Origin of the sequence: Chitinophaga chungangae (assembly GCF_017742215.1) — a bacterium.
Classification (GTDB): domain Bacteria; phylum Bacteroidota; class Bacteroidia; order Chitinophagales; family Chitinophagaceae; genus Chitinophaga; species Chitinophaga chungangae.
Map to the genome: position 1 here is coordinate 288,358 of NZ_JAGHKP010000003.1, position 57,671 is coordinate 346,028.

General features: G+C 53.5%; 43 protein-coding genes and 1 tRNA gene (2 of these 44 only partly in view). 24 read left to right on the forward strand and 20 right to left on the reverse strand.

Features of this window, described 5'->3' with window-relative positions; genetic code table 11:
- The 5 genes in view from J7I43_RS15485 to J7I43_RS15505 are tightly spaced (at most 28 nt apart) and all read left to right on the forward strand, a layout consistent with a single transcriptional unit that may run on beyond the window.
- Positions 1–2,389, forward strand: partial view of a SusC/RagA family TonB-linked outer membrane protein gene (locus J7I43_RS15485; RefSeq protein ID WP_209146633.1) — the 3' portion only. It extends 812 nt beyond the left edge of the window; the window shows 2,389 of its 3,201 coding nt (coding positions 813–3,201); the start codon falls outside the window, past its left edge; the stop codon is at positions 2,387–2,389.
- Positions 2,390–2,408: 19 nt separating this feature from the next.
- Positions 2,409–3,863 carry a RagB/SusD family nutrient uptake outer membrane protein gene (locus tag J7I43_RS15490; RefSeq protein ID WP_209146634.1) on the forward strand — a complete coding sequence of 485 codons (1,455 nt, stop codon included), beginning with the start codon at positions 2,409–2,411 and terminating at the stop codon, positions 3,861–3,863.
- A gap of 10 nt (positions 3,864–3,873) precedes the next feature.
- The gene (locus J7I43_RS15495; protein ID WP_209146635.1) at positions 3,874–4,641 is read left to right on the forward strand and encodes a DUF4843 domain-containing protein; all 768 of its coding nucleotides are present in this window, start codon (positions 3,874–3,876) and stop codon (positions 4,639–4,641) included.
- A gap of 19 nt (positions 4,642–4,660) precedes the next feature.
- Positions 4,661–6,196, forward strand: coding sequence for a PKD-like family lipoprotein (locus J7I43_RS15500; RefSeq protein ID WP_209146636.1), 1,536 nt, complete (start codon positions 4,661–4,663; stop codon positions 6,194–6,196).
- 28 nt (positions 6,197–6,224) lie between these two features.
- Entirely contained in the window at positions 6,225–7,589 is a 1,365-nt protein-coding gene (locus J7I43_RS15505) for a TlpA family protein disulfide reductase (RefSeq protein ID WP_209146637.1), read from the forward strand.
- A gap of 273 nt (positions 7,590–7,862) precedes the next feature.
- Here J7I43_RS15505 and J7I43_RS15510 read toward each other — a convergent pair whose 3' ends face one another.
- The 7 genes from J7I43_RS15510 to J7I43_RS15540 all read right to left on the reverse strand — a co-directional run bounded on the left by J7I43_RS15510 (position 7,863) and on the right by J7I43_RS15540 (position 14,222).
- Positions 7,863–9,746: a serine hydrolase domain-containing protein gene (locus tag J7I43_RS15510; protein ID WP_209146638.1), complete on the reverse strand. Its 1,884-nt coding sequence runs from the start codon at positions 9,744–9,746 to the stop codon at positions 7,863–7,865.
- A 527-nt stretch (positions 9,747–10,273) separates the two neighbouring features.
- Positions 10,274–10,768 carry a DUF2911 domain-containing protein gene (locus J7I43_RS15515; RefSeq protein ID WP_209146639.1) on the reverse strand — a complete coding sequence of 165 codons (495 nt, stop codon included), beginning with the start codon at positions 10,766–10,768 and terminating at the stop codon, positions 10,274–10,276.
- Between the two features lie 176 nt (positions 10,769–10,944).
- A tRNA-Leu gene (locus tag J7I43_RS15520) sits at positions 10,945–11,028 on the reverse strand.
- 128 nt (positions 11,029–11,156) lie between these two features.
- Complete coding sequence (locus J7I43_RS15525; protein ID WP_209146641.1) at positions 11,157–11,969, reverse strand: 2,3,4,5-tetrahydropyridine-2,6-dicarboxylate N-succinyltransferase; 813 nt, start codon at positions 11,967–11,969, stop codon at positions 11,157–11,159.
- Between the two features lie 53 nt (positions 11,970–12,022).
- A complete protein-coding gene (locus J7I43_RS15530; RefSeq protein WP_209146643.1) occupies positions 12,023–13,012 on the reverse strand; it encodes an MvdC/MvdD family ATP grasp protein in 990 nt (329 codons plus the stop codon).
- The gene (locus tag J7I43_RS15535) at positions 13,005–13,967 is read right to left on the reverse strand and encodes an MvdC/MvdD family ATP grasp protein (protein WP_209146651.1); all 963 of its coding nucleotides are present in this window, start codon (positions 13,965–13,967) and stop codon (positions 13,005–13,007) included. Before J7I43_RS15535 ends, J7I43_RS15530 begins: the two co-directional genes overlap by 8 nt.
- 69 nt (positions 13,968–14,036) lie before the next feature.
- Positions 14,037–14,222, reverse strand: coding sequence for a microviridin/marinostatin family tricyclic proteinase inhibitor (locus J7I43_RS15540; RefSeq protein ID WP_209146652.1), 186 nt, complete (start codon positions 14,220–14,222; stop codon positions 14,037–14,039).
- 213 nt (positions 14,223–14,435) lie between these two features.
- On the opposite strand from J7I43_RS15540, the gene J7I43_RS15545 reads away from it, so the two are divergent.
- The 8 genes from J7I43_RS15545 to J7I43_RS15580 all read left to right on the forward strand — a co-directional run bounded on the left by J7I43_RS15545 (position 14,436) and on the right by J7I43_RS15580 (position 23,502).
- Entirely contained in the window at positions 14,436–15,566 is a 1,131-nt protein-coding gene (locus J7I43_RS15545) for a glycosyltransferase family 4 protein (RefSeq protein ID WP_209146654.1), read from the forward strand.
- Positions 15,563–16,135 (forward strand): L-threonylcarbamoyladenylate synthase, encoded by a 573-nt coding sequence (locus J7I43_RS15550; RefSeq protein ID WP_209146656.1) that lies wholly within the window; start codon positions 15,563–15,565, stop codon positions 16,133–16,135. Before J7I43_RS15545 ends, J7I43_RS15550 begins: the two co-directional genes overlap by 4 nt.
- Before the next feature lie 32 nt (positions 16,136–16,167).
- Positions 16,168–17,586, forward strand: coding sequence for a CCA tRNA nucleotidyltransferase (locus tag J7I43_RS15555; protein WP_209146658.1), 1,419 nt, complete (start codon positions 16,168–16,170; stop codon positions 17,584–17,586).
- Between the two features lie 35 nt (positions 17,587–17,621).
- Complete coding sequence (locus J7I43_RS15560) at positions 17,622–18,197, forward strand: plasmid pRiA4b ORF-3 family protein (protein ID WP_262898741.1); 576 nt, start codon at positions 17,622–17,624, stop codon at positions 18,195–18,197.
- Positions 18,198–18,280: 83 nt separating this feature from the next.
- Positions 18,281–19,186 carry a tRNA (adenosine(37)-N6)-dimethylallyltransferase MiaA gene (gene miaA, locus J7I43_RS15565; RefSeq protein WP_209146662.1) on the forward strand — a complete coding sequence of 302 codons (906 nt, stop codon included), beginning with the start codon at positions 18,281–18,283 and terminating at the stop codon, positions 19,184–19,186.
- Positions 19,187–19,331: 145 nt separating this feature from the next.
- Positions 19,332–21,797, forward strand: coding sequence for an ABC transporter permease (locus J7I43_RS15570; RefSeq protein WP_209146664.1), 2,466 nt, complete (start codon positions 19,332–19,334; stop codon positions 21,795–21,797).
- Between the two features lie 36 nt (positions 21,798–21,833).
- On the forward strand, positions 21,834–22,196 hold the full coding sequence (locus tag J7I43_RS15575) for a hypothetical protein (RefSeq protein ID WP_209146665.1): 363 nt from the start codon (positions 21,834–21,836) through the stop codon (positions 22,194–22,196).
- Positions 22,197–22,281: 85 nt separating this feature from the next.
- Complete coding sequence (locus tag J7I43_RS15580; RefSeq protein ID WP_209146667.1) at positions 22,282–23,502, forward strand: right-handed parallel beta-helix repeat-containing protein; 1,221 nt, start codon at positions 22,282–22,284, stop codon at positions 23,500–23,502.
- A gap of 99 nt (positions 23,503–23,601) precedes the next feature.
- On the opposite strand, the gene J7I43_RS15585 is transcribed toward J7I43_RS15580, so the two are convergent.
- Together J7I43_RS15585 and J7I43_RS15590 are read right to left on the reverse strand one after the other, a co-directional pair.
- Positions 23,602–25,197 (reverse strand): OmpP1/FadL family transporter, encoded by a 1,596-nt coding sequence (locus tag J7I43_RS15585; protein ID WP_209146669.1) that lies wholly within the window; start codon positions 25,195–25,197, stop codon positions 23,602–23,604.
- Between the two features lie 98 nt (positions 25,198–25,295).
- The gene (locus tag J7I43_RS15590; RefSeq protein ID WP_209146671.1) at positions 25,296–26,327 is read right to left on the reverse strand and encodes a hypothetical protein; all 1,032 of its coding nucleotides are present in this window, start codon (positions 26,325–26,327) and stop codon (positions 25,296–25,298) included.
- 323 nt (positions 26,328–26,650) lie between these two features.
- Between J7I43_RS15590 and proS the strand changes: the two genes are divergently transcribed.
- The 3 genes from proS (at position 26,651) to J7I43_RS15605 (ending at position 31,843) form a co-directional block, all read left to right on the forward strand.
- On the forward strand, positions 26,651–28,126 hold the full coding sequence (proS, locus tag J7I43_RS15595; RefSeq protein WP_209146673.1) for a proline--tRNA ligase: 1,476 nt from the start codon (positions 26,651–26,653) through the stop codon (positions 28,124–28,126).
- A gap of 73 nt (positions 28,127–28,199) precedes the next feature.
- Complete coding sequence (locus tag J7I43_RS15600; RefSeq protein WP_209146675.1) at positions 28,200–31,085, forward strand: sensor histidine kinase; 2,886 nt, start codon at positions 28,200–28,202, stop codon at positions 31,083–31,085.
- Complete coding sequence (locus tag J7I43_RS15605; protein ID WP_074237512.1) at positions 31,082–31,843, forward strand: LytR/AlgR family response regulator transcription factor; 762 nt, start codon at positions 31,082–31,084, stop codon at positions 31,841–31,843. Before J7I43_RS15600 ends, J7I43_RS15605 begins: the two co-directional genes overlap by 4 nt.
- 334 nt (positions 31,844–32,177) lie before the next feature.
- Here J7I43_RS15605 and J7I43_RS15610 read toward each other — a convergent pair whose 3' ends face one another.
- Positions 32,178–33,716: a S1C family serine protease gene (locus J7I43_RS15610; protein ID WP_209146677.1), complete on the reverse strand. Its 1,539-nt coding sequence runs from the start codon at positions 33,714–33,716 to the stop codon at positions 32,178–32,180.
- A 246-nt stretch (positions 33,717–33,962) separates the two neighbouring features.
- On the reverse strand, positions 33,963–34,979 hold the full coding sequence (locus tag J7I43_RS15615; protein WP_209146679.1) for an acyl-CoA reductase: 1,017 nt from the start codon (positions 34,977–34,979) through the stop codon (positions 33,963–33,965).
- A gap of 92 nt (positions 34,980–35,071) precedes the next feature.
- On the opposite strand from J7I43_RS15615, the gene J7I43_RS15620 reads away from it, so the two are divergent.
- The 4 genes from J7I43_RS15620 (at position 35,072) to J7I43_RS15635 (ending at position 37,691) form a co-directional block, all read left to right on the forward strand.
- Positions 35,072–35,419 (forward strand): 4Fe-4S dicluster domain-containing protein, encoded by a 348-nt coding sequence (locus J7I43_RS15620; RefSeq protein WP_209146681.1) that lies wholly within the window; start codon positions 35,072–35,074, stop codon positions 35,417–35,419.
- Positions 35,420–35,509: 90 nt separating this feature from the next.
- On the forward strand, positions 35,510–36,508 hold the full coding sequence (locus J7I43_RS15625; protein WP_209146683.1) for a D-alanine--D-alanine ligase: 999 nt from the start codon (positions 35,510–35,512) through the stop codon (positions 36,506–36,508).
- 15 nt (positions 36,509–36,523) lie between these two features.
- Positions 36,524–37,348, forward strand: coding sequence for a PASTA domain-containing protein (locus J7I43_RS15630; protein WP_209146685.1), 825 nt, complete (start codon positions 36,524–36,526; stop codon positions 37,346–37,348).
- Positions 37,349–37,382: 34 nt separating this feature from the next.
- Entirely contained in the window at positions 37,383–37,691 is a 309-nt protein-coding gene (locus J7I43_RS15635; RefSeq protein WP_209146687.1) for a rhodanese-like domain-containing protein, read from the forward strand.
- Positions 37,692–37,766: 75 nt separating this feature from the next.
- On the opposite strand, the gene J7I43_RS15640 is transcribed toward J7I43_RS15635, so the two are convergent.
- From J7I43_RS15640 to J7I43_RS15670, 7 genes are all read right to left on the reverse strand, one after another.
- Positions 37,767–38,153: a RidA family protein gene (locus J7I43_RS15640; protein ID WP_209146692.1), complete on the reverse strand. Its 387-nt coding sequence runs from the start codon at positions 38,151–38,153 to the stop codon at positions 37,767–37,769.
- Positions 38,154–38,167: 14 nt separating this feature from the next.
- Positions 38,168–39,361, reverse strand: coding sequence for a hypothetical protein (locus tag J7I43_RS15645; protein ID WP_209146700.1), 1,194 nt, complete (start codon positions 39,359–39,361; stop codon positions 38,168–38,170).
- Entirely contained in the window at positions 39,358–40,182 is an 825-nt protein-coding gene (locus J7I43_RS15650; protein ID WP_209146702.1) for a type 1 glutamine amidotransferase, read from the reverse strand. The genes J7I43_RS15645 and J7I43_RS15650 overlap by 4 nt, the downstream gene beginning before the upstream one ends.
- A gap of 65 nt (positions 40,183–40,247) precedes the next feature.
- Positions 40,248–41,351, reverse strand: a complete 1,104-nt coding sequence (locus J7I43_RS15655) for a carboxylate-amine ligase (protein WP_209146704.1) — start codon at positions 41,349–41,351, stop codon at positions 40,248–40,250.
- Positions 41,352–41,385: 34 nt separating this feature from the next.
- The gene (locus J7I43_RS15660; RefSeq protein WP_209146706.1) at positions 41,386–42,336 is read right to left on the reverse strand and encodes an ATP-grasp domain-containing protein; all 951 of its coding nucleotides are present in this window, start codon (positions 42,334–42,336) and stop codon (positions 41,386–41,388) included.
- Positions 42,337–42,338: 2 nt separating this feature from the next.
- On the reverse strand, positions 42,339–43,049 hold the full coding sequence (locus J7I43_RS15665; RefSeq protein WP_209146708.1) for an esterase family protein: 711 nt from the start codon (positions 43,047–43,049) through the stop codon (positions 42,339–42,341).
- Positions 43,050–43,163: 114 nt separating this feature from the next.
- Positions 43,164–43,610 (reverse strand): DUF695 domain-containing protein, encoded by a 447-nt coding sequence (locus J7I43_RS15670; protein ID WP_209146710.1) that lies wholly within the window; start codon positions 43,608–43,610, stop codon positions 43,164–43,166.
- 74 nt (positions 43,611–43,684) lie between these two features.
- Between J7I43_RS15670 and J7I43_RS15675 the strand changes: the two genes are divergently transcribed.
- Both J7I43_RS15675 and J7I43_RS15680 read left to right on the forward strand, forming a co-directional pair.
- On the forward strand, positions 43,685–44,449 hold the full coding sequence (locus J7I43_RS15675) for an alpha/beta hydrolase (protein ID WP_209146712.1): 765 nt from the start codon (positions 43,685–43,687) through the stop codon (positions 44,447–44,449).
- Positions 44,450–44,573: 124 nt separating this feature from the next.
- Complete coding sequence (locus J7I43_RS15680) at positions 44,574–46,955, forward strand: TonB-dependent receptor (protein ID WP_209146719.1); 2,382 nt, start codon at positions 44,574–44,576, stop codon at positions 46,953–46,955.
- A 71-nt stretch (positions 46,956–47,026) separates the two neighbouring features.
- On the opposite strand, the gene J7I43_RS15685 is transcribed toward J7I43_RS15680, so the two are convergent.
- Positions 47,027–50,218 carry a TonB-dependent receptor gene (locus J7I43_RS15685; protein ID WP_209146721.1) on the reverse strand — a complete coding sequence of 1,064 codons (3,192 nt, stop codon included), beginning with the start codon at positions 50,216–50,218 and terminating at the stop codon, positions 47,027–47,029.
- A 353-nt stretch (positions 50,219–50,571) separates the two neighbouring features.
- Between J7I43_RS15685 and J7I43_RS15690 the strand changes: the two genes are divergently transcribed.
- On the forward strand, positions 50,572–51,774 hold the full coding sequence (locus J7I43_RS15690; protein WP_209146723.1) for a bifunctional 3,4-dihydroxy-2-butanone-4-phosphate synthase/GTP cyclohydrolase II: 1,203 nt from the start codon (positions 50,572–50,574) through the stop codon (positions 51,772–51,774).
- A gap of 55 nt (positions 51,775–51,829) precedes the next feature.
- Here J7I43_RS15690 and J7I43_RS15695 read toward each other — a convergent pair whose 3' ends face one another.
- A complete protein-coding gene (locus tag J7I43_RS15695) occupies positions 51,830–56,635 on the reverse strand; it encodes a translocation/assembly module TamB domain-containing protein (protein ID WP_209146725.1) in 4,806 nt (1,601 codons plus the stop codon).
- A gap of 763 nt (positions 56,636–57,398) precedes the next feature.
- Here J7I43_RS15695 and J7I43_RS15700 point away from each other — a divergent pair.
- Positions 57,399–57,671, forward strand: the 5' portion of a protein-coding gene (locus J7I43_RS15700; RefSeq protein WP_209146727.1) for a SusC/RagA family TonB-linked outer membrane protein. The gene runs 2,970 nt beyond the window's last position; only the first 273 of its 3,243 coding nucleotides appear in the window; its start codon is at positions 57,399–57,401; its stop codon lies off the right edge, out of view.

Here is a 57,671-nt window from a genome sequence, read left to right on the forward strand (position 1 = left end):
GATGCTGAAAGACGCTTCTGCCACGGCCATTTATGGCTCGCGCGGCGCGAACGGCGTGATCGTGATCAAAACGAGGGCGCCCAGGCCGGGCAAGCTGCGCCTGGCTTACCGCGGAGACGTGAACATCGAGATGCCCGACCTTTCCGCTTACGACGTGCTGAACGCGCGCGAGAAACTCGAGCTGGAATATAAAGTTGGCCTGTACGACAACGCCCGCGCGGAAAACGACGTACCGCTGAAACAATATTATAACTACCTGATGAGCGAAGTGAACCGCGGCGTGGAAACCGACTGGCTGTCTAAACCCGTGCGCACCGGCATCGGGCAGCGGCATAACCTCCGGATGGAAGGAGGGGACAACCAGTTCCGTTATTCCATCTCCGCGCAGCTCAACGACATCCAGGGCGTGATGAAAGGCTCCAGCCGCCGGGTGTTCAACGGTACCATCAACCTCAGTTATTTTTATAAAAACATCCGCTTCACCAATAACCTGCAGATAGGGCTGGGGGAGAGCCACGAAAGCCCTTACGGTTCTTTTTCCGATTATGCGAAGATGAACCCTTACTGGTCTGCGTACGATGAAAAAGGACGCGTCAAAAAGATCCTCGGCGACCCCGGCTCCACCATTTACACCAACCGCTGGAGCCCGCTGCCTACCAATCCCTTGTACGACGCTACCTTAAACACTTTCCAGGAATATAAAACTTCGGACATTACGAACAACCTGTCCGTAGAATGGAACATCACCCCGGACCTCACCTTCCGCGGCAGGCTGGGCCTGACCAAACTGAATTCGGATTCCGATTATTTCCGCCCTGCGGACCATACCGCCTTTGCCTCCACGGAAAACATCCTCCGCAGGGGCTCTTACCGTTACGGCGTAAACAAAGGCTTCCGTTACGACGCCAGCGCCAACCTCAGCTACACGCGCCAGATCGGCAACCACGCCGTGTTTGCCGGGCTGGATTACAACATACGCGAAAGCAAGGCTTCCGGTTACAGCTTCCTGGCGGAAGGGTTTGCCAATCCTAATTTCGATTTTATTTCCATGGCGCTGCAATACGCCGAAAACGGCAAACCGGGCGGCAGCGAAAGCCTCGCCCGCTCCGTGGGCGTAACCGGCAGTGTGAACTATACTTATGACGAAAGGTATTTCATGGACCTGTCTCTCCGTTCAGACGGCGCTTCGCAGTTCGGAAGGCTGAACCGTTTCGCGCCGTTCTGGTCCGCGGGCCTCGGCTGGAACCTGCACAAAGAACGGATGTTCAAAGACCTTTCCTGGGTGAACCGCCTGAAACTGCGCGGCTCCGCCGGCGTAACCGGTTCGCAGGACTTCAACGCATACCAGGCATTGTCTACCTACGGGTATTATACCAACGACCGGTATTACAACTGGACCGGTTCCTACCTCATGGGCCTGGGCAACGAATCCCTGAAATGGCAGCAGAAAATGAACTACGACGTGGGCCTGGAGGCGGATCTTTTCAACCGCCGCTTTACCATGGTAGCCGATTATTATATCGAGACCACGAACGGCCTTATATCCTTTGTAAACCTCCCGTCGTCCAGCGGCTTTTCCGGCTATATCGAGAATATCGGGAAGCTGGAGAACCGCGGGATAGAGCTGAAAGCGACCGTGTTCGTTGTGCGGAACATGCAGAAAGGCATTACCTGGAGCGTAAGCGGCGCGATGGTGCACAACGTGAACAAGATCGTGCAGATCTCCGACGCGCTCAAAGCCGCGCAGAAAAGCATTGCCAGCGCGAAGAGCGCCGTTCCGGGTTACCTGTACATGGAAGGGTATTCCACCAACACCATCTGGGTGGTGCCTTCGCTGGGCATAGACCCCAGTACCGGTAAAGAACTGTACCTGGACCGCAATGGCGAGCCCACCTATATCTGGGACCCGCTCGACCTTCGCGCCAGCGGTATCAGCGAACCGAAATACTTCGGCAACTTCAGCACCCTGCTGCGTTATAAAAATCTTTCCATGAACCTGAGCTTCGGTTACCGCCTCGGCGGGCAGCTGTACAATCAAACGCTCATCAACAAAGTGGAGAACGCGGACTATAAATACAACGTGGATTCCCGGGTGTACGACAACCGCTGGCAGCAGCCGGGGGACAACGCCGCTTTCAAAGGCCTGCTGGTAACCACACCCACGAACAGGACTTCCCGTTTCGTGCAGGATGAAAGAACGCTGAACCTGCAGAACGCCAACTTCCAGTACGATGTGAAAAGTTCCTTCGCGAAAAAGCTGAAGATGGAAGCGCTTTCTTTCTCCGCGAACATGGCCGATCTCTTTTACCTGTCTACCGTACGGCGCGAAAGAGGCACTACTTACCCGTTCTCGCGGCAGCTGTCTTTCACCGTAAACGCACTTTTTTAACCGGCAAATTTCGTGTTACATGACATCGATGAAATATATTCTCACAGGCTTGCTGGGCATCGCGATCTGCAGCAGCTCCTGTAAAAAATGGCTCACCGTTCAGCCCAAAACGCAGATGCCGGCAGACGTGCTTTTCAGCACGGAAAGCGGCTTCCAGGATGCGCTGACCGGCGTGTACATCCAGATGAAGTCTTCCGGCGCCTACGGCCAGCAGATGACCTTTGGCACGATCGAAAGGCTTACTTCCTCCTGGGACGTAACTTCCAATAGCACCGAGCAGCGCCTGGGCCTGTTCAATTACGGGGACGAAGGCGTGCAGGGCGCGCTGTCGTCCGTTTACGGGGCGGAATACGGTATTATCGCCGGCATCAACGCCATTCTCGGCGAAGTGGACGCCAAACGGGACGTATTCCAGTCAGAAGGCAGCTACGAAATGATGAAAGGCGAATGCCTGGCGCTGCGCGCCTATTGCCACCTGGACCTGCTGCGCCTTTTCGGGCCGGTGCCGGGCAACATTCCCGGCGGAACCGTGCTGCCGTATGTCACGAAGATCTCGCGCGTTCCGAACGAACATGTTTCTTACGAGGAATATAAAGCAGCCCTGCTGAAAGACCTTGCGGAAGCGGAAACGCTGATGAAAGACGTGGATCCTTTTATAAAATATTCGCAAGCCGACCTGACTAACCCGGGCGGCAGCAGCTCTCCTTTCCGCCCTGAAAACTCCTATTCCGGATGGCGTTACCTGCGTATGAACTATTATGCCGTGAAAGCCCTCCAGGCCCGCGCTTACTTATGGTTCAGCGATAACGCCGCCGCTTATGCCGCCGCCAGAACGGTGATAGATGCGAAGAACCCGGACGGCAACGCGAAGTTCCGCCTCGGCACGCTGAGCGACATGTCCGGCGGCAACCTCAACCTGTCTGTGGAGCACATTTTCGGGTTGTACGACTTCCAATTGGAAACGAAGTACCAGGCCAATTTCGTGTCGGGCAACTTCAAAAAAGGCAGCTCGGTGACCACCGTGAGGAACCAGCTGTACGGAAACACGGGCACGGATATACGGGAAGCTAACCTTTGGGAGCTCGTGACGCTGCTGAACGGTTCCAAATGTTACATCCTGAAAAAATACCGCGCTTCCACGGATGGCTCGCAGGTAGCGCCTTTCCAGATACCGATGCTGCGCATTGCGGAAATGTACCTCATTGCCGCCGAAGCCGCTCCGGCGGGAGAAGGGCAGCAGTATTGGGAAGCCTTCCGTACGGCCAGGAACATCGCCGTGACCACGTTGCCCGGTGATCCCGTGCAGGCACAGCTGGAACTGGTGAAAGAATACCGGAAGGAATTTTTCGGCGAAGGCCAGGGATTTTTCGCCTACAAACGCATCGACGCGCCGAAGGCCAGTTTCCTCTGGGCGCCGTCTGCAGCCGTGATCAATTATACGCCGCCGCTGCCTTTAAGTGAATTCATTCAATAAAACATAACGGATGAAAAAGATATTGACTTTGGCCGTGCTCACCACAGCACTGACCGCCTGCAAAAAAGACCAGTATTATCTCTATAACGATATCGCGCGCCTGCAGTTCGGCCCGCCCGTCGGCCAGCTGTATTACAGCCCCGCAGATATGGCCGATACGCTCAAGCCTTATACTTTTTATTACGAGCCGGCTGCCGTGCTGCAAGACACCGTGTTTTTCGACATCTACGCCATCGGCGGCACCAGCGGCCAGGACAGGGCCTATACGCTGGAGCAGGTAATGCTGGAAGGAGAGGAGAATGCCGTGGCGGGCGTGCATTACAAGGCATTCGACGACGCATCTCTCAAAAACGCTTACGTGATCAAGGCCGGGGAAGTGCATGCCTTCGCACCGGTGATCGTACTGCGGGACGCCTCCCTGAAAAACAAGTCCGTGAAGCTGCAATTGCAGGTGAAAGCCAACGACCAGTTCCAGCCCGGGGAGATCAGGAAGCTGTGGAGAAGGGTGGAGCTGGCGGACCAGCTCAGTCAGCCTGCCGCCTGGAACAGTACCGCCACGACCTATTACTGGGGCAAATACAGCCAGGTAAAACATTCCTTCATGGTGGAGCAAACCGGTGAAAAATGGGACCAGGACTTCCTTACGGAGATCAACGCCGATTACGCGCTGCTGAGCTTCTGGCGCCTGAAGCTGCGCACCCTGCTCACCGATTACAACAACGCCCATCCCGGCGCGCCGCTTACGGATGAATCCGGGGAAACGGTAGTATTCCCTTAAACCCTTCAACACCGCAACCATGAAACGCACATACCAAAGCCTGGCCGCCTGCTGCATGCTGCTGCTCAACGCCTGCTACAAAGACCATGGCAACTACGAATACGATCTGGCCGAGCAGATCACCGTTACCGGCATCAACAGCGATTACGACAAAGTATCGCTGGTAGACCGCATTACGCTGGACCCGCAGGTAAGCTCATCCGATCCGCAGGCGGAATTTTCCTGCTGGTGGGGCATTTATGAAACCAACGTACAGGGCAGCGCACCGAAGGTAGATACGATCGGCCGCACCAAAGCGCTGGATTACCTGGTGACACAGCCCGCCAAAGGCTGGGTGCTCGTATTCGGCGCAAAGAACCTGCATACCGGCGTCAGCAAGATCGTGACCGCCAGGGTAAACGTGATCACCCAATTCACCCGCGGCTGGTACGTGATGAAACACAGCGGCGGGCAAACGGATGTTGATCTCTTTCTCACGCCGTCTGGCATTGCGCCGGGCAGCGATAAAATGGAGAACGTGTTCTCTCTTGTGAATGGCCGCAAACTGGACGGTTCCGCGCGCCTTTTCGGTTATTACACCAATTACAAATCCGACGTTACCGGCATGATGGCCAATACCAAAGGGCTGTTCATCCTGTCAGATAAAGATGTGAGCGTGGTGAACCTGAACACGTTCAAAGAGATCCGCGGGTTCAGCTCGCTGTTCTACGAAACGCCCGCCGTAAAACGCCCCGGCAGCATCAGCGAAGGTTCTTCGGCGAATTACCTGGTGAACGACGGGCATTTGCACAGCATTTACTCCATGTCTGCCAACGTAGGCATGTTCGGTGGTGTACAGCTGCGGGACGACAACAATTCTCCTTACCGCCTTTCCGATTATTTCCTGACCTATTATTCCGGGAATCCTTTCTTTTTCGACGAAACGAGCTGCTCCTTCGTATCTGCCACCGGTACAGGATCGGTATTGTCTTCCGTGACGGATGCTGCCGGCTCCGAAATGCCCGCCAACCACAATAACAAAGCGCTTTTGTTCATGGGTGTAAGAGCTACCAACCCGTACACCGGCATTGCGCTTTTCCGGGACAAGACGGACGCGGGGCTGAAGATCCTGTCCACCATCACCCCCGAAAATTATGTGCTAAAGCTCGTGAACGACACGCTGGACGCAGCTGAAAAGCTATACCAGGCGCAGCGTTACGGCTTGATCGTGGCGGATGAGAGCATCCTGTATTTTTCCGTGGGCAATGAAATATGGTCCAGGAACCTGGCCAACGGTGCCGAGCAGCTGCAATTCACCGTGCCTGCCGGCGAAACGGTAACGTTTATCCGGCATCGTAAGTACGCCGGCTCCGCTACTTTGGAGCTGCCGTATTATTTCAACTACATGCTCATCGGCACCGAGAGCGGCGGTCAATATAAAGTCCGCGCGTTCCGGAAAAGCTCCGGCAACCTGAATGCCAACCCTGATTTTGTGCTGGAAGGGGAGGGAAGCGTGGGCGACGTGATCTACATTGCCCCGTCTATCAACAATTACACTTATCTGAACAGTTATTGACGTATTAACCAAATTGAACGCTTACGAAATGAAAAAACTGCAACTCTGCCTGGTGGCCCTGTTGAGCCTGCCCGCATTCCTGCATGCGCAGGTAACGGTGTCTGGTGAATGGCTGCGCCGTCATGACGGCAATGTAAAGCTCTATCGCATAGAGCATGGAAGGCTCGAAGAAGTGGCCGCGTCCAAACCCGGAACGGATTCAGCATTCGGCTTTTATTTCAAGCCCGAACGTGAAGGTTTTTACGTGATCGGCACCGGCAGCACGTTTACGCCGCAAGACAAATACACCTTTTATTTCAGAAAAAAAGACCAGCTGAACCTGAAAGTGGTGGACACTACTTACGTGCTTACCGGTCAGAACTCGCCCGAGAACCAGGCCGTGGAAAAATGGCACAACACCGTGCTGCCGCTGGAAAGGAAGGGTATTTATTTCAGCATGAGCCGCAGCACGTACGTAGATTTTTTCCCCTTGCTGGAAAAGATCCATGCGCAGGTGCGGCAAACTAAATATCCTTCCACCGGCAATAAAACATTCGACGCGGAATTTGCCGTATACCGGGAAATGGACCTGCTGTTCTGCGCCAGTGAACTGCTGAGCACGCCGCGTTCCGTGCATCCTTCTGCGGCGGATTATACCGCTTATTTGAAAGGCATTAACCCGTCGTACTTCACGGCAGACACACGCCTGCTGCGTTATCCGCAGGGCATGCGCATGATGCGCACCATACAGGCGCTGCCTGCGCGCATGGGGCACGGCGATCCCCGCGATTACAGCCTGGAAGCGCGCCTCAAAGGCGTGGAGAACGATACGCTGAAAGGGGAAGTGGTGCTGCAGCATGCCGCCGGCCTCAAAACGTACCTGGGCTACACGGATATGAGCAAGGATTATGGCAAATACATCCTCACCCGCGACCAGTCTATCCGCGCCAAAGCCTTCGAGACCGAGCTGGCCAAAAAAGCTACCGCCGCCGGCGGCAAAGCCGTGAATTTCACCTATCCCGACGCGAACGGTAAAAACGTTTCCCTCAGCGATTTCAAAGGAAAGGTAGTGCTGGTAGACGTTTGGGCTACCTGGTGCGGCCCCTGCAAAGGAGAGATCCCGCATCTGAAAAAACTGGAGAAAGAGATGCACGGGCAGGACGTACTGTTCCTCAGCGTGTCTGTAGACGAGCTGAAAGACCACCAGAAATGGAAAGACTTCATAAAATCCGAAGAGCTGGGCGGCGTGCAGCTTTTCGCCAGCGGCTGGAGCGATATCGCGAAGTTCTACAACATCAAGGGAATCCCGCGTTTTATGGTATTCGACAAACAGGGCAACATCGTTTCCACGGATGCGCCGAGGCCTTCGAATAAAGAGCTGAAGCTGCTGCTGGAAAGCGAAGTGAAGAAGTAATATTGATAAACCAACCATTATTGAAAGGGGCTGCCGTTGGGCGGTCCTTTTTTTGTTGGGGAGAGTGGAATTTATAATCAGGCCTGACCGGCGGGAGGTGGGATGTTCCTGCTTGATGCGAACGGGGTTGTGGTGGCTGAGAATGTCACGCTGGACGACGTCAGGAAAAAATTGAAATAACCGTAAACGATGGACGCTCCTTCTGAAGCGGCCATCGTGTTTTTAGTGAACAAAGGAAGGGCTTGTTCGGGACCAGAATGTATTGGTTGACGGTTAAAGCGCCCAAACCCTTACGCCAATCCAGCCATGATAGAGCAGCAGCCCCGTCATATAGCAGAGGAGAAGAATATTGGCAGCAAATATTCCCTTCAGCCATTTGCTGTTTATCCGATTCCATTTCCTGAATAAAAACAGTGCGCCGCACAGCGTGAATAGCCCAAATGCGGCCGAGCCCAGGAATATGGTGAGCGTAGTAGCGTTGACCGAAGTAAATATAGCCTTGTCGATCGCATCGGTTACACTGAGCTTTCGATAGGCAAGAAAGATGGAGCCTACAGCCAGGGCGGGAAATAATGCGGCCGGGAGAATTTTCCAAGACAGTTTTTTGAATGCCGCCAGCAGGAGAAGGACCGGCAATAACAACAGGGAAACCAGCATCGCTAAGATTCCTCCATATATCAATACCTGCTGTACGACCACCGGCCACCTGTCTGATTGGCTGTAGAACTCGTTTCCCCGCCCCTGGAAGAACGGCCGTCCGTCTTCGTCTTTCCCCAGCACATAAGCCGGAATGATGTCTCCTTTCGCCCTGAAGAGCATTCCCCCCGCGTGCAGCAAAGTGTCGGTATTTCCCCGGCCGGATCTTACCACGAGTTGGTTGCCTGCAAATGACAGCTGAACGCCTTTGAATATCTGTTCATGGAAGCTCCACATTTCGGAGCGGGGATTGGTGAACTTGTAGTAGCCCGTGAACGATGCGAGGTGTGAAAGATCTTCCTGCGATTCCGGAAGCACTGGTTTTTCGAATGGCTGTGTAAGAAACCGTTCGATCAGAACGGATACAGGCCAAAGGATTTGACCGCCATTATTGGAAATAGCGTAACCGATGCCGGCTTCCCGGTTGTAGAATATCCACGAGCCGAAACCTTCGCCTTTGCCATTGTGCCCGCGAAAAGTAACCTTTTTGTTGTTGGGGAACAGATCGAAGCCGGGTGAATAGCCCGTTTGCAGGCCATGTTTGGCGGCGAGCGTACTATGAATGGTTTCCATGTCGGCCAGGTAACTTTCGGGTAACCAATGAATGGAATCCATCTTCCAGCCGTTCAACAGGTGACGGAGAAACACGGCCATATCATCCGCCCCGGATACCAGCGCACTCGCGGCGCCATTGCCGCCGGGCATGTAAAACGGGAACGGAACGAAGCGGCCGTCATCATGATAATAACCGGTAGCATAGTTTTCTTTCTCTTTCCCGTCGAGATCATAACCTGTATGCGCCATTCCGAGCGGGCGGAATACCTCGCCGGCGATGTATTCGTTCCATGGCCGGCCGGAAAGTTTTTGAATAATATAGCCGAGCACTTCGTACCCGGGACTGGCATACGAGAATTTTTCGCCGGGCTTCCATCTCGACCGCAGGGAATTTTTCACAAAGCTGATGGCTTCAATGCCCTGTCTTGGTTTGCCGGAAGTATTGACCATATTGTTGAGATGAACATCGTCGAACCCCGCAGTATGTTCGAGCAGGTGGATAACGCGTACCGGGTGTGCTTTTTCCCATTTGTTCTCAAAAGGTATTTCCGGCGCAATGGCCGCAATGGGGTCGTTCAATTTAAGCTTTCCTTCGGACACCAGTTTCTGAATACCCAGCGCCGTAAAGGTTTTGGTGATAGATGCGAGATGGAATAATGTGGCGCCGTTTACTTTGACTTTCTTCTCAATGTCGGCGAAGCCGATACCACCGGAATATAAGATCGAATCTTTGGTGACGATGGAGATCATCAGGCCGGGCATGTGGTTTTCCCGGATGGTTGTTTCCAGTGCCTGCAGAAGAGAATCGATCCCCTGGCGGGTATAGCCGGAATTCGTTTGGGCCATACCGTTAAGGACAAATACGGAAAACAGGCAGGTGCCAAATACCCGGCGGATAGTTTTCATAATGGAACTTTTGGTTGCAATAGGGGATGCAGGGGTGGGGATTTTCCATAATGGAAATTTTCTGGTGGGGAGAAGAAAGGCACGCGGATTCGAACCGGGAAGCTATTGCTTTGAAATACGCGGATGGGGGTTTAGGTCCCGACCGGCTGCCTTATGTAGGAAGATGTTGCCACAGCTTTAGGCTGGTGATCACCGCCAAGGATATACGGAACATCCTCGGCAAAGTCCACCGGTCTGCCAGCGAGCTGATGCAGAAGTTGCGCGCGATATTAAAAAAGCGCCAGGGCAATATGTGACGGTCACAGAGTTTTGTGAACTCGTGGAGTTGCCGGAAGATGATGTCCGGGAGTTTTTCTAATTGCAGGTATAACGATAATGGCCGATAAAGGCGAGGGCAGGGCCATGGTGAAGCGGGCATGACGGATTAAAGGCCGTGCAAGGCCGATTCAAGGCCGATACAATGCGAACACAAGGCCGACTAGGGCGATTTTATGGAGTAAAAGAACAAAGGCCTCCTACAATTTCCATTAAGATCTCACAGGTACTTCCACTCTTGTCTTGTCCCATTCGAGTACCAGCTTATTAGAAGGCAGTGTAATAGTTAATTTTTCTACGGCCGTGCCTTTAACGGAGGACGCGGGGACCGTTACTTGCAACACATCCTTGCCTTTGATCTCGTTGTATTTGAAAGCACCCCATTGACCTAATTCACTGTTTAAAATAAACATCCATTTTTTTTCGCCGGGAATGGTAAATAGGGTATAAGTACCCGCCTTTACAGGTTTTCCGCCGAAAATAGCGTTCTTTGTAAAGGTGATTTCTGTTGCTCCATTAGCCCCCGTACGCCAAACTTCTCCATAAGGTACAAGTCTCCCGAATATTATGCGATCGCGTTTCGAAGGTTGGCCGTAACTTATTTTTACATTTTTGCCTTCAGCCGTAATCCTGGGGCTTTCAACAGACTGAGAAAAGGCACTATTGCTAATAACTATAATTGCTGCTAACAAAAGGATTTTTTTCATATGCGGAGTTGATTTATTAAAATCAAATTTAATGCTTTTTCCGTATTTGGCTAAGGAATATGGCCTTCGAACCACTCGGGTGAACAAAGCCGTTGAGTTGATATAGACACTGGATAAGGGGTTCAGCGAAAATAAAAATGGAGAAACCGATATAAATTTCGATTTCTCCACTAAGGTGCCCAGAACTGGATTCGAACCAGCACACCGTTGCCGGCGCTGCGACCTGAACACAGTGCGTCTACCAATTTCGCCATCTGGGCATCTTTCCGTGTTAAGGGATGGCAAAGGTACGCACTTTCTCATTATTTCCAAATTCCCGCCGCACTTTTTTGAGCAAAAAAAGAAAGCCGCGCATCGCACGGCTTTCGTATATCATCAAAAATAATATTTACACCGCAATGTTGAACTCGCGCAGCGTGTCGTTCAGGCTTGTTTTCAGGTCGGTGCTGGCTTTACGCTGACCGATGATCAGGGCGCAGGATACCTGGTATTCGCCCGCCGGGAACTTCTTCGTGTAAGTACCCGGTATCACCACGCTGCGCGCCGGCACGCGGCCTTTATACTCGATCGGCTCGGGGCCGCTTACGTCGATGATCTTGGTGGATTGTGTAAGCACCACGTTCGCGCCCAGCACCGCTTCTTTTTCAACATGCACGCCTTCTACCACAATGCAGCGGGAGCCAACGAACACCCCGTCTTCAACGATCACCGGGCTGGCCTGCAGCGGCTCCAGTACGCCGCCGATGCCCACGCCGCCGCTCAGGTGCACGTGTTTGCCGATCTGCGCGCAGGAACCTACGGTCGCCCAGGTATCTACCATCGTGCCTTCGTCTACATATGCCCCGATATTTACATAAGAAGGCATCAGGATCGCGCCTTTGGCGATAAACGCGCCGTAACGGGCTACCGCGTGAGGCACCACGCGCACGCCCAGCTCTTTATAGTTGGTTTTGAGCTTCATTTTGTCGTGGAACTCGAACGGAGGCAGCTCCATCGTTTCCATCGGCTGTATCGTGAAATACATCAGGATGGCCTGTTTTACCCATTCGTTCACTTTCCATCCGTTCTCACCCGGCTCAGCCACGCGGAGCTTCCCCTTGTCCACCGCTTCTATCACTGCTCTCACGGCATCCGAATACTGTGTTTGCTGTAACAGGCTGCGGTCATTCCACGCAGCCAGTATTTGTTGCTGTACGTCCATTGTCTAAAAATTAATTTCCGCAAAAATAATATAATACCGCACAGTTGTTCGTCCTATTCTCTTCTTTCTGCCTGTTGCAGCAATACGGCCGCCAAATGCCGGGAGATCGCATAGCCGCAAAGCTTGTCCAGCCAGAAAAATTCCCCCGCCGCATTCACCTCCAGGAAATAATATTTCCCCTCCGGCGTCAGCACCAGGTCGATAGCGCCGTAATTCAGCCCGTAAATGTCCATCATCTGCAAAAGGCCTGCCTTCACCTTCTCCGGCAGCTCATACGGCCGCCAGTCTTCCACCAGCGCCGCGCCTTCCTTACGCCAGTCGGTCTGCGCATCGGGCAGCTGCTGACTGTCGATCGAAAAAGCGAATATTTCTTTCCCCACCACCGTTACCCGCAGCTCCAGCGCCTTCGGCAGCTTTTCCTGGAAGGTCATGGGGCAATAAGCGAGCTGCTGCAGCTGTTCGAGGTGACTGTCGTTAATTTCGCTGGTAAACACGACGTGCTCGCGCCCTTCACGGTAAATGGCGAAGGAGCTTTGCATTTTTGCGACGATGGGCCTGCCGGTGGCTTCCATAAAGGCTTTCAGCCGGGCGGGGGAATTGGTGATGCAGGTGGCGGGTATCTCCAGCCCGCAATCCGCCGCTATCCGCAGCTGTTCTTCCTTGCTGTCCAGCCGGCGGTACACGCTGTAACGCTCCAGCTGGAAACAGGGCAGCCCTTCCAGCATGCCGAACAGCGTGCGCCGCACCTCGCCGATGGACGAAGGCAGAAATTCTTTGTCCAGCACGTTTTCCAGCCCTTTCCCGATGTTGTAGCTCCTGCGGTACCATACGGCCGTTATGTCGCTGAGGGAGTGCGCGTCCTGTTCGTCTTCCACCCACAACTGCCAGCGCCCGCCGGAATATTGCGTGGTGAGGCGGCAGGCCAGCGGGTAACGGTCCACGTCGAACCGGACGCTTTCCCCGCCCAGGGCTTTGATATGTTGTATAACGGAAGTAACGGCCTCGTTGTCTGCCGTATGGGTGATGATCAATACTTTACTCATTATTGATGCGGTTGACGAGTTTTTCCGCGATAGTGGCCGCTATGGGGAACCCGAGATATTTTTCGAGCATGCCCCATTCGCCCTGGGGGTTCACCTCGAGGAACACGTATTCCCCGTCCGGCTGGAGGATCATGTCGATGGCGCCGAATTGCAGGCCCAGCAGGCGCATCATCTCGTCGATCTTGTCTTCGATATGCCTGGGAAGCTGAAAGGCCTCCCACTGGATGAGCGTGGTGCTGGCCATGCGCCAGTCCGTATGCTCGGGCGCGCGCAGGCTGCCGGTGTAAAAATCGCCATCTATATACACGATCCGCAGCTCGCGGTCTTTGGGGATATACTCCTGCAGTATCATGGGGCAGGCGGAAAGCGATTCCAGCATGGGCACGTCTTCCTTGCGCAGCCGCGTGGTGGGGAAGAAGTCGCCGCGGCCCTCCATGGTTTTGGACAATGCGCCGTGCAGTTTTACCACCACGTCGCCCTGGTGGTCGTCGTAAAACCGGATGGCGTCTTCGGCATGATTGCTGAAAAGCGTTTGCGGCACCCGCATGCCCGAAGCCTGCGCCGCGGAAAGCTGCAGCAGTTTGTTGCCGCCCACGGCATGGTCGAGGTCTATCCGGTTGATCCAGGGCACGTCGAGCGCATCGAGGAAAATATGGAGGGAAGTGTTGTATTCTTTGAGAAAAGCCGGCACATAGGCCGGGTCCAGCGAAGGCGGCACCTGCAAGGCCCAGAGCTTGCGGTACCAAACGCCCGTTATGTCGCGGGCGTCTATCACCTGGCTGCCGCATTGCAGCTGGTACTGGGGGCCGGAAGGCGTAAGGCGGTACCGGAGGCGGTAACGGCTGCCAAATTCGTCTGAATTAAATCGGAAAGCGGTGTGCCCGAACTGCTGCAATTGCTGCTGCACCAGGTCGATGGTGTATGTATCCTGCGAATGCGTTATGCAAAGAATCATGAAGCTGGCAAATAAAAACAAGCAACGGCCGTGGCCATTGCTTGCAATGATGAACGAATGCGGGTGGAGTTACAGCAGCCACCATTCCTCATCCCCGTCGGAGGGGTATTTATGCGTCTGATCGGGAACGTCGGACAGCTTGCTGGTCCAGTTATTTTCGAGTGCCTGCTGTTGTTGTTTTGTGAGTGCGGTTTTCTGCTGGGATTCCAGGAATTGCGCAAAAAACGGCGTCAGTACCTTTTCATTGGGCTTCATACCTGTTAATGTTTTTAGTGGTTTAATGGAAGAAATATGGTTACACTTTCATCGGGCTGCATACCGTATTAATTTGTTGAAAATCGATGAATGCAGTAGAAAATGTCCGTTGCTAAAGTTCCCGGGTTTAATAAGCGGACAATTAAATTAGCATTTTTAAAGGAAAGAAAAAAATCAAATTCAGTATTTTGCCGCCAGAACAAACTCTTTGCTTTGAACATCGGTTTCGACGCCAAGCGGGCTTTTCAGAACCGCACGGGCCTGGGCAATTACAGCCGCACGCTGGTCAATTCGCTGGCGGAGTATTATCCCCAGCATCATTATTTCCTGTTCGCGCCCAAACTCAAGCCGTTGTTCAGGCCTGCCGGCGGAATGAGCACCATTCTGCCCCAAAAGCCCCACCATCGCTGGCTTAAACCGGTATGGCGCAGCCGCTGGGTGGTGAAAGACCTGCAGCAGCATCGTATAGGCGTATATCACGGGCTCAGCGCCGAACTGCCTTTCGGCATCCACAAAAGCGGCGTGGCCAGCACCGTTACCATGCACGACCTGATCTTCGAGCGTTACCCGAAACAATACAATCCCATCGACGTATACACCTACCGCCGCAAGGCCGTGTATGCCTGCCGCGAGGCCAGCCGTGTGATCGCCATCAGCGAACAGACCAAAGCCGACCTCATCGGGTTTTACCGCGTGCCGGAAGAACGCATCAGCGTGTGTTACCAGGGCTGCGACCCTTCGTTCGGGCAGCAGCACGCCGCAGACGATGTGGCCGCCATGAAAAAACGATACAACCTGCCCCCCGATTATTTCCTTTATGTGGGCTCCGTGATAGAACGGAAGAACCTGATGGGCATCGCGCAGGCCATGCGCGCCCTGAAAGGTAAGCTGGACCTGCCTTTGGTAGTGCTCGGCGACGGCCGCGGGTATAAAAAGGAAGTAAAGGAATACCTCCGCAAAGAAGGGCTGGACCAGCGGGTGATCTGGCTCAACGAAACCCATAAATTCGCTTTTGCCGACCTGCCGGCGCTTTACCAGGGCGCGGTGGCGCTGTTGTATCCTTCCCTGTTCGAAGGTTTCGGCATCCCCATCCTCGAAGCCCTGTGGAGCCGCACGCCCGTGATCACCTCCATGGGCTCCTGCTTCGCGGAAACCGGCGGCAATGCCGTGCTGTACGTAGATCCACTGCAGCCCGCTTCCATCGCCGAGGCGATGGAAAAAGTAACGGGCGACGAAGTGCTGCGGGCAGACATGCAGCAGAAAGGCTTTTTGCACGCGCAGCAGTTTACGCTGGACAAATGCGCCGCCTCCGTGATGAACGTGTATCAAACTATTGCAACATGACCGCTTTCGAAGACGATATCACCCAAAGCCTCGCCGTACTGCGCAATAGCGGCATTATCCTGTACCCGACAGATACCATCTGGGGCCTCGGCTGCGACGCGACGGACGAAGCGGCCGTAAAACGCATCTATTCCCTCAAACAGCGCAGCGAAGCCAAAAGCCTCGTGATACTCATGGCCGATGCGAAAGACCTCGTGCGGTACCTCGCGCATCCGCCGCCAGACATCGAGCAAACCCTCCTGGCGTTCGACCGGCCCACTACCGTTATCTACGAAGGCGCACTGCACCTGGCGCCCGGCGTGGTGAACCAGGACGGGTCCATCGCCATCCGCATCGTGCAGGACACATTTTGCCGGCATCTCATCAAACGGTTGCGGAAGCCGCTGGTATCTACTTCCGCCAACATCAGCGGCGAGCCTTCGCCCGCGTTGTTCGCTGAAGTGAGCGACGCCATCCGGAGCGGCGTGGATTATACCGTGAAGCACCGCCAGCAGGACGGAACGCGCGCCCAACCTTCGCGTATTGTGCGCATCGGCAAAGATGGAGCACTGGAAATCATCCGTAATTGAGTACTTTTGCGCCCTAAACCACTAAAAAGCATATGCAGATTCCCTGTACGGCACGGGAAAAGGAATTGTTCAAACGCGTGGCGGAAGCGGCGCGCCAGATTGGCGTTCCCTGTTACCTCATCGGCGGTTTCGTGCGGGATAAACTGCTGAGCCGCAGCACAAAAGATATGGACATCGTTTGCGTGGGCGACGGCATTGCCCTCGCGCACCGCGTGGCCGCATTGCTGGACCCCGCCATCAAAGTGAACTATTTCAAAACCTATGGCACCGCGCAGATAAAGTATAAAGACGTTGAGATCGAATTTGTAGGCGCAAGGCGCGAAAGTTATACCGAAAACAGCCGCAATCCCGAAGTGGCGCCCGGTACGCTGGAAGACGATCAGCTGCGCCGCGATTTTACCATCAACGCACTGGCAATCAGTCTCAACGAAGCCGATTACGGTTCGCTGCTCGATCCCTTTAACGGGCTGGAAGACCTGGAAAACAAGATCATCCGCACCCCGCTCGATCCCGAGCGCACCTTCAGCGACGATCCGCTGCGCATGATGCGCGGCATCCGTTTCGCTTCGCAGCTGCATTTTGAGCTCCATCCCGAAACGTTCCAGGCCATCAAAGACAATGCGGAACGCATTAAGATCATCACCCAGGAAAGGATCACGGACGAGTTCAACAAGATCATGCTTTCCTCCAAACCCTCCATCGGCCTCGATCTGCTGTACAAAGCCGGGCTCATGAAGATCATTTTCCCGCAGATGACGGATCTTGTTGGTGTTGAAATGGTGGAAGGAAAGGGGCATAAAGACAATTTTTACCACACCCTGCAGGTGGTCGACAATATTTCCCGGCATACCCGCGACCTCTGGCTGCGCTGGGCCGCGCTGCTGCACGACATCGGCAAGCCCGCCACCAAACGGTTCGAAGAAGGCCATGGATGGACGTTTCACGGTCATGATGCAGTGGGCGGGAAAATGGTGCCGCGTATTTTCGCGCGCCTCAAACTGCCGCAGCACGAAAGCATGCGTTTCGTAAAAAAGCTGGTGGAGCTGCATCTGCGGCCGATCAGCCTGACGAAGGAGAATATAACGGATTCGGCTATACGCCGGCTGCTGTTCGACGCCGGCGAAGACCTCGAAGCGCTGATGATGCTTTGCGACGCGGACATCACGTCCAAAAACAAGGCCAAGGTGAAACGTTACCTCGAGAATTTCGAGCTGGTGCGCGAGCGCCTGAAGGAAGTGGAGGAAAACGACCGCATCCGCAACTGGCAGCCGCCCATTACCGGCGAAATGATCATGGAAACGTTCGATCTTAAGCCCGGAAGGGTAGTGGGAGACCTCAAAAACGCCATCCGCGAGGCCATTCTCGACGGGGAAATATCCAACACCTTTGAGGCGGCATACGAATTTATGCTAAGGAAAGCAAGAGAACTTGACTTGACCCCTGTTAAATAATTTGGTATTTTTGCCATACGCTTAATGTAATTCATATGCCGGTATTGAAGTTCAGAGTTTACTGGGAGGAAGATGAGAGTGTCTACAGAGACATTGCGGTAAAGCCTACCCAGAATTTTTTGCAGTTCCATCAAGCCATATTAACCGCTTATGAGTTTGATTCCAAGCACAAGGCGACTTTTTTCCGTAGCAACGATAACTGGCAGCGCGGCCGGGAAATACTCCTGGAAAAAGACAGCGAGCCCCGCAAAGCCGAGCCCCTGCTGATGACCGAAACGCCCATCGGCGCCATGGTGAGAGACCCGAACCAGAAATTCATCTATCTCTACGATTACGCCAAAAACTGGACATTCCTGGTGGAGCTGATCGGTGTGGCGAAAGACGAGAATACCAAGCTCAGCTATCCCGCCTGCGTGCGCAAAGAAGGGCTCGCGCCCAGCCAGTACGGCACCAAAGGCCTCATCGGCGATAAACTCGTGGAAATGGAAGAAAAATATGATCTGAACCGCGAAGGCATGTCTGAAGACGGCTTTGGCGAAGAAGGAGAAGAAACGGAAGGTGAAGACGACGGCATGGAAGAAGCCGGCGGCGAAGACGAGAACATGTTTTAAAAGCCCCGCCGGGGGGCTTTCCCGCGCGTATTTACAACAAAAAAGCACCAACAGCCTGCGCCATACCGGCAAAGGCTTTTCATATGAAAAATACGGTTGTGGTACTTGCCGGGCCTACCGCTGTAGGCAAAACGGCCATGGCTATACGCCTCGCCGAAAAGCTGGGAACGGAGATCATTTCCGCCGATTCCCGCCAGTGTTACCGCGAACTGAGCATCGGTACCGCTAAGCCCGATGAAACCGAGCTGCAGGCCGTTCCCCACTATTTTATCAATTCCCATTCCATTGCCGAAGAAGTGAATGCCGCCATGTACGGGCAGCTTGCGCTGCGGTATGCAGACGAGATATTTTCGCGCCAACCCTTCGCCGTCGTAACGGGCGGCACCGGCTTGTACATCCGCGCTTTCCTGGAAGGGATGGACGAAATGCCCCCCGTGCCGGAAGCCCTGCGGCAGCAGCTGCGGCGGCAATACGAGGAAAAAGGGTTGCCATGGCTGCAGGAAACGCTGCGGGAGAAAGATCCCGCGTTCTACGCGCAGGCGGAGATCCACAACCCTCACCGGCTGCTGCGCGCGCTGGAAATATTCGAGGCCACGGGCCGCTCTATCGCCGATTTCCGCTCGGGCGCGAGACAGCAAAGGGATTTTAACGTGATCAAGGTAGGATTGCAGCTGCCCAAAGAACTGCTGCACGAAAACATCCACCGCCGCGTCGATAAAATGATGGAAACCGGCCTGGTGGAAGAAGTGCGCAGCGTGCAGGTTTTCCGTGACCACAACGCCCTGCAGACCGTAGGTTACGCCGAGATATTCGATTATTTCGACGGCAAACAAACCCTGCCCCAGGCCATAGACGCCATCAAAACCCACACCCGCCAATACGCCAAACGCCAGCTCACCTGGTTCCGCCGAGACGCCGGTATGCAATGGTTCGATGCGCGGGAAGGCGATGCCCTTGAAGCCGCCGTGCTCCGGTCGCTCAAAGCATAAAAATGAACGTTCACCTGTCCGGTTACGAACAAATTTAAAATTTACGCACTATATAAAGTAAGTGAATAGAAAAGCACGTCAGTATGGCAAAAAAATTGCGTCCTCAGTCCTCGTTATTTCCGCAATTCTAATCAACTTATCCTGTATGATCCGCAACTATCTAAAGACCGCTTTCCGGAATGTATGGAAAAATAAAACCTATGCGCTGATCAATGTGGTGGGGCTTGCCATCGGCATGACGGCCTGCTTTTTTATTTTCCAGTATACCTGGTTCGAAAGAAGTTATGACCAGTTTCACGACCGGCACGACCGGCTGTACAGGGTGCCCATATCTTACACGGGAAGTTTTGGCGGCGGCAAGCCGCTGGCTTCCAACCACCCGGCCGTAGGCCCGGCTATGATGGCCGAATTCCCCGAAGTGGAAAACGCGGCCAGGCTGGTGCGTTCGGGTGTTTTTGTGAAAACCAGCACCTTGTCTTACACAGACGCGAAGGGCAACGTTAAACGGTTTATTGAGCCGGAAAGTTATTTCGCCGATCCTTCTTTCCTGGAAATGTTCTCTTTCCCGTTCTCAGCGGGCAACGCGGCCACCGCCTTGCAAGACCCCAACAGCATCGTGATCACTTCGTCCATCGCGCGGAAATATTTTGGCGACGAAGACCCGATATCGAAAGTACTGGAAGTGAACGGCCGCCCGCTGAAGGTTACCGCGGTGCTGAAAGACGTGCCGGAAAACTCGCATGTCCGGTTCAATATCCTGATCCCCTTAAGCATCATCGATAAAGATTTCGGTTTGAATGAATGGGGCTGGCCAGAATTTTACAATTACGTGCAGCTCAGGCCCGGCGCCGATCCCGCGAAGGTCGCCGCGCGTTTTCCCGCTTTCATCGATCAACATCTCGGCGCGAAAATGAAAGAGCTGAACTTCCGCTCCCACTTTCATCTTCAACCGGTAACAGACATTCACCTCCGCTCCGGATTCACCAACGAGCCGGAAGTGAGCGGCAACGAAAGGACCGTCAATTTTATGATCATCCTCGGTGTTTTCCTGCTCGTTATCGCCTGGATCAACTACATCAACCTGAGCACGGCCAAATCGATGGAACGCGCACGGGAAGTAGGCCTCCGCAAAGTGATCGGCGCCACGCGCGTGCAGCTCGCCCTGCAGTTCATCCTGGAAGCTTTTATCATCAACTTCTTTGCGCTTCTGTTTTCCGCGTTGCTGGTTGTGGCCGCCACGCCGTTTTTTGACGCCTTTACCGGCAAACAGATCTCCGCCACGTTCGCGCATGCGGGCATGTGGGGCCATTGGTCGCTGTGGGCGGGCTGCCTCGCCGTATTTGTGCTGGGCGCATTGCAGGTAGGCGCATTCCCGGCATTGGCCCTTTCCGCTTACAAACCCATTACCGTACTGAAAGGAAAAATACAGCTGGCCAAAGGAAGCGTGCCGCTCCGCAAGGTTTTGGTCGGGTTTCAATTCACGATGTCGATCGTGCTCATTGCCGGCACCGTAACAGTGTACAAACAACTTTCGTACATGCGCAACCAGGATCTTGGTTACAACCAGGAACAGCTGCTGGTCGTAAAAGCCCCGGCCGTTACGGATTCCACGTTCCAGTCAAAAACGGCGCTGCTGAAAACGCAGCTGGCGCAAAACCCTTCGGTAACGGCCATGGCGCCGTCTTCCGAAATCCCCGGCAAACGCATCTTCGCTAATAACTCGATACGCAACGAAGGGCAGGAGAAAGCGCAGAATTTTATCACTAACCTCCAGGAAATCGACCATGATTTTCTTCCTACCTACCAGATACCGCTGGCCGCCGGTCATAACCTCATGGGAGAACGGGCGGCGAATATCTTTGAAGCCAGGCAGGGCAAAGTGCTGGTGAACGAAACGCTGGCAAAACGGCTCGGTTTCCGCGACAACGAAAGCGCATTGGGCAACCGGATCATATTCGCGTCGTGGTTCGGGGATATTACCGGGGAGATCGTCGGGGTAGTGAAGGATTATCACCAGCGCTCGCTGAAAGATAAAATGAGCCCGATCCTCTATTATTACAACAGCATCAGCCCCTGGAACTATTATTCGGTACGGCTAAAAACGGCGGATGCCGCCACGGTGCTGCCTTTTATCGAAGATCGTTTTAAAGCGCTGTTTCCCGGCAACGCATTCGAAAGTTTTTTCCTCGACGATTATTTTAACCGGCAATACCTGTCAGACCAGCGTTTCGGCAAAATATTCGGCTTTTTTACCGGGCTCGCGATTTTTGTGGCCTGCCTTGGCCTGATCGGGCTGAGCACCTACAACATCAAGCTGCGCACCAAGGAGATCGGCATCCGCCGGGTGCTGGGCGCCACTTCGCAGGGCATTGTGTACCTTTTTTCGAAAGATTTCGTGAAACTCACGCTGATAGCGGCGTTGATAGCCTGCCCGGCGGTGTATTTTTTTGCCGGTCAATGGCTGGGCAATTTTGCGTTCCACATTCCGCTCAGCTGGTACATTTTTGTGCTGCCGCCGCTGGCGCTGATGTGCCTTGCCGTGCTGGCCACCGGCATACAAAGCCTGAAAGCTTCGCTCGTAAACCCGGTGAAAAGTCTGCGTAATGAATGAACGATTCATTAACTTCGGCCCACAAGAAAACTGTTTATGAATTACGAAGACTTTGTAAAGAAACACGCCGGTGAAATGGTCGAAAAACTGCTGGCTGAAACGCTCAGCAAAGACGCTTTCGATATCCGCCACGATTACAACGACGAGGAACAATGGGCCGTTATCACCATGCACACGCTGGAAGACGATAACGAGATCTCCCTGAGAATGTACGGCAGCGACAAATACTGCCTGTATTTCGGGTACTACGACGATGAGGATGATTTTCACGAGATACTGCAGCCATTGACGGAGGAAGAAAAAAATGCTGTTCCGAAAGGCCTGCAAAAAGCGATGGAAAAGGTGCTGGCCGACGAAAGAGGGCTGCGCCTGCCGGGCAATTTCCTGTCAAGGTCGTAATGAACTTACCATATTGAAACCCGATCTTTTGAGCGGGTTTTTTATTGCCTGAATTTTCCCCTACTTTTAAACAAATACCCGGCCTATGCGTCTGCCCGTCCTGCTATCGCTCCTTTTTTTCCTGCACGGCCCCCTGCGCGCAACGGTGCTGCATACCGGCCATGGGCAGCGTTATACGAGCGTTTCCGGCGCCGCCAAAGCTGCCGCTCCGGGAGATACCATCCTGGTGCACAACGGCGTTTATCCCGGAGATCAGTCTTTACAGGGCTTGCGGGGCGCGCCCCGCAAATGGATCTGTATTCTTGCGGAAAAAAGGGGCGGCGTAACGTTTGAAGGCGGCATCAGCGCGTGGAAAGGCAGCGACGTGGCTTACCTGCGCATCGAAGGAATGGTATTCGCCCGTCAAACGGGCAACGGCCTCAATTTCGACGACGGCGGCACGTATGCGTCTCCCGCGCATCACATCGTTCTGCGCCACTGCATTTTCCGCGACATGGCCGCTACCGGCAACAACGACCTGTTGAAACTCTCCGGCGCGGACGACCTTCTCATCGAAGACTGCATTTTTTTAAACGGCTCGCCCGGCGGCAGCGGCATCGATATGGTGGGGTGTCACAATAGCCTCCTTCGCGGTTGCCGCTTTGAAAATATGGGCGCCAATGCGGTGCAGATGAAAGGAGGAAGCAGCCACATCAATATAGAAGCCTGTAAGTTCAAAAACGCCGGCAGCAGGGCGTTGAACCTGGGCGGCAGCACGGGGGAAGCGTTTTTCAGGCCGGCGGATGCCGCGTGGGAAGCGGCGGACCTGAAAGTGAGCGGCAATGTTTTTATCGGGTCTGAAGTGCCGGTGGCTTTTGTAGGCTGTATTCGCTCAGAAGTGGTGAACAATACCATTTACAAACCCACCAGGTGGGTCATCCGCATCCTGCAGGAAAACAGGGATACCGCGCGTTTCGTCAAATGCCGCGACAACGTTTTCCGTAATAACATCGTTTGTTTCGACGAGCAGCTGCGCACCGTTTGCAGCATCGGCGCCGGCACTGCGCCGGAAAGTTTTATTTTTTCCAATAACCTGTGGTTTCACACGGGGAACAATGCCTGGCAAGGCCCGCAGTTGCCCGTGAAAGAAACAGGAGGATTGACGGGGAAAGATCCTTTATTCGCCGGTCCCGGGAAGGAAGATTTTTCGATCGATGCGCGTAGTCCCGCCGCCCGCGCAGGTTTTCCGTCACCTTATCCCCCAAAAGACCACGCGGGGAACGATTTCCGGGGCCAGAGAGCCATCGGGGCTTTTGAAACGAAATGACCGCCTCCGCCTGAACTTAGTCCACACTGTTTTGTTATCCGAATAAAAAAGGAAGGACAAAAAACTGTCCTTCCTTTTTCGTATGCGGAATTTATATGATCAGAACTTCAGCCCGACGGTCAGCACCACATTGCCGCCGCTCAGGTCGGCAGATGCGGTGTGCACCGGTACCGGGGAATCGGCGAGCGTGTAAGGCGTGTAGAGATCTTTCTGCAGGGTATGCACATAAGTGAGGTCTGCAAAGAAACCCCTGTTGCGGTAACCAACGCCGCCGCTGATCTTTTTCATGCTGGCGTCCACGTCGGAATAATCGGAGTTGTAAGGATTACCATAATAAGCAAAACCTGCTCTTACCGCGAATACGTTGAACTTCAGTTCGCCGCCCAAACGCATGTTCACAGCGCCTTTGTAGGCGTTCTCGATCACGTTGTTCAGCTGGTTGGCGATCGCCTGGTCTTCCGCGGCGCCTTTATTGTATTTGAACTGCGTGCCGCCATAGTTCACGTATTCCACGTCGGCGGTCACGAAGCCATGTTGCTGTTTTACGTCGGCGTTGGTGCCGAAAATGTAAGACACGCTGGCGAGTGCGCGGGAAGGCGTGCGAAGGCTGTATTCGTATTCTACGGGGAAACCGTCGGTGAGCTCTTCCGTATTCTGATAACGTTGAATGTCTGAGCCATCGGTGGCGGGCGGTACAACCGGGGGATTACCGATGGGCAGGTTTTCCGTATTCACCGCCAGGTAGGCCGTAGACGCATCCCTCATGTTGTACCAGGTGGGGGTGTGATAAGCGATACCCAGGCGCAGGCTCGGCATGGGCGCATAAATGATGCCCAGCTTGGAGTTGAAGCCCACCGCGTCGGTGGTCAGGTTCTCGGTATGTTCGAAAAAGGAAAAATCGTTGTCCGCGTCGCCGGAATTATCATCTTCCGCGAACGTTCTGTTGCGTTCGTAGTGAATGGTCGGGAAGTTGACGGAAACGCCGATGTAGAGCTGTTCGTTGTAGTTGCCGCCGAAACCGAGGGAAAATTCGTCCAGCCCGCCTTTTTCCTTCACAAGGTCCTGCTGGTAAACGCCGCCGGTGGTAGGATTGACCACGGTGTAATATTTATTTGCAGCCGGATCGTTGTCGAAATTCAGCAGGTAGGTATTGTAACCAAGGCTGGCGCCGAGCGGGAACTGCGCGGAAGCGTCGCCTGAGGGAACGGGGCCGCCTGCGTTCAGCGATTCCACCCATTTGTCGGAATAGCTGGTGGTTTCGTTCAGGCCGGCAATGGATGTCCTGTTATTAAAACTTGCCAGGCGGTTGTAATCCAGCGAAAAAGCGAAGTTTTTCCAGGGTGAGTTCGGGTTGCGGCGGGTGGGTATCCCGAAAACGATGCCGACATTGTTGAGCATGGCGCCGCTTTTATCCGCGTCCGTAGCCGTGCCGATATAATTGTAGCTGTTGCTGCGGAAGTAAAAACCCGGTGAAACGTTCACTTCACTTGTTTTGAAAAAACCAAGACCGGCGGGATTGACGTGGGTAGCGGTAATATCGCCTCCCAGCGAACCTGCCGCGCCGCCGATAGCCTGTGTGCGGGCCGTCCCTCCGGTGGTGAGGCGGCTGTACCGCAAGGCATCCCCTTCATCCTGCGCTGCTACACTGGCGGATATACCTGTGGCTATCAAAAGAAATGCGATTCTTTTATTCATCTTAAAAAGTCTGGTGAAAAAATAAAGTGCGGGACAAATATAAGAATTATCAGTCACGTATTATGTATTGATAATACGTGACTGATAAGTATATGGCATTACCTGCCGCCACGGGGGCGGTAAGTTCTTGTCGGAGTGCTTGACGGTGAGCTGCTGGGTGCGCTTCTCTGCGGTTCGGGTGCTCTGTAAACAGGTTCTGAACGTTGGGGAGTGCTCCTTTCGTAGGTGCGCTCGTAAGTTCTGCTGGAGCGTTCGGGCTGCGGCCTGCTGTTGCTGGGCCTGGTGCTCGGTCTCGTGCTTGGCTGAGACGTCGGGCGCTCGGTAGCGGAACGCTGGAATATCCTTCTCGGAGAATTGCTGTTGTTGGCATTATTCACGCGGCCGTTGTAATTGCCTGCCGGCACTTCGGTCGTGTTGCTGTTGAAGCTCCTGCGGGGCATTGAACCGCTGGTATTGGGCCTCGGCGTAGTGTAATTGCCGTTTGTGGCCCTGTTGAACACGCGTGAGTTGGACGAGCCGCGCGGGCCGTAGGAATTGGAGGGACGGGTATAATAACCGCCGCCGCCATGCCATCCGCCGGGATAATAACCGCCGGGGTAGCCTCCGTACCAGCCTCCGCCGTACCAACCGCTGCCATACCAGCCATGGCCGCCGTACCAGCCGCTATAATACGGGCTGTACCAGCCGTTGTAGCGCCAGGGATTGTAACCCCAGCCGCCGCCCCAGCCCAGACCGATGGTCAGGGAAGGGCCCCAGTACGAGCCGATATAAGGATAGCCGAAGCCGCCTCCATAGAAGCTGCTGTAAGGGGTGCCGTAAAAGCTGTCGAAATAATAGCCGTCCCAGTAATTGCCGGAATAGCCCCTGCTGAAGCGGTCGATGCGGCGCGCATAGTCGTAGCGCTCGTCATCTTCGTCCTCATAGGTCACATAGGTGTTGCCTTCGTCGTCATACGTTTCCTCCACATTGGATGCAGATTGCGCATTTCTGGCTGTGTTGCTGGCATACACTGTTCTTTGCGTTACCGGAGAGTGGTAAACATCATCCGGCGTCTGTGCGGTCTGATATGCGGTAGAACAGCTGCTGAACACAAGCAGCGCGGCTACTGCACTATATATCATAGGTTTCATCTGATGATATTTGATTAACAATGTAAATTTACTCAATTTAAACGAAATTTATCGGTAAAGGGTTACACCACAAAGCGTTTTATTATCTTCGCACACCCGGTTGAGAGGTGTTTGCTGTTTTCAACGTAGGTTTGTGAAGTTTCCGTTAAATATAGAACAAATATTACGCCAATAAATTGTGCCGGAACCCCTGTAAATAAAGGGTTTCTGGTGAATGGCAACTGTAACGGATGAACGGAAACCGCAGCCCGCTAAATGCTTGTTTTGCAGGTAATTGAAAATTCCGCTTTCTCCCCGGGAAACGGAAAAAGAAAAAGTATAATATGAGTAAAGAGATTACTAGCCGGTCACAGGATTATGCGCAATGGTACAATGACCTTGTTCTGAAAGGCGGCCTGGCCGACTATTCTGCCGTGCGGGGATGCATGGTGATCAAACCCTACGGTTTTGCCCTCTGGGAAAACATGCGCGACGTGCTGGACGCCAAATTCAAGGAAACTGGCCATCAGAACGCGTATTTCCCCCTTTTTATCCCTAAAAGCTTCCTCAGCAAAGAAGCCGCCCACGTGGAAGGTTTCGCCAAAGAATGCGCCGTGGTGACCCACTACCGCCTCAAAAACGATCCCAACGGCGGCGGTGTGGTGGTAGACCCCGAAGCCAAACTCGAAGAAGAACTGATCGTTCGCCCTACTTCAGAAACGATCATCTGGAATACTTACAAGGACTGGATCCAGTCTTACCGCGACCTGCCCCTTCTCATTAACCAATGGGCCAACGTGGTACGCTGGGAAATGCGTACCCGCCTGTTCCTCCGTACCGCCGAATTCCTCTGGCAGGAAGGGCATACCGCCCACGCCACCGCGGAAGAGGCCATAGCCGAAACCAAACAGATGCTGGACGTGTATGCCGATTTCGTGGAAAATTACATGGCATTGCCCGTGATCAAAGGCGTCAAATCGCCCTCCGAGCGTTTCGCCGGTGCGGTAGACACCTACTGCATCGAAGCGCTGATGCAGGACGGGAAGGCCCTCCAGGCCGGCACCTCCCACTTCCTCGGCCAGAATTTCGCCAAAGCGTTCGACGTGCAGTTCTCCAACAAAGAGAACAAACTCGAATACGTATGGGCCACTTCCTGGGGCGTTTCCACCCGCCTCGTGGGCGCGCTCGTAATGGCGCACAGCGACGACGACGGGCTTATCCTTCCCCCCCGCATCGCGCCCCTGCAGGTGGTGATCGTGCCCATCTACAAAGGCAACGATCAGAAAGGACTGATAGACGAAAAAGTGCAAAGCATCGTTAAAGAGCTGAAAGCCGCGGGCATCCGGGTGAAATACGACGATTCCGACAATTCCCGCCCCGGCTGGAAATTCGCGGAATATGAAATGAAAGGCGTGCCCGTACGCCTCGCCATCGGCGCCCGCGACCTGGAGAACAACGTGGCCGAAGTAGCCCGCAGGGACGATAAGACCAAATCCAGCGTATCGCTCGAGGGCATCTCGCAGCACATTATCGCGTTGCTGGAGGAAATACAGCAGGGAATGTACAACAAAGCCAAAACGTACCGCGAAGCGCACATCACCCGCGCCGATACCTGGGAAGAATTCGAAAAACTGCTGGACGAAAAAGGAGGCTTCATTTCCGCCCACTGGGATGGTACCGAAGAAACGGAAGCGGCCATCAAGGAACGCACCAAGGCCACCATCCGCTGTATTCCCCTGAACAATCCGCAGGAAGAAGGCAAATGCGTTCTTACCGGCAAACCTTCCAGGGAAAGGGTATTGTTTGCAAGAGCATATTAATCAAGCATATTTAAGCCATCAGCTGTTGATGCAAGCCATCCGTTACATAATATTCCTGCTCTTTTGCCTGGTAATGTCCCGTTCAGTAAACGCGCAGGGCCTGGTGATACGCAATTATAATGTAAAGGACGGGCTTGCCAACGCTACGGTATACAGCGCCGTGCAGGACCAGGAAGGTTTCATCTGGTTCGCCACGCCCACCGGCGTCAGCAAGTTCGACGGCAAACGTTTCCGCAACTACACGAAAAAAGACGGCCTTACAGACAACGACGTTATCAAACTCGCGGCGGACGCGCGGGGGAGGATCTGGTTCTTCACCAACAACGGCCGCCTTTCCTATTACTACCGCCACATCGTTCATAACGCAGACAACGATTCCAGCCTGGTATACACCAGCAGGAACCATTACATGCAGTACGCCTTCCAGGACAAGGCGCTCAACATCTGGTTCCTCAACACCGCCGGCCGCGTGATACAGTACAATGGCCGGCAAACCACCTACAAACTCGGCACAAAACCTACCGACGTGCTCTGGCTGCTCAGCCAGGACACGATATTCCGTCCGCTGCAGGAATATTTTCATCTCGGCAGCGTCAAAGACAGCACCAACCGGTCGCAGAAAATATTTCTCACCCCGGCGTATCCCGTGCAGGACGAGCGTTTCGGCCCGCGCATCCGGCAAAATCCCGTGGTGATCGTAGGGAATACGCTTTATTCCTTCACCCCGCAAGACATCATTCCCTTCTTCAAAGGCGCGGAATGGGGCATCACCGAAGAGATCAGCTGCATGAGCATCGACAAGGACAATCTCTGGATCGGCACGCCGCGCTCGCTGTATTTCATCAAAGACTTTTTTAAAGGGGAACGAAGGCTCAGCAAGCTGCTGGACAATCACTTCGTTACCTCCATTCTCAACGACCGCGACGGCAATATCTGGATCACGACCTACGGCGACGGAGTGTACCATATCCCGTTCAAGAATTTTTATTTTTCTTACCTCGACAATACCAACGGTCTTTATTCGCATTCCATCTACAGCGTGTTTAAAGACCGCCGCAACGGCCTGCTGTACATCGGCGCCAATGCCGGCATGCTGAACATCATGGACCCTGCGGGCCGCATCCAGCGGTACGCGCTCGATTCCACCGGCGGCCGCAACAGCGTACTGAGCATTCTGCCCACGCCAAAAGAGGGCGTCGTGATCGGCACAGACAATGCGATCTACGAATACAGGCCCGGCATGCGCAAACCGCAGGAAGCCCTCAAGTTCAGAAGCATCAAAGACCTTGACGTGAGCGAAGACGGAACGGTAAGGGTCGTGTCGAGGAACAGGATGGTGAACGGGCTGGACGGCCGCCCGGTAGACCTCAGCGGCCTCGAAACGCTGGTTTCCTCCGTAGCCTGCGTAACCGATACGTCGTATTACCTGGGTACCGGCAACGGCCTGTATTACAGCGAAGGCAACCATCTGCCCATACCCGTGCAGGACGATCCGCGGCTGGCCCAGAGCATCAAAGACCTGCAGTGGATCGACGGGTTTCTTTGGATCGGCACCAGCGACCAGGGCATTTTCGTGCTGAAGAACAACCAGGTGATCCGGCATTTCAGAACGGCGGACAACCTCGTAAGCGATATTTGCCAGGCTTTGTATTACGACGGCAACGGCAGGCTGTACGTGGCCACCAACCGCGGCGTGTCTGTGATCGATACGCGCAACCGCGTGCTGCTGCGGAATTATACGTCCAACGACGGGCTCATGAGCGACGACATCCGCGGCCTGAGCCATGCGGGGGATACTTTGTTCATCGCCACCTCCAACGGCCTGTGTTATTTTTCCCGCGATCATATACCGGTAGACACGGTGCCGCCCACGGTGTATCTCAACGCCATCCGGTATGGAGACAGCAATTACCTGCCCCGTGCGTATTTCCAGCATATTTACGAACGCGGCAGCTCCTTCGAGGTGGAATTTGGCGCCATTGCGTACGATCTGCCCGACCTGGTGGAGTACCAATATAATTTTTCGAACGACACTTCCTCCGGCTGGGTGACCACGATGAGCAACATTGTGCCCTACCCCAAACTATTGCCCGGCGATTACACGCTGCTGATCAGGGCGCGCAAATACAAAAGCGACTGGAGCCGGCCCGTGGCCCTGCGCATCAACATCCTGCCGCAATGGTACCAGGAATGGTGGGCGAGGGGCATTCTCGTGCTGCTGGCCATCATGGCCATCCTGCTTATTTTGCGGTATATCATTAACCGGGTGAAGGGAGGGGAAAAACGGAAGACGGAATACAACCGGCGCATCGCGGAGCTGGAGGCGAAGGCGCTGACCAACCAGATGAACCCGCATTTCATTTTCAATTCGCTCAACTCCGTGCAGCATTTGATCCTGGAGAAGGAAGAAAAGCAGGCGCTGAACTTCTTGGCCGATTTTGCGACGCTGATGCGGCAGATGCTCAACAACAGCCGGAAAAGCTATATTTCGCTGGAAGACGAGATCGCCTTCCTGACCCGGTACCTGGAGCTGGAAAAGATCAGGTTCGCCAATTCTTTCGTATATAAGTTCGAGTTAAGCGAGGAATTGAAGGAATATACGGTATATATCCCGCCGATGCTGATACAGCCGATCCTGGAAAACGCGATCAAACACGGGCTGGCGCCCAAGAACGGCAGCGGGCACCTGGTGGTGCGGCTGGAAATGCACGGAGACCTGCTGTATTGCGCCGTGGACGACGACGGGATAGGGTGGGAGCATGCCAACAGTATGAAGACCGGAAAGCTCGCCAAACACGAATCCACCGCGCTTAGTGTTATTAAGGAAAGGCTCCAGATTATCAAATCTTTTAATGGAAGCGTTGGAAAGTTAGAAATAATTGATAAATTTAAGTCTGGATTCGGCAACAAGGAAGGTACCTTGGTTGAAATCCTGATTCCCATTGTAAAGATGTTATGAGTATTATAAAAGCTGCCATTGTTGACGACGAGGTCCGCAACATTCATATCCTGCGAAACATTCTGGAAAATTACTGCAAGGATGTTAAAGTGATAGGCGAAGCACAAAATATCCATGAGGCCGCGGAGATGATCAAGAATAACCCTATTGATGTTTTGTTCCTGGATATTGAGATGCCCCCACACAACGGTTTTCAGTTACTGGAAATGTTCCCTGTCCTTAATTTCGAGGTGATTTTCATTACTGCTTTCCAGGAATATGCTTTACAGGCGATCAAATTCGCCGCGCTGGACTACCTCCTCAAACCGATCAAGGTGAGTGAGGTGGAAGATGCATTGGAAAAAGTGAAGAGAAGCAAAAAAGGCCGCCTGAACGAGCTCGCATCCATCCTGAAGGATTATGTGAAGAATAATGATAATGCGTTCTCCAAGATCGTAATACCCGTCAACGACGGCTACAATGTTATCGATTTAAAAGATATTATCTACTGCGAGGCATTCGACAGTTACACCAAAATACAACTGATCAACAACGTTTCCCACCTGATCTCCAAATCGTTGAAGGAATACGAGGAAATGTTGTCTGACAAGGGTTTTTACCGCGTTCACAAGTCTTTCCTGATCAATATCCATCATATTGTCAAGATCATCAAGGGATTAGGTACCGCCGTTATCATGAGCGACCAGAAAAACATCCCGATCTCTTCCCGCAAAAAGGACGAGTTCTTCACACAGCTCAAAGGCGTCATCAACCTGTAATCCGCCTTTTTTGCCCGATATCTCCGGCCGGTTATTTATTTCACCGCAGCTTTATGGCCGTTAACGAGCCATTTTTTATCGTTTACCAATTGCCCCGACAGCTGTATTACATATAATACTAAATTTAGTATAGGGTTTTCATAGGATATATGGTCATTCTTGTGAGCCTTTACAATAATGGCCATAATAAGGCCCCGGCGTTCGCCGGGGCCTTTATTTTTAGTGTGAAATGACGAATACAATAAAAAAGGGCCCCTGGAAACAGGAGCCCTTTAATCCTAACCTATAAAACCTATATGAAAACACATGTTAATGTCTTTAATATTTAACTACATCAGAACTCGGCCGTGTTCGCCAGGTTCAGATCGTAGTAGTAAATGTTGGCATAACGGTCACGCATATAGAAACCTTCCAGCCTCACCTGCTTTTTGCCGTTCAGCGCGCGCTTCAGTTCTTCCGTGCTTTTTACCTGCACATTGCCCGCCTTCAGGATCACGAACTCCGGTTTCATGTTCGTCTGTTTTTTGATAAGGCCGCTGCTGATGTTGCCCACCACTACTCCGCCTTCGACGCCCAGCTCGTCAGATAGTTCCTTGTTCAGGGACACAAAGTCAGCCCCCAGGTAATCGAGTACCCCCAGCTTTACAATGTCTGTATTCCCGTCGAGGTTCCTCAGCGTTGTGTTTGCGGTATACTCTTTATTGCCGCGCAAATAATTTACGCTGACTTTATCACCTGGTTTGTATCGGCTGATCTGTTCCATCAACTCCGGAATTGATGAAGTATTTACACCATTTATCTTGGTTATAATGTCTCCTTCTTTGATACCCGCCTGGGCCGCAGCTCCAGTTTCCGGTACGCGCAATACCTTGATGCCGCCCATATCGCGGCTCATGCCCAGCTCTTTCAGCTGGTTGTCCGTCATCGTATTCGGGTCGCGGTACTCGATGCCGAGATACGCCCTTTGTACATTCCCGAATTTCATCAGGTCGTTCACCACTTTTTTCACCAGGTTCACCGGTATCGCGTAGGAATAACCCGCGTAAGCGCCGGTGGGCGAAGCAATGGCCGAATTGATGCCGATCAGCTCGCCGGCCGTGTTGATGAGCGCGCCGCCACTGTTACCCTGGTTCACCGCCGCGTCCGTCTGTATGAACGATTCGATCGCGGTGCGGCTGTTGCGCCGGTTGATGCCGATCGCGCGCGATTTCGCGCTTACGATACCGGCCGTTACCGTCGTTTCAAGGTTCAGCGGATAACCTACCGCCAGCACCCACTGGCCCACCTGCACGTCGTCTGAATTGCCGTACAGGAGGTAGGGGAGGCCGGTGGCCTTTATTTTGATCAGGGCCAGGTCCGTACTGGGATCGGTTCCCACCACGGTGGCCGTATAATATTTATTATTGCTCAGGGTTACGGATATTTCATCCGCATCGTCTACCACGTGATTGTTGGTCACGATATACCCGTCGTCGGAGATCAATACGCCGGAGCCGGATGCCATCTGCGGAGGCGTGTAATACCGGCGCCCGCCGCCATCGTCGTCAAACCCCTCCCCGAAAAATTCTTCCAGCAGGCTTCTCCTTTTCTGGAGATTATTGCCGAGCTGTTTCGGGTTGATCTTCGTTTTGATATGTACCACTCCAGGCGTGCCGATCTTTGCCGCCTGCTGGAAATCGGTAGGGGGGGTAAGATTGGTGTTGCCTGCGGAGCCGGGCATGTAACTGGCATAATTTACCGGTACAGTGTCTGATCCGTTCTGGTAAACCCCCTGCGGGGCCTCTTTCTGGAAATATTTACTGTAAACAAATATGCTCCCGAACGCAGTGGCCGCGCTTATCAGTATAGTACCCGCAACTTGCGAAAATTTCATATTTGCATTGGTTTAAAAGGGGTGAAAGGAAATAAAGTTTTCTTCTTTGTACCAAGATCAATTTACATGCCTTTCCTTACAAATTTAACGGAGTTCATAGGTTGTAAGTTGTAACATGCAAGTATTTAACAGATTTTTATGCCAATCGTTAAAAGCTCCTTAATTAAACGGCACAGGCACTGCCAAAAGTATGGCAATGCCTGTCAAGATAACAAGTTTAGGTGACAATCTGTTCGCAGCCGGCCGCTAAAGCGAAGCCAGGAAGGCCGCCGTGTCTACCCCGTCCGCATAATCCGTCAGCGAAGGATATTGCGCCTGTCCGAAAGGCACCGCCCCGCGGCCTACAAGGCATTGCAGATCGGGATTTTCGCGCAGCTGGGTTTCCAGTTCTGTCCTGTCGCGGTAGAAACCATAATGCAGCACGCTCAGCGGGCTGAAAAGGGATTCGTTCTCGTGCAGCAGCAGGCTGTCGTTGGTTTGGTACGGACTGAGGTTGAGCAGGTACAATGCGAGGTTATAATCGTAATTGTTCTTGTATTTATGGTGATCCGCCAGGCGGCCGTACTTTTTGAGCGCGGTGAGCAGCGGCGTGAAGTCGTAACCTTCCGGTACATACACTTTCGTTACGTTCCTGCATCCCAGGCCGAAATAAAGCATAACGTCGTCTGCCAGCGCGCCAAGTTCTTCAGGCGTTTCCCCGCCCGTGAGCACCGCGGCGGAAGTGCGGTTGCGGCGGATGATGTGGGGATATTTGGCGAAATAATAATTGAAATAACGGGCGGAGTTGTTGCTGCCCGTGGCGATGTAGGCGTCGCAGTTTTTCAGCATTTCAGCCACTACGGTATCCTGAGCGGCTTCCGGCGCCCATTCCGCGATCTTTTCGAAAATATGCGGCAGCAGCACATTGTCTTTCGACGAGAGTTTTATCCATATCTCATGCCCGCTGAGAAAACCCGCGAGCCAGTCGTGAAACCCCACGAGGGGGATGTTGCCGGCGGCCACGATGCCCACTTTTTTGCGGGCGGCGGGTTTGCCGAAACCGGGATATTGTTCCACCCAGGCTTTTAAAGCGGCGGGGTCGAGATAATATTTACAGATATTGGCGATGGCCAGGTCCGTAAATTCGGGGGTGAACCAACCGTTGTGCGCAAAAGCCCGCCGTTTCGCCAAATCGAGGCTTTCCTGCTCCGCTTCCGTGCTTTTTCCGCCCAAATACGCCTCCAACCGGGCCAATACTGCTAATTTTTGCGATAATTCCATCATAACCCCGAAAAATAAATTGAGTATTTAAATTGTAGAAATTCTATTTTTGAAGCAAAATTAATGGCTTACATCCTAAACAAAAAGTTTACAATATGGCAATTAAGATAACAGATGAATGTATAAACTGCGGAGCTTGTGAACCGGAATGCCCGAACAATGCGATTTATGAAGGCGGTGTGGAATGGGCGATAGCAGACGGAACTACTGTAAAAGGCACTTATACCCTGATGGACGGCTCTTCCATGGACGCCGACCAGCGTAACGCCCCCATCGCCGTTGATACTTATTATATCGTTCCCAATAAATGCACGGAATGCCAGGGTTTCCACGAAGAGCCCCAGTGCGCGGCCGTTTGCCCCGTAGATTGCTGCGTGCCCGACGAAATGTACCAGGAAACCGTAGATGAGCTGATGGACAAGAAAGCCCGTCTGCACATCTAAACCTAAATACATCTTTAAAATTGAAATAATTCACGGAAAAGGAAGTACCAGCGGTATGTTGGGCCTTCCTTTTTTGTTATTTTGCCATCTATGAAGAAAAATATTGCCCTGGTTGCCGGCGGATATTCCGGAGAATACGTGATTTCCGTGCAAAGCGCTGCGGTGATCGAAAAAAACATCGATCCCGCGTTGTACGACGTTTACAAGATCATCGTCACCAAAGACAGCTGGACGTATACCGCGGCAGACGGCGCGGCGGTGGCCGTGGACAAAAACGACTTCAGTCTCACCGTCGGCGGCAAACATATCCGCTTCGACGCCGTGTTCATCGGCATTCACGGCACGCCGGGGGAAGACGGCCGCCTGCAGGGTTATTTCGAGATGCTGGGCATTCCCTATACGAGCTGCGGAATGGTCACTTCCGCCCTCACCTTCAACAAAAGCTATTGCAACAAGGTAGTGGCGGCGCTCGATGTAGTGAACGTAAGCCGCTCCGCTCATATTTTCAGCGATAAACCGTACGACACCGCCGGGATACTCAGCCAGCTGCGCCTTCCCGTATTCGTAAAACCCGCCGAAGGCGGCAGCAGCATCGGCATGAGCAAGGTGAACAAGGCCGAAGAACTGGAAGAGGCCATCCAGAAAGCTTTTAAGGAAGACAATCAAATACTGATCGAAGAATTCATCAAAGGCACGGAAGTAACCTGCGGCCTTTTCCGCGCGCAGGGCAAAATGACGGTGCTGCCGCTCACCGAGATCCGCAGCAGCAAAGAGTTTTTTGACTATGAAGCCAAATACACGCCCGGTGTTACCAACGAAGTGACACCGGCCGAAATAGCCCCCGAAGCGGCGGACACGATCCGTACGGCGGCGCTGGAGCTGTATAACCGGCTGAACTGCAAGGGCATTGTACGGGCGGATTTTATCCTGGAAGAAAACACCGGCAAAGTATATTTCCTGGAAGTGAACACCATGCCGGGCCAGAGCGAAAACAGCCTGGTGCCGCAGCAGGTAAGGGCGGCGGGGCTTACGCTCAGGGCCTTTTACGGCATGCTTATTGAAGAATGCCTTGCGGCTGTTAAAAATTAAGTATACTTTGCTAATATGAAAATGTTTCACAATATCACAAGGCGTTCCTTCGGTTACAACCTGCTCGTTATTTTCGGGCTGATCATACTGCTGGGAATCCTTTTTTTCCTGTCCCTGGGTTTTCTTACGCGTCATGGTGAGGAAGTGACCGTGCCGGACGTTCGCGGCAAAACCATCAAAGACGCCACTTCCGCATTGGAAGGAATGGGTTTTGAAGTGGAAGTGCGCGATTCCATTTATATCGATACCATGCCGGCGCTGCTGGTGTACGAGCAAACGCCGGAGCGGGGAGACGTGGTGAAAAGTCACCGTACCATTTACCTCACCGTCAACAAAGTAGTGCCGCCCATGGTGCCTATGCCGGACCTGGAGGGGCTTACTTACCGTAGCGCGGAAATGACGCTGCGCGCCCGCAGGCTGAATATCGGCGATACTATTTATAAGCCGGACTTTGCGACCAATACCGTTTTGCAGCAGTTGCTCAACGGCAAGCCGATCAAGGCGGGCAAGGAAATTCCCGAAGGGAGCAATATCACGCTGGTATTGAGCAGCGGCACCGGCAGCATGGAGAATCCCGTGCCGGAGACGGTGGGCATGACCTACCTGGAAGCCCGCGAAGTGCTGGCGGCCAGCAATCTCAATATTGGAACGGTGCTGATAGACGCGGGCGTAACGGATACCCTGGGCGCTTTTGTATTCAAACAAAGCCCCCCGCGCAGGAACGAACTGGGCGAGCTGAACCTGATACGTGCCGGTGAAAGCGTAGACCTTTGGCTGGGCGCCACGCGGCCCGTGAAGGATTCCACGTTGCCCTTGCAGAACCCTGCCCCGCAGGAATAACAGATTATTTACCTTTGTAAAAAAATTTCGCATCATGCAAACAATAACACCCGAAGAACTGAAAAAACGCCTGGACAACGGGGAAACCATTACCCTCGTGGACGTACGCGAGCCGCATGAAAGAGAGGAATTCAATATCGGCGGCATTCATGTTCCGCTGGGAGAGATCCGCGCCATGCAGGTAGACGAGCTGGAAGACTTTAAAGACAAGGAACTGGTCGTGTATTGCAGAAGCGGCAACCGCAGCGGGCAGGCATGCATGGTTCTCGAAACGATGGGCTTCTCCAACCTCGTGAACCTCACCGGCGGCATGCTGGCCTGGCAGGAAAAAATCGGACAATAAACGGATCGATTCCGCGCAACATAAAAGCCGCTCTTTACGGGGCGGCTTTTTTATGTCTTGTTTATTCGTTCGTTATCAGGACGGCACCACGGCGGTGGCTTCTATTTCCACCAGCAGGTACGGGCCGATGAGCTTGCTTACTTCCACCATGGTGGTGCAGGGCCTGATGGCCTGGAAAAATTCTCCGTGCGCACGACCGATGTCTTCCCACTTCGAAATATCCGTCACGTAAATGCGCGTGCGCACCACGTCGTGCAGCGATGCGCCGGCCTTTACCAATGCGGCTTCTATCTTGGCGAGCGCGTGTTTGGTCTGTTCGTAGGCATCGCCGATGCCGATCACTTTGTCACCGTCCTGCGATACGGTGCCTGAAACTTCCACCACATTGCCGATCCGCACTGCCCGGGAATACCCTACTTTGGCTTCCCAGGGAGCGCCTGAACTGATGTTAAGTCTTTGCATATGTTGTGTTTTTTTTAAGGTTCGAAAAAACAGCTGCTGCCGCCTACCCAGTCCAGGTCGCGGTTGTAGTTCACGCCGATCATCTTCCCTTTGCTGAGCCGCGCGAGGTTTTGCGCGAGCACGGGAGCGGGGGCATCGTCCGGCCAGCAGTACATCAGCCTGATCTCGCATTTGGCGGAGCCTGTAGGCGTTTCTATCGCCGCGGCGTATTCCACTTTCTGCTGCAATATCCAGTTCTCGGGGTCTTCGATCTTCTCCACATGCGCCGGCGTGGGGTCTATGATCACGCCCTGACCCGCGAAGGAGAACAGCGGTTTCAGCACATAATTCTCCAGGTCCTGCGGCAGCACGGGCAATTCGTGGAGGAACCAGGCTTTGGGCGCAAACGGGCCATGAATAAAGGGCAGCAGGAATTTGCTGACGCGGTAATACCAGTTGGGGTGCGTAGCCCATTCCACTTCCAGCTCGTGCTGGAAATTGACGATGGTGCCCAGCTCGTCTTTGTAAGTAGCCAGGTCTTCGAATATCATGCGGTTGTAAATGCGCTGTACGCGCACCTTTTCGCCGTTTTTGAGGTAATAGAGCTTTTTGCTTTCCTGCACCAGGTCCGTCACGCAAACTACCGGGATGCCGAGTAACATTTCCGTACATACGAAATCGATGAGCGTTTTTTGCCGGCGGGGCAATACTTCCAGCAAAATAACATTGGAAGGGTGGTGCGTGCCGAGAATGCAGCGGCGCAGCAGGTCTACATATCCCGCCCTGTCCAGCCCCGGGCCGAAAGTGCAGAACGTTTCCGGAACGGGCATGTATTGGCGGTACTGCCGGGCCAGCATTTCCTGGAAACCGAACAGGCTGGGAAAACCCTGCAGTTCGATCAGCTGCGGCACCAGTTCGCCCGCTTCGTTGCGGGTAACGGCGAAATCGACGATGATGAACTGGGGATGATGATTTTCTTTCGGCACCAGGTAACCCTTGGGGATCGCAGCTTCCGTAAGCTCCAACAGATCGGGGCGGCGGACCGTTTTTATCACTTCTTCACCGGCGGCGAGCAGTTGTTCCTCCAGTTTTTTCGGCACGAACACGGGTGTTTCGGCCACCCTGAAAGCGGGCGTGACGCCGGTTTCCACCGTAAGGCCGGCCAGGAGGTCCGCATAACGGGAAGGAGTGAACTGTTGGTTAAAAGCCTGTCGTATGTCCGGGATCATGGTGATTGGGTTTGGGTAAGCTGGTAGGCCAGCGCTGTCTCCAGGAAATTGGGCAGCAGCGTGTCGTGCGTGAGCAGGATCTTGTCCGGTTCGGTGAGCAGCTCCAGCATGTTATTGAATTTCCCGCGCCCGTGTTCTTCCACTACTCTTTTTTTCTGCGCGGGCGATTGCAGATATTTGCGCATCCCGGGGGCATCCGCTTCGGGATGGAATTGTGTGCCGATAATGTAAGGCGAAAAACGGATGGCCATGGTGGCTCTTTCGAGCGGCACATGCGGCCTTTGTTTTTCGATGGCGAGCACTTCCGCGCCCATTTCGGCGAGTTTTGCCTCGTTGGGCTGTATCACCTGCCAGTTGCGGCTGTCTACGATGTAATACGGGTCGGGGAGACCGTTGAAAAGCGGCTCGTTTTCCCCCGCCTTCGTTTTATGCACGGGAAAAACGCCGAAAGCCGGCGATCTGCGGCGGCAAACGGTTCCCAGTTCAAAATACCGGCATACGATCTGGAAAGAATGACAAATGAGAAAAACGTGTTTTTTGCGGTTGCCGGGCCGGAGGTTCCATTCCAGCAGGCTGTTCAGCCAGCCGAAATAAGCTTTTTCCCAGTCGTTGCCCGCACTGTCTACCGGGCTGCCGGGGCCGCCCGTGGAAATATAAACATCGTATCCAAGGTCGGGCACCTGGCGTTGCCGCCGTACATCAAATTCATTGATCTGCAATGGCACCTGCGCGGCTCCGGCGAATTGCAGCAGCAGCTCGCGTATGCAGCGCATGCCTTCGTTGGGCACGCCCTCGTATAGATCCAGGATGGCGACTTTCATTCCGTCTTTTTTATTTGCGTAATGGGATCTTCGATCTCATCGAAATAATCCCACATAATACAAAATTACGGCAGAAACCGCGATTGTATGTAATCCACCACTTTCACGAGGTCGCCGTCGTTTTCTTCGAATGCTTTCAGCTGTTTGTCCGCGCCGGTGCCTTCCGCGAGTATTTTGTTCACGCCGTCTATCACCGTGGAGCGGGTGCCAAGGTCGTCCAGCACATCGTCCACAAAATCGAGCAGCTCGTATATCAGCGCACGGGTATTCACTTCCATCTCTTTGCCGAAATCGATCAGGTTGCCGTCGATACCGTAACGCGACGCGCGCCATTTGTTTTCGTTCACCAGCGCCCTGTTGTAAATGATGAAGTTGAGGTTCTGCGTGCGCAGTTTGTAGATCTTCACGCAAATGGCCTGGAACAGTGCGGTGAGCGTGATGGTTTCCGGTACGGTGAGCGGCACGTCGCAAATGCGGAACTCTACGGTGTTGAAGAACGGGTGCACGCGGAGGTCCCACCACACTTTCTTCGCATTGTCTATACAATTGGTTTTAACCAGCAGCTTGATGAAGTTGTCGTATTCCTCGATACTCGTGAAATAGTCGGGGATGCCGGTGCGGGGGAATTTGTCGAACACCTTTGTGCGGAAGGATTTGAAGCCGGTATTGCGGCCTTCCCAGAATGGCGAGTTGGTGCTGAGGGCAAATACGTGGGGGAGAAAATACCGTACGCTGTTGGCGATGTGCAGTGCCATTTCACGGTTCTCCATGCCTACGTGCACGTGCAATCCGAAGATAAGATTAGAGCGTGCGGCGTCCTGCATTTCGTTGACCAGCTCGAAATACCGCGGATGGTCGGTGATAAGCTGTTTTTCCCATTTTGAAAATGGGTGCGTGCCCGCCGCGCCTATGCTGAAACCAAGGTCTCCCGCTATCTGCGTGATGGTTTGGCGCAGCAGCAGCACGTCCTGGTAAGCTTCTTCGATGTTCGCGCATATTTGCGTGCCCACTTCCACCACGGCCTGGTGCATTTCCGCTTTCACCTTGTCTTTGATCACTTTCTGCGCCTGCTCTACGATCCTTTGTTCGTGCGAGCGCAGTTCCCGCGTTTGCGGGTCCATTACCATGTATTCTTCTTCAATGCCAAGTGTAAAAGCTCCGTAATTCATGTCTTGTTACTGGTTTCAGGGTGAAGTTCGTTAATTATTTGCGATCCTGCTGCACGGCTTCTTTCAGCCAGCTGCCCCAGGTGAGATTGTCTTTCCCGTTTTCCTGCGCCACGGCCCTTTCGATGGCATACCGTGCGGCATGTTCCACCACCCATTCGAAATTATTTTCGCCGACGGAACGCCTGTCTGCATCCGGTGCCGGATTGCAGAAGTCGATGGCATATGGCACGCCGCCGCGCACGGCAAATTCCACGGTGTTAAAATCATAACCGAGCGCGCGGTTGAGCAACAGGGTATAGGTCTCGATTAATTTTTTCAGTTTAGTATCCGGCTTAAAACCGGCTTCATAGCGTTTTTCAGGATCGTTGCGCGGCTCGTAGGGCATGATGTGCGCGTACCGGCCGCCGATGCAGTAGCAGCGGTAATACGACTGGAAAACGATCTCTTCCTGCAACAGCATCACATGCCGCCCGGTTTGCGCATGCAGTTCGAAAAATTCCTTTTCGTTCCCTACGCGGTACACGTTTTTCCAGCCGCCGCCCGCAAAGGGTTTCATGTAAGCGGGAAAGCCGGTTTGCGCGAAAATGTCTTTCCAGTCCAGCGGGTATTGCAGGTTGCGGAAGCTGTCGCCCGTGGTTTCGTCCGGCAGTTCGAAGCTGGGCAGCAGCGCGGTTTTGGGCACGGGCACGCCCATATGCAGCGCGATGGCGTTGTTGAAAAATTTTTCGTCGGCGCTCCACCAGAAAGGATTGTTGATCACGGCCGTGCCCTGCAGCGCCGCGTTTTTGAGCCAGGCGCGGTAAAACGGCACGTCGTGCGAGATGCGGTCTACCACCACGGCGTATTCCGGCGGGCCGCCCTGCAGCGCTTTGCCGATCAACACCGGCTCCGCCTGCATGCCCGGGCCGCAGTAATGGTTCACGCGTTCGGTGAATGCCTGGGGAAACGTGTTTTCCTGCCCGAAAAGGATCCCGATCTTTTTCACGCTCAGTGCTTTAATAAAGACAAATAGTGGGGCAGCATTTGCCGCCATACGGGCCAGTCGTGCACCATATCGGGCCTTACGTCCAGCCAGTGCTGTATCGATTTGTTGTTGAGGATGCCGGAGAACTGTTCGTTTTGCCCGCGGGTAACGTCCCTTTCGGCCGCGCCCAGCACGATGCCCATTTTCCAGAGGTCGGGATGGGCATTGTCCGGCATGTAGTCCATGGGATTGTTGAAGTAGATATTATCGTCGTAATGCCCTTCCGTGCGGGAGCGGATGTCGAAAAGGCCGCTCATGGAGAACAGGTAGGCCACTTTTTCCGGGTGCCTGAAAGCGAAATTGGCGGCGTGATACCCGCCGAAGCTGCAGCCTGCCACGGCTATGCGGCTGTGCCCGGTTTCGGCTTCAATGCGGGGCAGCAGTTCGTTCAGCAGCAGCTGGTCGTACAGGGCATGATTGTGCGCTCTTTCCGCCGGGTGGATGCCGGTATTGTACCAACTGAGGGAATCGATGCCGTCGGGACAATAGATCTTCACCCGGTTGTTTTCCACGAACCAGGCCACGGCGTCGATCAGCCCGCGGTCTTTTCCTTCGTAATACCGCCCCATGGAGGTGGGGAACAGGATGAGGGGGTAACCGGCGTCGCCGAATACCAGCATCTCGAAGGTTTTGCCGAGGTAAGAAGATTGCCAGGTATGGTAGTTTTCAGTCAAAGGCCCGGGTTTTAAGGAAACATGCCGTTGCGGCGAAGGATATGTTACGAATTTCATGAAAATTTACGGGTTCTCAAAGGTGGCGGGGAATTATTTGGAAACACGGGCAGGGATTCATTTTGCGGCCGGGGCCAGCGTGTCGAGGTACGTTTTCCACGCGGGATCGGGGCGGATAAGGAGATGATGCCGGTAATCGGAAAAGTTGTCGCGGTAAAAGGTTTCCATTACCATGCGCATATCCGCCGTGTCTTTCACGTAATAATAGTCGGTACGGCGGCATTCCTGCTGCACGGAGCCCGCGTGTACGCTGGAAACGAGCAGCTGCAGCTGTGTGCCGGCGGCGTCTGCGATGGATGCCTGTGTTTCGTTCAGTTCGGCGCCGGGCCTGCAACCGGGAATGGTAAGGTCGGTAACGAGCAGGAAAGGATAAGCGGCGTCGGGCGCGGCGGCCTTCAGCGAAGCGTTCACCTCGTATTTGGGCGCACTCAGGGGAGCCTGCTGGCCAAACGCGGGCAGAACGAGCAAAAGAACGGGCATGAGCCGGAAATTGAACAATTTCATAACACAAGGTTTCTGTTCTGTAAAATAACGTTTCTGGCGGTATTTCATTAACTTAGTAAGGAAACCCGCCGCATATGCTTCCCAGAAAAGAATCTTTCAGTCAATTCTCCCTTTTCCTCCAAAGGGAAGTCGTTTTCGATGTGTATTCACCCGCCAACACCAAAGACAACCCGCACCTGTTGCTGATGAACGACGGGCAGGACCTGGACCAGCTGGGTTTTCCAGAAATGCTCGCGCATCTGCAGGATACCAGTCACCCTTCCCTTTGGGTAGTGGCCGTGCACGCCGGTCCGCAGCGCATGCAGGAATACGGCACGGCAAAACACATCGGTTACCAGGGCAGGGGCTGTAAAGCGGGACTTTACACCCGTTTTATCATGCGGGAATTGCTGTCTTTTCTCGAAAGCCGCTATCACCGCCATTTTCCGGATAAAACATTCGCCGGTTTTTCCATGGGCGGGCTTTCCGCACTGGATATCGTCTGGAACAACCCGGGCTCCTTCCATAAAGCAGGCGTATTCTCGGGTTCGCTCTGGTGGCACAGCGCAGACGGTGATCCCGCGCAGCGCATTATGCACCGCCAGGTCCGCGAAGGGCGCTTCCAGCCTGATTTGCGTTTCTTTTTCGAAGCCGGCACGCAGGACGAGGAAGCGGACCGCAATGTGAACGGCGTGATAGACGCGGTGGACGATACCGAAGACCTGGTGCACCTGCTTGAAGAAAAAGGATATGAAAAAGGCAAACACATCCGTTACGAGCTCGTACAGGGCGGCAAACACGATATGGCCACCTGGGCCGGCGTAATGCCCGGCTTCCTGGAATGGGTCGTAAACAGTTAAAAACCCGTTCAAGCCAACTAATTGTCAGTTACGCGTCAATTTCCCTTTTTCGTAAAAGAATTTCCCGAATGTTAAAACTAAGTGTTGAGAGGATCGCAACCTTTGCGGAAATTTTTTACGAAAGATGAAGAAACTTATACAAGTCCTGTTGCTCCTCTTACCGTTCGCCGCGCTCGCCGCGGAAGGCAGCGATCCGGAATACGGTTCTATCAGGGGAACGATACAGACGAACGAGGGAAGGCCGGCAGTGGCGGTAACCGTGGTGCTGAAAGGCGCGAACAAACATGCCATTACCAGCGAGGAAGGGAAATTTTTTATCAACCGCGTGCCGGTAGGCCAGTACCAACTGGAAGTATCGCTGATCGGTTATGAAACGCTCCGGCAGAACGTGACCATCGTAAAAGGGCAAACCGCCGGCGTGGAGCTGCAATTGCAGGTATCCAGCACCCAGCTGAAAGGCGTTACCATCACCGGTGGCGTATCCAATAAATTCGTGACCAAAGAAAGCGAGCAGATCGCCCGCCTGCCCATCAAAAACCTCGAAAACCCGCAGGTGTACCACACTGTAGGCCAGATCGTGATGAAAGAGCAGGTAGTGGTAGAGCGCACCGACATTTACCGCAACATTTCCGGCGCCGTGCCCAACTTTTCCGCCGGCGGCTCCCAGGGCCTCAGCATGCGCGGTTTTGCAGGCACCATCGGTATGCGCAACGGCATGGCCACCAGCGCCATCGTACCGCTCAACCCCGTGATCCTCGAGCGCGTGGAAGCTATCAAAGGCCCTTCCGGCACGCTGTTCGGCAGCAACCGCAACACTTCTTTCGGCGGCGTGTTCAACTACGTGACCAAAAAACCGTACGAAGATTTCGGCGGCGAAGTGACCTTCACCGGCGGCAGCTTCAAGTTCGCAAGAATTACGGCAGACGTGAATGCCCCGGTCAACGCGGAAAAAACAATGCTTTTCCGCCTCAATACCGCTTTCCAGTCCGAAGGCTCGTTCCAGGACCAGGGGTATAACAAAAACTACACGATCGCGCCGAGCTTTACCTACCAGATCAGCGACCGCACGAAACTGAGCGTGGAGGCGGAGCTGACGAGAGGCGCCTACACCGTTACCACCACCACCTTCAACACCGCCGCGCTGCTCAATAATGTGATCAAAGCACGCAGCTTCAAAGACCTGGAATTGCCTTATAAAAGATCGTACATCAACAATGGCGTGGACGTTGAAAACGGCATCAATAACGTACAGGTGCAGCTGCAGCACAAGTTTTCGGACCAGTGGAAATCGGAGACGAACTTCCTCTATTCCGAAGGGTTTTACAAATCGCTGCTGTGGACTACCTTCAACTTCCTGACGGATTCCACGATGGTCCGCGGCATGCGCAACCAAACGCCCGAAACTTTCGGCAACATCCAGCTGCAGCAGAATTTCATCGGCGATTTCAAGATCGGTTCCTTCCGCAACCGCGTAGTGATCGGCCTGGATTATAACTACAACTACAACGAGCTGTACCGCGCGATATTCAATTACGACACGGTGAACCTGCGCAGCGCCACTGTAGCCGATATGAGCGCTCAGAAGATCGACGACCGCTCTCATGCCCCCGGCGTCGGTTTCAAAGGCACCACCTCGAAAACCAGCAACTACGCCGTTTATATTTCCGATGTGTTCAACATCACGCCCACGCTGATGGCTATGCTGAGCCTTCGCGGGGAACATTTCACGACAGACGGCACCTATACGCTCGCTACCGGGAAATATACCGGGGGGTACAGCCAGAATGCGCTGTCGCCCAAGCTGGGACTGGTGTACCAGGTGGTGAAAGACCAGGTGTCTTTATTCGCCAACTACATGAACGGTTACGCGAACTTTGCCCCCGCCACGCAGCCGGACGGCTCTATCCTTGAACTGAAGCCGCAATACGCCAATCAATGGGAAGCCGGTGTGAAGGTGGATGCGTTCAACAAAAAACTGAATGCAACGCTGAACTATTACAATATCGATGTAACCAATACCATCTTTAACGAAGTAAGGGCCGACAACAAAACTTACAGCGTGCAGGGCGGAACGCAGCTCAGCCGCGGCTTTGAGGCAGAAGTGATCGCCAATCCCGTTTCAGGCCTTAACCTGGTGGCGGGTTATGCGTATAACGAGAGCACTTTTACCAAAGGCACCAGCTCTTCCGCCAAAGAAGGCAACCGTGTGGCGGCCGCTCCTCCCAGCGTGGCTAATTTCTGGGCCAGCTATTTCATTACCCGCGGTAAAATAAAAGGGATCGGTTTCGGCATCGGCGGCAACTATGTTTCCGATTCATGGTTTGAGATCAACAACCTGATGGTGCTTCCCGGTTATACTTTGCTGAACGCGGCTTTGTATTACGATCAGCCGAAATATCGTATTTCGCTGAAAGGCAATAACCTGCTGAACGAAGAATACTGGAACTCTACCGGTACGGCGCAAAAAACGCTCAACATCCTGGCGAGCGTGGCAGTGAAGTTTTAATTTGAGAAAGCTATAAATAACAAAAAGCCGGTCGACCGACCGGCTTTTTGTTTTATGCGAAGTGTTGTTGGTTAGAAGCTGTACCGCACGCCCAGCTGGCCGCGCCAGCGGGAGGTGAAGTTGTTGATGAAGTAAGGCGTTCTTTTGCCGTCTGTATCGTTCAGGCGGTTTTTGTCGTATTGAAATAAAGGCCCGGCGTTGTTGTTCCTGAACGTGATCGGCGTGGCCACGTTGTTGTTGATGAAGTAGGTGCGGCCCCATTTGTTGTTCAGCAGGTTGCCCACGTTCATGATGTCGAAAGTGATGTCTACTTTATGTTTTTTGATGATCGGGATGGTCTGCACCAGTTTGAAGTCGAATACGTGCTCGAACGGCGTTCTTACGGCGTATTTGTCCGCGCGCTGGCCCCGGTGGGCGTTCAGGTATTTGTCGTTGGCGATCAGCTCGTCCAGGTCCTGGCGTTGTTCAGCTTCCGTGCGCAATACCGTGCCGGAGCTGGTGATGGGATCAAAACGCATGGTGGCGATTTCCGCTGAAGTGGGAATGTAGATCAGGTCGTTGTTCCCACTGCTGCCCAGGTCGTCGCCGGTGGGATCAACTGAGTTGAAGTACACCCAGGTGTACGGTGTGCCGGACTGGCCGTTGTAAAACAGGCCCAGGGTAGTGGCCCACTGTTTCTGGCTGCCATAACGGAATGCTTTGGTAACGGCGCCGAATACGCGGTGGCCCATGCGGTATTTGGAGTAACCAAGATCGAGGTCGTTCAGACCGTTTACGTTCGGCGGGAAACGCCAGTTGGAATTCGCGGTGGATGAAGTACCGTCGTTCACTGATTTGGATTCGCCGAATGAATAGCCCACTTTGGCGAAAAGGCCGTTAGCGGCGGTTTTGGTGAACTCGGCGGATAAATTGTAGGAATAACCTTTGTTCGTGTTTTCCAGCAGCAATACCTGGTCGAAAGTAGTGTTGGCTATTTTCCTCCAGGTGGGGCGGGTGTCTTGCCCGCCAAGGGTGATGGTGTTGCCGGTTTTTTCAACGGAAAGGTTTGTCCAGATAACGTTATTGATGGTCCTGGAATAGTTCAGTTCGAGCGTTCCGACTACGCCCCAGGGAAGTTGCTGGTCGAGCGCGAGGTTGGTTTTGAAAACCTGCGGGAATTTGAAGTCCCTGTCTGTCAGGTTGATGGCGGAAGAACGGGCAGACACCGCTACGCCCATGGCCTGCAGATTTTTAGCGCTGTATTGGCCGTAGAACGGATCGTTTTTGTCGAACCGCATTTTGAAATCGGCCGGCAGCGCGGCGTTGTTCAGGTTAAGTGTGGTATAAAGATTTCCCGTGTTGTTGTATTGGTTAGAGATCCATACGAACGGAACACGGCTGGTGAAGATACCCACACCGCCACGGATCTGCGTTTGCCCGTTGTTCATCACGTCCCAGTTAAAACCTACGCGGGGAGCCCAGAGCAGCCTGCTTTTCGGCAGGATGTCCGTGGAATATCCCGGGTATTCTTTGGCCACCGCGTCGTTGTAAGAAGGGTTGGTGGGGAAGATCGGCAGGTCTACGCGCAAACCGTAAGTGAGGCGGAAGTTTTTAGCGATATCCCATTCGTCCTGGCCGTACAGGCTCAGCTGAGCGGCTTTAAAGGTAACGCCGTCGCGTGCCAGTGTGTCGTTGGTGGTGTAGGTGATCTGGTACTGGCTGGGTTTGCCGTCGTTGAGGAAAGCGTCCAGCGAGCCGAATGTATAAGCGCCGAATGCGCCCTGCATGAAGTCGTTCTTCATGTTATAGATGTCGTTGCTCGTACCGACCGTGATGGTGTGGCTGCCCCTGTAGAGCGTAACGTTGTCGGTGATGGTGATGATGTTCTGTTTCAGCGCATTCACCTGCGAGCTGAATTCGCTGCCCAGGTTAAAGGATGCTCCCGGGTTGTTGATGCGCACGTTGGTGAACGGTTCGCCGTTGTATTTACGATTGTCCCTTACCAGGTTCAAACCGATGCGCAGCTCGTTGCTGAGCCGGTTGGAGAAAATGGAGTTCAGTTCCAGCGTGGTGGAATTGGTTTTGGAAGGGAAACTGTAATAGCTGTTGTAAAAATAAGCCGCGTCCCTGGAACGGCTGGTGCCCGCCACGTTGGAAGCTTCGCTGTAGCTGTGGCGCAGGGTCAGTTTGTGGACGTTGCTGATGTTCCAGTCGATGCGGCCCAGGATATTCGTATTGGTAAATTCTTTTTCCTGCGCGGTGTAGCCGCCAAGATCCACGTCCCAGGTATTTTTTACCTTGTCGTAGATGGATTTGAGCTGCTCCTGGGTATAACTGGTCGTTCCGGTGCCCGGGTCTGCGGGGTTGAAATCGATGGGGGAGGTGCGCTCTACTCTTTCCGCGTTCAGGTAAAAGAACAGTTTATTTTTGACGATAGGGCCGCCGATGCCGATACCGAAAGTGTTGCTGTTGAATTTGCCGTATTTCTGTTTGGCTTCGTTGGGGCTCAGGCCCACGAAGTTCCTGTTCTGGTAAAGATAATAGGCCGCGCCGTGAAATTCGTTGGTGCCGCTTTTGGTGATGGCGTTGATGCCGCCGCCGGCGAAACCGCTTTGTTTTACGTCGTATGGGTTCAGTACGATCTGGATCTGTTCGATCGCTTCGATGGAGATGGGGTTGCCGCTGGCCTGGCCGCCGTTGGTGCCGGAAGCCGCAAGGCCGAACACGTCGTTGGCCATGGCGCCGTCTATCGCGAACTGGTTGTAGCGGTTATTCTGGCCGCCGAAGGAAATGCCGAGGGGCGAGCCGTCTGCCCCGCTGGTATAGGACGATGCCTGCGCGCTGAGGCGGGCGAAATCCTGCACGCTGCGGGTGACAGTGGGCAGGTTTTCGATCTGTGTGCGGGAAATGTTCACGGCGGTGCCGCTGTTGTTGGGGTTGATGATGCCCCCGCGCTGGCCGGACACGGTTACTTCCTGCAGCTGCTGCGAGCCGCTTTCCAGGGTAGCGTCCAGTTTATAGAATACGCCGAGCTTCAGCTGAACGTCGTTGAAGGTCTGCGGTGCATAACCGATAAATGATACCTCTATACGGTAAGGTCCGCCGGCCCGCATATTTGGGATGGTGTAACGGCCGTCCGGCTGTGAGGTGGTTCCGTAAATAGTTCCTGAGGGAAGATGGATCGCCTTTACCGTAGCGCCGGGAAGGCCCTGTGAATTGTCTTTGATGGTTCCGTTGAGACCGCTGGTGGTCACCTGTGCGGACGCAACAGCGACCCCCAGCATGCATAGGCATGTAGTAAGTAACTTTTTAAATCCCATAACAAACGATTTGATGATGCTGCAAAGATGACGAAATATGCTGTCCGAACTTTAACTTGAAATTAACAAATTGTTACATGTTAGCCGTTTTGCGGCTAAAAGCGGCTAGATTTTGATTTCTCTCCTGTAATAACTCATTTTGAAACAAAAATGTTCAGGTTTCACAATAGAATTTTCAACAATTCGAATTTCAAATTATATAATATGAGGAGTTATGCACACTTACCCAAAGGGTAGCGCCCGGCGGTGAAATCCCCAAACCTCAACTTTATGTGCTAACTTTGCACATCTTATTATACTAACCGAGGAAACATATTATGCTGGATACCATCGAATCCGCCATTGAGGATATAAAAAAGGGGAAACTGGTCATTGTAGTGGATGATGAAGACCGCGAAAACGAGGGGGATTTTATTACGGCCGCAAGGAACGTTACACCGGAGATCATTAATTTTATGAGCCTTTATGGCCGGGGCCTTATCTGCGCGCCGCTCGTGGAAGAGCGCTGCGAAGAGCTGGGGCTTGAAATGATGGTGCGCGACAATACCGCTTTGCATCAAACGCCTTTCACCGTATCGGTAGACCTCCTGGGCCACGGCTGCACCACGGGCATTTCCGCCCACGACCGCGCCAAAACCATCCAGGCGCTCATCGACCCGGAGATCCGCCCCGAAGAGCTGGGCAAACCCGGTCACATTTTCCCGCTGAAAGCAAAAAAAGGCGGCGTGCTCCGCCGCACCGGCCATACTGAGGCCACCATCGACCTCGCCCGCCTCGCTGGTTTTGAACCGGCTGGCGTACTCGTGGAGATCATGAACGAAGACGGCACCATGGCCCGCCTCCCCGAGCTCCGCGAGATCGCGCGGAAGTTCAGCCTCAAACTCATTTCCATCAAAGACCTTATCGAATACCGCCTCCGCACCGAATCGCTCATAGAAGAGGAAGTACGTGTGCAGATGCCTACCAAATACGGCAATTTCGAACTGATCGCTTTCAAACAGCTGAACTCTGGCGATATGCACATGGCGCTTAAAAAAGGCGACTGGAACCAGGGCGATCCCGTGCTGGTGCGTGTGCATTCCAGCTGTTTCACGGGAGATATCCTGCATTCCCTCCGCTGCGACTGCGGCGAACAGCTGCAGGCCGCCATGCAGATGGTGGAAAAAGAAGGGAAAGGCCTCATCCTGTACATGAACCAGGAAGGCCGCGGCATCGGGCTGATGAACAAACTGAAAGCCTACAAACTCCAGGAAGAAGGGAAAGATACCGTGGAAGCCAACCTGGAACTGGGTTTCGGGATGGACGAACGCGACTACGGCGTTGGCGCGCAGATCCTCCGTCATCTCAACGTTACCAAAATGCGGCTGATCACCAACAATCCCCGCAAACGCGCGGGACTGAAAGGCTACGGCCTTGAAGTGGTGGAAAACGTGCCCATCGAGGTGTCGCCTAACCCGCACAACGAATTTTACCTCAAAACAAAACGCGACAAACTGGGGCATGAGATCCTGAAAGGATAATGTCTTCCTAAAATATAAAAGCCGTTCCCAAAGGAACGGCTTTTTTTGTGCCTGGTTATTTTGGCGGCGAGCCGCGGCCGGTATCGGGCTGGGCCGCATTGAGACTGTCTTCCCGCGCTCGCCGCATTGCCGCGGCACGGTTCACGCTGTCGGCTATACGGCGGATGCGTTTTTCGTTGAACAGCTCGGAGAATTTATTGTAATCGCGCACGTAGGAAAGGCCGAGGCCGCTGCGCGTACGGTTGTCGAGAATATAGGCGTCGTAATCCGTTTTGCTGAACGCGTTGATGCGTATGCGCCCGTCCGGGCTCAGCAGGTATTCCACGCGGAAGTCGCCGGCAAAGTTCTGCGACGAAGAAGTGGCGCTCACCCTTCCCCAGTCGTAATCGCCGCCTACATACACGCGGATGCGGTTGTTGTAGAAGGTTTTGGTGATGCCGGTGCTCACGAGGTTCCGGTCGTAGCTGCTGCTGGCGCTGTTGTTGAAGTTGTACGCGGTGTAGTTTACGTTAAAACCGATGCCGGCGTTTTTCAGGAACGTGTTCGAAAAGTTGTTCAGGATCGCCGATGCCTGGGCGCTCAAAGCCTGGCCCACGCTGTTTTTACCGGTGATGCTCACGTTGGCCGAGCCGTCCGGCGGCTGGAACTGGCCGGTGGCCAATAAGTATGATATCTGGTACAGGGCTTTGTTCTGGTCCTGGTTGATCTCCTTCAGCTGGCTGGCAATGCCGCTCTCATACGCCAGCGACCCCACTTCCGGCAGCGTGATCTCGTAAGTGATCGTGGGCTGCATCAGCGAATTGCGCAGGTACAGCAATATGTCCACGCGCTCGGAACGGCTCAGTACATCCTGGTTCGTGGGATTGGCGTTGCCGGTTACCGCCGCTGTGCTCAGGTTGTACAGGCTCACCTTCGGCAGGCTGTATTTGGCGGTGATGTTCACTTTGGCTTCCACGGGGTCGCCATTCCAGGTGATGGTGCTGTTTTTATCGATGTCGAACTTCCAGCTGGCGAGCCGCTGGAAACTGAAGTTATACGTTCCGGTGTTGATGGTGTAGTTGCCGTACATCGTGAAATCCCCGTCGAGGTTCACATTGATGGTAAGCGCGCCGGTACCGTTGGCGGAAATCACGTCGTTGGTGGCGGCGTTGATGATCACGTCGATCTGCGCATCGGGATTGGCGGCGATGTCCATCTTCACATTCAGCTTCACATCGCTTTTTTTCTTCGGTTCGTCCACCACCTTCCCGTATTGTTTGAAATTGATGTATTCGTGTTTGCCGATGTCTTTACTGTCAGACAAAGGCAGGTAAAAATGCGTGCCGCTCAGCGGGCGAGCCAGCACGCGCAGCTGAAGATTATCCATCGGGCCGGTGAAATACACCCTTCCCTGCGCGATCACATCCCCGTAATACAGGTTGTTATCTGCCGCGCCGGTATTGAGGAAGAGGAATTTCTGCGACTGCACGTCGAACTCAAAATTCATCTTCGAAAAGTTCTGGTGACTGATAAAACCGTTCACCGCGGCGTGGTTGTTGAACTTGTCGATCATCGTGAAAGGATGCATCTCGATCAGGTTGTCGTCCATGTTGTGCACATGCAGCAGCGGGATCTTGTAGTACGTGCCGAGATAATTCACTTTCATACCGATGTTCTGCACCTTCACGTTCCCGCGGAACGATGGTTTGTCGGTAGTGCCGGTAACGGTGAGCTGACCGGTGGCCGAGCCCGTCAGTTCGCTCACGTAATCGCCGAGATATTTATCCAGCAGGCTGATGGAAGCATTGTTGAGATCGGTGGACGCGTTCACCACGCGGTTGCTGTCGCTCACGCCCACGGTGCCTTTGGCGTTGAAGCTGGCCTTTGAATTGTCCGACTGCACATCGAACTGCACTTCGCCGATGCGGTTGTCGTAAGCGCCCCTCAGGTTCACGAGCCCGATGGAATCGTTGTCTATGCGCAATTGCGTGGTTTTTATGTCGGCGTCCACCAGCAGGTTGTTGAAGGGGTCGTGCACGTTGATGACGCCGTTGGCCAGCCCTTCGATCAGCGTGTTGGTAATGCCCGCCGGTATCACGTCCGCCAGGTTGAGATCTTTCAGCGCCACGCGGAAAGTATTATCGTCCGGGTTAAATTCATTGGTGCTGATGGTGATGCTCTGGTCGTTGCGCGAAATGCGCAGGTTATTTACGGTCAGGAAATGTTTGCTCCAGTACACCTCGTTGCCGGGCGTCATGCTCCATTGTTTGCCGTTCACGGTGAAGCTGCTGTTGAGGAAGTTCACTTTCACGCCGTCTCCCACGGTCACCACGCGGGCGTAAAAACCGTCGAGCTCGGTGGTGTCTTCCGCTTTCAGGTCGAGTTTGATGAAAGACGTATCCCTGCCGGAACTGGCCACGATCAGCGGGTTGGTGAATATGGTGCTGTCGTTGTACAGCACGTTGCCGATGCTCGTGCTCACATTGATCCTGGAAAAATCGCCATTGGCTTTCAGCAGCAGGTTACGCACGCCAATATTGGTGTACGCCGCGTAGGGCACCGCGGCGTTAAGCGATACCTGGCCGCTGAGCGTGTTGAGCGTACCGGATACCTGCGTGCCGTTCAATCCTTTGATGTCGTTGGTGAACGCACGGATCAGCTTTTCCACTTCGCCGAACTCGAAAGAGAAGCTGAAATCCTGCCCCGCATTGGCCGCGGGCGGATCGGGAAAGTAGCTCGGGTAATATTTATTGAGGAAAAGTTTGAACGCGTTGGGCAGCTCCATGAAGCTGTAAGACCCCTGCACGTAGCCGTTCACCTCGTTGCCCTGTATGCGCAGTGTTTTGAGATTGTTTTCGTTTTTGGTGGAAACGGACAACGAATCGAACTCCACGCGGCTTTTGTTTTTGAACAGCGAAACGTCGTACAGGCGTGCGGTGCCGTCGAAGTTGTCGATGTTGCTGCCCGCGAAATTCAGGTCTGCCTTGGCCTGCAGGGTAATGGAATCTTCCGTGAGGCGCAGCGCTTTGAGGTCGCTGTTGCGGATCTCGGAATAAAAATTGAAGATCGGCAGGCGGCTGTTGAAATCGATGGTGCCGGCGAAATCCATGTCCAGGTTGGGATCGTTGGCGGTAAGCGAACCGTTGAAGAATTTGCGGTTCATTTCACCGGCTGCTTTCAGGTTCTGGTATTCGTACCCATGCAGCCCGATCTTTTGAATGTCTGCATCCACGGCGGCTTTCAGGGTTTTGAAGTTAAAACCTTCGCCTTTTACCTTGGCCGTCATCGTGGCGGTGCTTACAATGTCGGTGTTGAGCAGCTTGCCGAGATGGAAATTATCGGTGGCGAGGTTCCCGGAGTAAACGGGCACGTCCCTGCTGGTCTTGAAGTTGATATCCGAATCGATATTGCCGAGATTGGTCTTGAATTTCCCGTACGCTACGAAGTCGTGCACGAAACCGGAGAACGAGCCCTGGAACGAAAGGGTGGTGATGAGGTCGGTACGCACCTGCGTGATGTCCTTCAGCATGGGCAGGAACTGCCGCAGGTCCTGCCCGCTGGTCACCAGTTCTTTCGCGGTGAAATCGATGAAAGTTTCGTTGATATATGGCAGCCCGCGCATGTCTGCCGTACCTTTCAGCCGGGTATTCCTGCCGCCTTTAATGTCGAGGCTGTCCCCGGAAAGATTGCTCACCGGCCCGTCTACCCGGCCGTTGATCTGCAGTTCGGTGTCCCAGGAAGAAAGGGGAGGAGCGAAATACGCAATGTCTTCCGACGCGAGGCGCGTGTCTTTGAACCTTGCGCGCATGATCACGTTGTTCACATAATCATTCATCTCGCTCAGGTCTTCGTATTGCATCGTATAATAATCGCGGATATGACTGTTATTGGTGCGCAGGTCCAGGTTGGAGAACTCCATTTCAACGGGGCTCATTTTGAAGCGGCTTTTAAGCGATTTCACCTCGAAGCCGCTGCGTTCTTTGGTGCTGAGCGCAAGGTCCGCATAAATGCTGTCTTTCACCAGGCTGCTGTTGGTGATGCTCAGGTTGATGTTTGCAAAACGGATGCGCGAAGGGTCGAACTCGCCGGGCGTGCTGGGCACGGAATCCTGCAGGTTGTTGACGCCGAACACGCCGTTTTTGACGCTGAGCGATTTTACGATAAGTTTCCAGTTATCCGCGTTCCAGCGGAGGGGAATCGGTTTGAGCGTATCGATGGCGGGCGCGGGCATGGCTACGGACGGCGCTCTTTTTTTGCGCAGCGGGCTGGCCGCATAGCTGGAGATGATAAATTCAGGCCGGTCGAGCGAAAGCTCGTTGATCTGCACGTCGTGCGAACGGAGGTCCAGCCGGTTGGCGTCGAGGTAGATGCGGTTGGCGGCCACATGCATGTCTTCGCCCACCCATCCGTCTATGATATTGAACTGTACGCGGCGGAGGTCTACCCGTTTGAGATCGAGCGAAATGCCGGTCTGTTTTTTTGTTTTGGGTTGTGGGGAAGGGCTTCCGCCGAATTCATCGACGATGAACTGGTAATTCCAAAGCGAATCGTTGCGGGGGCGTATGAGGTTGATCCGCGCGTCTTCCAGGCCGATGAACTTCAATACGGGTTTGTCCTGTATGAAAAACCAGTCGGTAATGCGCACCTGCAAAGCGCCAGCATATAAAATGGTATCGTTGTGACGGTCTTCGATAAGGGCGCCTTCGAGGCGCATGCTGTTAAAGAGCCGGAAATTAACATGTTTGATCTCCACGCGGGTTTGCAGCTGTCTGGAAAGCCGGGCGGTCACTTCCCGCACGAGCAGGTTTTGCACCGCAGGGATATTAATGAGGATACTGACCAACAGTACCAGTCCCAGCAGGCTTAGCAGGGTGATGGTCAATATTTTACGTACTTTTCTCAGGGAACAGCGTTATTTATCCGACAAAAATAATCATTCGTAAAATGTCTGCCAATTGAATCTGGTGCGGAAGCGCCGCGGAATACGACTGCAGGTGCTCCGCCCGCTGCTGCGGCCCGTTTGCGGAAACGTATAGCCAAGGCCGTGAGTAACCCTGCTTTTCCCGTTTCATTCCCGCCCGACCGGCGGAAATTGCCGCCCAATATTACGATTGTCATAATTGTGTCATGCAAATATTATAAAACAGGTACTATTTTACCTTAAAACGATGATATTTTACCCGAAAAAAATACTATCTCTATATTTGCTAAATAAATCGCTTCGTAATGGATTGATTATCATCAAATAATTATTGAATTTCCGCATGAATGAGCCAGTCCTGCGCCTGTTTCCGCATTTGTCTTGGGATTATCACTATTATCAGCAGGATTTTTAACAAAAATTTAGAGTTTATACCTTTCCATTGGACATTTTGCAATGATAGGCCGATTTTATTTGAATCAGATAAGCTCTTATTGTTTGACATTTCGAGGGGGACTAGTAAAGGAAGTAAGCTCTTATTGTTTGATATTTCGAGGGGATTAAGCACGCAATTTTCTAATCAACCGGATTTAATAACTCTTATTGTTTAACATCTTAAGGACTGAGACTAAGTATTAGCATACAATCGTCAACCGAAAACAGGACGGACAGTATCAACCTGCCTTAACGGGCGCATCATTACATTTTTATCAATTCAATATCTATGACCAAGAAGCTACTCTTTTTGTTGGTCGTCCTCATGGGGATGGTGTATTCCGTTGCCATGGCACAGGACAGAAAAGTTTCCGGGACTGTCAAAGACAGCAAGGGTGAGGCGCTGCCAGGCGTTTCCATCCGTGAAGCAGGAACTTCCAACGGTACCGCGTCCGACGCGAGCGGTAAATTTTCTCTCACCTTAAAAGGCGCGAGCCCTGTACTGGAGTTTTCCTACCTGGGTTTCGTCAAGCAGACCGTGAAAGTAGACGGCCGCGCGGAC

Excerpts from the sequence above, each read along its gene's own strand:
- J7I43_RS15490 (WP_209146634.1), top strand. The coding sequence starts at position 2,409 with ATGACATCGATGAAATATATTCTCACAGGCTTGCTGGGCATCGCGATC.
- J7I43_RS15495 (WP_209146635.1), top strand. The coding sequence starts at position 3,874 with ATGAAAAAGATATTGACTTTGGCCGTGCTCACCACAGCACTGACCGCC.
- J7I43_RS15500 (WP_209146636.1), top strand. The coding sequence starts at position 4,661 with ATGAAACGCACATACCAAAGCCTGGCCGCCTGCTGCATGCTGCTGCTC.
- J7I43_RS15505 (WP_209146637.1), top strand. The coding sequence starts at position 6,225 with ATGAAAAAACTGCAACTCTGCCTGGTGGCCCTGTTGAGCCTGCCCGCA.
- J7I43_RS15510 (WP_209146638.1), bottom strand. The coding sequence starts at position 9,746 with ATGAAAACTATCCGCCGGGTATTTGGCACCTGCCTGTTTTCCGTATTT.
- J7I43_RS15515 (WP_209146639.1), bottom strand. The coding sequence starts at position 10,768 with ATGAAAAAAATCCTTTTGTTAGCAGCAATTATAGTTATTAGCAATAGT.
- J7I43_RS15525 (WP_209146641.1), bottom strand. The coding sequence starts at position 11,969 with ATGGACGTACAGCAACAAATACTGGCTGCGTGGAATGACCGCAGCCTG.
- J7I43_RS15530 (WP_209146643.1), bottom strand. The coding sequence starts at position 13,012 with ATGAGTAAAGTATTGATCATCACCCATACGGCAGACAACGAGGCCGTT.
- J7I43_RS15535 (WP_209146651.1), bottom strand. The coding sequence starts at position 13,967 with ATGATTCTTTGCATAACGCATTCGCAGGATACATACACCATCGACCTG.
- J7I43_RS15540 (WP_209146652.1), bottom strand. The coding sequence starts at position 14,222 with ATGAAGCCCAATGAAAAGGTACTGACGCCGTTTTTTGCGCAATTCCTG.
- J7I43_RS15550 (WP_209146656.1), top strand. The coding sequence starts at position 15,563 with ATGACCGCTTTCGAAGACGATATCACCCAAAGCCTCGCCGTACTGCGC.
- J7I43_RS15555 (WP_209146658.1), top strand. The coding sequence starts at position 16,168 with ATGCAGATTCCCTGTACGGCACGGGAAAAGGAATTGTTCAAACGCGTG.
- J7I43_RS15560 (WP_262898741.1), top strand. The coding sequence starts at position 17,622 with ATGCCGGTATTGAAGTTCAGAGTTTACTGGGAGGAAGATGAGAGTGTC.
- miaA (WP_209146662.1), top strand. The coding sequence starts at position 18,281 with ATGAAAAATACGGTTGTGGTACTTGCCGGGCCTACCGCTGTAGGCAAA.
- J7I43_RS15570 (WP_209146664.1), top strand. The coding sequence starts at position 19,332 with ATGATCCGCAACTATCTAAAGACCGCTTTCCGGAATGTATGGAAAAAT.
- J7I43_RS15575 (WP_209146665.1), top strand. The coding sequence starts at position 21,834 with ATGAATTACGAAGACTTTGTAAAGAAACACGCCGGTGAAATGGTCGAA.
- J7I43_RS15580 (WP_209146667.1), top strand. The coding sequence starts at position 22,282 with ATGCGTCTGCCCGTCCTGCTATCGCTCCTTTTTTTCCTGCACGGCCCC.
- J7I43_RS15585 (WP_209146669.1), bottom strand. The coding sequence starts at position 25,197 with ATGAATAAAAGAATCGCATTTCTTTTGATAGCCACAGGTATATCCGCC.
- J7I43_RS15590 (WP_209146671.1), bottom strand. The coding sequence starts at position 26,327 with ATGAAACCTATGATATATAGTGCAGTAGCCGCGCTGCTTGTGTTCAGC.
- proS (WP_209146673.1), top strand. The coding sequence starts at position 26,651 with ATGAGTAAAGAGATTACTAGCCGGTCACAGGATTATGCGCAATGGTAC.
- J7I43_RS15600 (WP_209146675.1), top strand. The coding sequence starts at position 28,200 with ATGTCCCGTTCAGTAAACGCGCAGGGCCTGGTGATACGCAATTATAAT.
- J7I43_RS15605 (WP_074237512.1), top strand. The coding sequence starts at position 31,082 with ATGAGTATTATAAAAGCTGCCATTGTTGACGACGAGGTCCGCAACATT.
- J7I43_RS15610 (WP_209146677.1), bottom strand. The coding sequence starts at position 33,716 with ATGAAATTTTCGCAAGTTGCGGGTACTATACTGATAAGCGCGGCCACT.
- J7I43_RS15615 (WP_209146679.1), bottom strand. The coding sequence starts at position 34,979 with ATGATGGAATTATCGCAAAAATTAGCAGTATTGGCCCGGTTGGAGGCG.
- J7I43_RS15620 (WP_209146681.1), top strand. The coding sequence starts at position 35,072 with ATGGCAATTAAGATAACAGATGAATGTATAAACTGCGGAGCTTGTGAA.
- J7I43_RS15625 (WP_209146683.1), top strand. The coding sequence starts at position 35,510 with ATGAAGAAAAATATTGCCCTGGTTGCCGGCGGATATTCCGGAGAATAC.
- J7I43_RS15630 (WP_209146685.1), top strand. The coding sequence starts at position 36,524 with ATGAAAATGTTTCACAATATCACAAGGCGTTCCTTCGGTTACAACCTG.
- J7I43_RS15635 (WP_209146687.1), top strand. The coding sequence starts at position 37,383 with ATGCAAACAATAACACCCGAAGAACTGAAAAAACGCCTGGACAACGGG.
- J7I43_RS15640 (WP_209146692.1), bottom strand. The coding sequence starts at position 38,153 with ATGCAAAGACTTAACATCAGTTCAGGCGCTCCCTGGGAAGCCAAAGTA.
- J7I43_RS15645 (WP_209146700.1), bottom strand. The coding sequence starts at position 39,361 with ATGATCCCGGACATACGACAGGCTTTTAACCAACAGTTCACTCCTTCC.
- J7I43_RS15650 (WP_209146702.1), bottom strand. The coding sequence starts at position 40,182 with ATGAAAGTCGCCATCCTGGATCTATACGAGGGCGTGCCCAACGAAGGC.
- J7I43_RS15655 (WP_209146704.1), bottom strand. The coding sequence starts at position 41,351 with ATGAATTACGGAGCTTTTACACTTGGCATTGAAGAAGAATACATGGTA.
- J7I43_RS15670 (WP_209146710.1), bottom strand. The coding sequence starts at position 43,610 with ATGAAATTGTTCAATTTCCGGCTCATGCCCGTTCTTTTGCTCGTTCTG.
- J7I43_RS15675 (WP_209146712.1), top strand. The coding sequence starts at position 43,685 with ATGCTTCCCAGAAAAGAATCTTTCAGTCAATTCTCCCTTTTCCTCCAA.
- J7I43_RS15680 (WP_209146719.1), top strand. The coding sequence starts at position 44,574 with ATGAAGAAACTTATACAAGTCCTGTTGCTCCTCTTACCGTTCGCCGCG.
- J7I43_RS15685 (WP_209146721.1), bottom strand. The coding sequence starts at position 50,218 with ATGCTGGGGGTCGCTGTTGCGTCCGCACAGGTGACCACCAGCGGTCTC.
- J7I43_RS15690 (WP_209146723.1), top strand. The coding sequence starts at position 50,572 with ATGCTGGATACCATCGAATCCGCCATTGAGGATATAAAAAAGGGGAAA.